The organism is Nocardia bhagyanarayanae (genome assembly GCF_006716565.1).
GTDB classification, from domain to species: domain Bacteria; phylum Actinomycetota; class Actinomycetes; order Mycobacteriales; family Mycobacteriaceae; genus Nocardia; species Nocardia bhagyanarayanae.
This window is the reverse complement of record NZ_VFPG01000001.1, coordinates 747,895-805,565: the sequence shown is the minus strand read 5'-3', so window position 1 is coordinate 805,565 and position 57,671 is coordinate 747,895. Positions and strand designations below refer to the sequence as shown.

Annotated in this window: 48 protein-coding genes, 1 tRNA gene and 1 pseudogene (2 of these 50 only partly in view); 32 read left to right on the top strand and 18 right to left on the bottom strand. The window is 69.1% G+C overall.

Annotated elements, in window-relative coordinates; genetic code table 11:
• The 3 genes from FB390_RS03015 to FB390_RS03005 all read right to left on the bottom strand — a co-directional run.
• A protein-coding gene (locus tag FB390_RS03015; RefSeq protein ID WP_141807564.1) for a response regulator transcription factor crosses the window boundary here: on the bottom strand, nucleotides 1-683 show its 5' portion. 55 nt of this gene lie to the left of the window's left edge; the window shows 683 of its 738 coding nt (coding positions 1-683); it begins with the start codon at nucleotides 681-683; its stop codon lies off the left edge, out of view.
• Between the two features lie 64 nt (nucleotides 684-747).
• The gene (locus FB390_RS03010; RefSeq protein ID WP_425465837.1) at nucleotides 748-2,337 is read right to left on the bottom strand and encodes an alpha,alpha-trehalose-phosphate synthase (UDP-forming); all 1,590 of its coding nucleotides are present in this window, start codon (nucleotides 2,335-2,337) and stop codon (nucleotides 748-750) included.
• Between the two features lie 162 nt (nucleotides 2,338-2,499).
• The gene (locus tag FB390_RS03005; protein WP_067791289.1) at nucleotides 2,500-2,691 is read right to left on the bottom strand and encodes a hypothetical protein; all 192 of its coding nucleotides are present in this window, start codon (nucleotides 2,689-2,691) and stop codon (nucleotides 2,500-2,502) included.
• Between the two features lie 183 nt (nucleotides 2,692-2,874).
• On the opposite strand from FB390_RS03005, the gene FB390_RS03000 reads away from it, so the two are divergent.
• The 3 genes from FB390_RS03000 (at nucleotide 2,875) to FB390_RS02990 (ending at nucleotide 4,286) form a co-directional block, all read left to right on the top strand.
• Nucleotides 2,875-3,708 carry an alpha/beta fold hydrolase gene (locus tag FB390_RS03000; RefSeq protein WP_141807563.1) on the top strand — a complete coding sequence of 278 codons (834 nt, stop codon included), beginning with the start codon at nucleotides 2,875-2,877 and terminating at the stop codon, nucleotides 3,706-3,708.
• A 152-nt stretch (nucleotides 3,709-3,860) separates the two neighbouring features.
• On the top strand, nucleotides 3,861-4,103 hold the full coding sequence (locus FB390_RS02995; RefSeq protein ID WP_011207082.1) for an MbtH family protein: 243 nt from the start codon (nucleotides 3,861-3,863) through the stop codon (nucleotides 4,101-4,103).
• 111 nt (nucleotides 4,104-4,214) lie between these two features.
• Nucleotides 4,215-4,286 (top strand) — tRNA-Thr (locus FB390_RS02990).
• Between the two features lie 206 nt (nucleotides 4,287-4,492).
• On the opposite strand, the gene FB390_RS02985 is transcribed toward FB390_RS02990, so the two are convergent.
• From FB390_RS02985 to FB390_RS02975, 3 genes are all read right to left on the bottom strand, one after another.
• The gene (locus FB390_RS02985) at nucleotides 4,493-6,244 is read right to left on the bottom strand and encodes a glycoside hydrolase domain-containing protein (protein ID WP_246123830.1); all 1,752 of its coding nucleotides are present in this window, start codon (nucleotides 6,242-6,244) and stop codon (nucleotides 4,493-4,495) included.
• Nucleotides 6,245-6,796: 552 nt separating this feature from the next.
• Complete coding sequence (locus FB390_RS02980; protein ID WP_097247837.1) at nucleotides 6,797-7,222, bottom strand: HIT family protein; 426 nt, start codon at nucleotides 7,220-7,222, stop codon at nucleotides 6,797-6,799.
• Nucleotides 7,223-7,253: 31 nt separating this feature from the next.
• A complete protein-coding gene (locus FB390_RS02975; protein ID WP_141807561.1) occupies nucleotides 7,254-7,631 on the bottom strand; it encodes a PH domain-containing protein in 378 nt (125 codons plus the stop codon).
• A gap of 225 nt (nucleotides 7,632-7,856) precedes the next feature.
• Here FB390_RS02975 and purD point away from each other — a divergent pair, with 225 nt between their 5' ends.
• Nucleotides 7,857-9,137: a phosphoribosylamine--glycine ligase gene (gene purD / locus FB390_RS02970; protein WP_141807560.1), complete on the top strand. Its 1,281-nt coding sequence runs from the start codon at nucleotides 7,857-7,859 to the stop codon at nucleotides 9,135-9,137.
• Between the two features lie 215 nt (nucleotides 9,138-9,352).
• Here purD and FB390_RS02965 read toward each other — a convergent pair whose 3' ends face one another.
• Nucleotides 9,353-10,312: a M23 family metallopeptidase gene (locus FB390_RS02965; protein WP_141807559.1), complete on the bottom strand. Its 960-nt coding sequence runs from the start codon at nucleotides 10,310-10,312 to the stop codon at nucleotides 9,353-9,355.
• Between the two features lie 128 nt (nucleotides 10,313-10,440).
• On the opposite strand from FB390_RS02965, the gene FB390_RS02960 reads away from it, so the two are divergent.
• From FB390_RS02960 to FB390_RS02935, 6 genes are all read left to right on the top strand, one after another.
• A complete protein-coding gene (locus FB390_RS02960) occupies nucleotides 10,441-11,610 on the top strand; it encodes a pyridoxal phosphate-dependent aminotransferase (RefSeq protein ID WP_185756928.1) in 1,170 nt (389 codons plus the stop codon).
• Nucleotides 11,611-11,739: 129 nt separating this feature from the next.
• Complete coding sequence (locus tag FB390_RS02955; protein WP_141807557.1) at nucleotides 11,740-12,378, top strand: TetR/AcrR family transcriptional regulator; 639 nt, start codon at nucleotides 11,740-11,742, stop codon at nucleotides 12,376-12,378.
• Nucleotides 12,379-12,384: 6 nt separating this feature from the next.
• Nucleotides 12,385-13,806: an adenylosuccinate lyase gene (gene purB / locus FB390_RS02950; protein WP_141807556.1), complete on the top strand. Its 1,422-nt coding sequence runs from the start codon at nucleotides 12,385-12,387 to the stop codon at nucleotides 13,804-13,806.
• A 253-nt stretch (nucleotides 13,807-14,059) separates the two neighbouring features.
• Nucleotides 14,060-14,596 carry a hypothetical protein gene (locus tag FB390_RS02945; protein WP_141807555.1) on the top strand — a complete coding sequence of 179 codons (537 nt, stop codon included), beginning with the start codon at nucleotides 14,060-14,062 and terminating at the stop codon, nucleotides 14,594-14,596.
• 212 nt (nucleotides 14,597-14,808) lie between these two features.
• Nucleotides 14,809-15,243: an HIT family protein gene (locus tag FB390_RS02940; protein ID WP_141807554.1), complete on the top strand. Its 435-nt coding sequence runs from the start codon at nucleotides 14,809-14,811 to the stop codon at nucleotides 15,241-15,243.
• A gap of 135 nt (nucleotides 15,244-15,378) precedes the next feature.
• A complete protein-coding gene (locus FB390_RS02935; RefSeq protein ID WP_141807553.1) occupies nucleotides 15,379-16,338 on the top strand; it encodes an alpha/beta hydrolase in 960 nt (319 codons plus the stop codon).
• 15 nt (nucleotides 16,339-16,353) lie between these two features.
• On the opposite strand, the gene FB390_RS02930 is transcribed toward FB390_RS02935, so the two are convergent.
• Nucleotides 16,354-17,442: an alkene reductase gene (locus tag FB390_RS02930; RefSeq protein WP_141807552.1), complete on the bottom strand. Its 1,089-nt coding sequence runs from the start codon at nucleotides 17,440-17,442 to the stop codon at nucleotides 16,354-16,356.
• A 54-nt stretch (nucleotides 17,443-17,496) separates the two neighbouring features.
• Between FB390_RS02930 and FB390_RS02925 the strand changes: the two genes are divergently transcribed.
• The 3 genes from FB390_RS02925 (at nucleotide 17,497) to FB390_RS02915 (ending at nucleotide 20,910) form a co-directional block, all read left to right on the top strand.
• Nucleotides 17,497-17,904 (top strand): MerR family transcriptional regulator, encoded by a 408-nt coding sequence (locus tag FB390_RS02925; protein ID WP_141807551.1) that lies wholly within the window; start codon nucleotides 17,497-17,499, stop codon nucleotides 17,902-17,904.
• A gap of 10 nt (nucleotides 17,905-17,914) precedes the next feature.
• Complete coding sequence (locus tag FB390_RS02920; protein WP_141807550.1) at nucleotides 17,915-20,065, top strand: S9 family peptidase; 2,151 nt, start codon at nucleotides 17,915-17,917, stop codon at nucleotides 20,063-20,065.
• 143 nt (nucleotides 20,066-20,208) lie between these two features.
• Nucleotides 20,209-20,910 (top strand): DUF2334 domain-containing protein, encoded by a 702-nt coding sequence (locus tag FB390_RS02915; RefSeq protein WP_141807549.1) that lies wholly within the window; start codon nucleotides 20,209-20,211, stop codon nucleotides 20,908-20,910.
• Between the two features lie 87 nt (nucleotides 20,911-20,997).
• Here FB390_RS02915 and gad read toward each other — a convergent pair whose 3' ends face one another.
• Entirely contained in the window at nucleotides 20,998-22,398 is a 1,401-nt protein-coding gene (gene gad, locus FB390_RS02910; protein WP_141807548.1) for a glutamate decarboxylase, read from the bottom strand.
• 295 nt (nucleotides 22,399-22,693) lie between these two features.
• On the opposite strand from gad, the gene FB390_RS02905 reads away from it, so the two are divergent.
• The gene (locus tag FB390_RS02905) at nucleotides 22,694-24,055 is read left to right on the top strand and encodes a dipeptidase (RefSeq protein WP_141807547.1); all 1,362 of its coding nucleotides are present in this window, start codon (nucleotides 22,694-22,696) and stop codon (nucleotides 24,053-24,055) included.
• Between the two features lie 52 nt (nucleotides 24,056-24,107).
• Here the strand turns inward: FB390_RS02905 and FB390_RS02900 are convergent, their stop codons facing one another.
• A complete protein-coding gene (locus FB390_RS02900) occupies nucleotides 24,108-24,752 on the bottom strand; it encodes an MBL fold metallo-hydrolase (RefSeq protein WP_141807546.1) in 645 nt (214 codons plus the stop codon).
• A gap of 111 nt (nucleotides 24,753-24,863) precedes the next feature.
• Between FB390_RS02900 and purS the strand changes: the two genes are divergently transcribed.
• Both purS and purQ read left to right on the top strand, forming a co-directional pair.
• Nucleotides 24,864-25,100 carry a phosphoribosylformylglycinamidine synthase subunit PurS gene (gene purS / locus FB390_RS02895; protein WP_067791321.1) on the top strand — a complete coding sequence of 79 codons (237 nt, stop codon included), beginning with the start codon at nucleotides 24,864-24,866 and terminating at the stop codon, nucleotides 25,098-25,100.
• Nucleotides 25,097-25,774, top strand: a complete 678-nt coding sequence (gene purQ, locus FB390_RS02890; protein ID WP_067791323.1) for a phosphoribosylformylglycinamidine synthase subunit PurQ — start codon at nucleotides 25,097-25,099, stop codon at nucleotides 25,772-25,774. Before purS ends, purQ begins: the two co-directional genes overlap by 4 nt.
• A gap of 81 nt (nucleotides 25,775-25,855) precedes the next feature.
• Here the strand turns inward: purQ and FB390_RS02885 are convergent, their stop codons facing one another.
• On the bottom strand, nucleotides 25,856-26,932 hold the full coding sequence (locus tag FB390_RS02885) for a substrate-binding domain-containing protein (protein ID WP_141807545.1): 1,077 nt from the start codon (nucleotides 26,930-26,932) through the stop codon (nucleotides 25,856-25,858).
• 53 nt (nucleotides 26,933-26,985) lie between these two features.
• Between FB390_RS02885 and FB390_RS02880 the strand changes: the two genes are divergently transcribed.
• Complete coding sequence (locus FB390_RS02880; protein WP_141807544.1) at nucleotides 26,986-27,411, top strand: MarR family winged helix-turn-helix transcriptional regulator; 426 nt, start codon at nucleotides 26,986-26,988, stop codon at nucleotides 27,409-27,411.
• Nucleotides 27,412-27,474: 63 nt separating this feature from the next.
• Here FB390_RS02880 and FB390_RS02875 read toward each other — a convergent pair whose 3' ends face one another.
• The gene (locus FB390_RS02875; RefSeq protein ID WP_141807543.1) at nucleotides 27,475-28,548 is read right to left on the bottom strand and encodes an ABC transporter substrate-binding protein; all 1,074 of its coding nucleotides are present in this window, start codon (nucleotides 28,546-28,548) and stop codon (nucleotides 27,475-27,477) included.
• A gap of 133 nt (nucleotides 28,549-28,681) precedes the next feature.
• Between FB390_RS02875 and FB390_RS02870 the strand changes: the two genes are divergently transcribed.
• The gene (locus FB390_RS02870; RefSeq protein WP_141807542.1) at nucleotides 28,682-29,965 is read left to right on the top strand and encodes a M18 family aminopeptidase; all 1,284 of its coding nucleotides are present in this window, start codon (nucleotides 28,682-28,684) and stop codon (nucleotides 29,963-29,965) included.
• A 293-nt stretch (nucleotides 29,966-30,258) separates the two neighbouring features.
• Nucleotides 30,259-31,722, top strand: coding sequence for an AAA family ATPase (locus FB390_RS02865; RefSeq protein WP_246123828.1), 1,464 nt, complete (start codon nucleotides 30,259-30,261; stop codon nucleotides 31,720-31,722).
• A gap of 13 nt (nucleotides 31,723-31,735) precedes the next feature.
• On the opposite strand, the gene FB390_RS02860 is transcribed toward FB390_RS02865, so the two are convergent.
• Nucleotides 31,736-33,061 carry a glycosyltransferase 87 family protein gene (locus FB390_RS02860; RefSeq protein ID WP_246123827.1) on the bottom strand — a complete coding sequence of 442 codons (1,326 nt, stop codon included), beginning with the start codon at nucleotides 33,059-33,061 and terminating at the stop codon, nucleotides 31,736-31,738.
• Between the two features lie 286 nt (nucleotides 33,062-33,347).
• Here FB390_RS02860 and purL point away from each other — a divergent pair, with 286 nt between their 5' ends.
• The 6 genes from purL to FB390_RS02830 all read left to right on the top strand — a co-directional run bounded on the left by purL (nucleotide 33,348) and on the right by FB390_RS02830 (nucleotide 40,809).
• On the top strand, nucleotides 33,348-35,642 hold the full coding sequence (purL, locus tag FB390_RS02855; protein WP_141807541.1) for a phosphoribosylformylglycinamidine synthase subunit PurL: 2,295 nt from the start codon (nucleotides 33,348-33,350) through the stop codon (nucleotides 35,640-35,642).
• Nucleotides 35,643-35,660: 18 nt separating this feature from the next.
• Nucleotides 35,661-37,394, top strand: coding sequence for an alpha/beta hydrolase (locus FB390_RS02850; RefSeq protein WP_141807540.1), 1,734 nt, complete (start codon nucleotides 35,661-35,663; stop codon nucleotides 37,392-37,394).
• Between the two features lie 90 nt (nucleotides 37,395-37,484).
• Nucleotides 37,485-39,218, top strand: coding sequence for an alpha/beta hydrolase (locus tag FB390_RS02845; protein WP_141807539.1), 1,734 nt, complete (start codon nucleotides 37,485-37,487; stop codon nucleotides 39,216-39,218).
• Nucleotides 39,215-39,850, top strand: coding sequence for a CPBP family intramembrane glutamic endopeptidase (locus FB390_RS02840; RefSeq protein ID WP_246123826.1), 636 nt, complete (start codon nucleotides 39,215-39,217; stop codon nucleotides 39,848-39,850). The genes FB390_RS02845 and FB390_RS02840 overlap by 4 nt, the downstream gene beginning before the upstream one ends.
• Nucleotides 39,851-39,920: 70 nt before the next feature.
• Entirely contained in the window at nucleotides 39,921-40,343 is a 423-nt protein-coding gene (locus FB390_RS02835) for a PPOX class F420-dependent oxidoreductase (RefSeq protein ID WP_141807538.1), read from the top strand.
• Nucleotides 40,344-40,413: 70 nt separating this feature from the next.
• The gene (locus tag FB390_RS02830; RefSeq protein WP_141807537.1) at nucleotides 40,414-40,809 is read left to right on the top strand and encodes a sterol carrier family protein; all 396 of its coding nucleotides are present in this window, start codon (nucleotides 40,414-40,416) and stop codon (nucleotides 40,807-40,809) included.
• 298 nt (nucleotides 40,810-41,107) lie between these two features.
• Here FB390_RS02830 and FB390_RS02825 read toward each other — a convergent pair whose 3' ends face one another.
• Complete coding sequence (locus tag FB390_RS02825; protein ID WP_141811509.1) at nucleotides 41,108-42,379, bottom strand: YhgE/Pip domain-containing protein; 1,272 nt, start codon at nucleotides 42,377-42,379, stop codon at nucleotides 41,108-41,110.
• Between the two features lie 214 nt (nucleotides 42,380-42,593).
• On the opposite strand from FB390_RS02825, the gene purF reads away from it, so the two are divergent.
• From purF to purM, 6 genes and pseudogenes are all read left to right on the top strand, one after another.
• A complete protein-coding gene (gene purF / locus FB390_RS02820) occupies nucleotides 42,594-44,174 on the top strand; it encodes an amidophosphoribosyltransferase (RefSeq protein WP_141807536.1) in 1,581 nt (526 codons plus the stop codon).
• A 1,281-nt stretch (nucleotides 44,175-45,455) separates the two neighbouring features.
• On the top strand, nucleotides 45,456-47,072 hold the full coding sequence (locus FB390_RS02805) for an ABC transporter substrate-binding protein (protein WP_141811508.1): 1,617 nt from the start codon (nucleotides 45,456-45,458) through the stop codon (nucleotides 47,070-47,072).
• A 95-nt stretch (nucleotides 47,073-47,167) separates the two neighbouring features.
• Nucleotides 47,168-48,178: an ABC transporter permease gene (locus FB390_RS02800; protein ID WP_221639381.1), complete on the top strand. Its 1,011-nt coding sequence runs from the start codon at nucleotides 47,168-47,170 to the stop codon at nucleotides 48,176-48,178.
• Nucleotides 48,179-48,261: 83 nt separating this feature from the next.
• A pseudogene (locus tag FB390_RS34060) lies at nucleotides 48,262-49,122 on the top strand (ABC transporter permease); the annotation flags it as partial.
• Between the two features lie 427 nt (nucleotides 49,123-49,549).
• Nucleotides 49,550-52,162: a dipeptide ABC transporter ATP-binding protein gene (locus FB390_RS34055; protein WP_141807532.1), complete on the top strand. Its 2,613-nt coding sequence runs from the start codon at nucleotides 49,550-49,552 to the stop codon at nucleotides 52,160-52,162.
• Between the two features lie 328 nt (nucleotides 52,163-52,490).
• Nucleotides 52,491-53,567 (top strand): phosphoribosylformylglycinamidine cyclo-ligase, encoded by a 1,077-nt coding sequence (gene purM / locus FB390_RS02785; protein WP_141807531.1) that lies wholly within the window; start codon nucleotides 52,491-52,493, stop codon nucleotides 53,565-53,567.
• A 268-nt stretch (nucleotides 53,568-53,835) separates the two neighbouring features.
• On the opposite strand, the gene FB390_RS02780 is transcribed toward purM, so the two are convergent.
• From FB390_RS02780 to ygfZ, 4 genes are all read right to left on the bottom strand, one after another.
• A complete protein-coding gene (locus FB390_RS02780) occupies nucleotides 53,836-54,048 on the bottom strand; it encodes a DUF3073 domain-containing protein (protein ID WP_067790397.1) in 213 nt (70 codons plus the stop codon).
• A gap of 175 nt (nucleotides 54,049-54,223) precedes the next feature.
• A complete protein-coding gene (locus FB390_RS02775) occupies nucleotides 54,224-55,174 on the bottom strand; it encodes an asparaginase (RefSeq protein ID WP_141807530.1) in 951 nt (316 codons plus the stop codon).
• On the bottom strand, nucleotides 55,171-55,869 hold the full coding sequence (locus tag FB390_RS02770; RefSeq protein WP_141807529.1) for an MOSC domain-containing protein: 699 nt from the start codon (nucleotides 55,867-55,869) through the stop codon (nucleotides 55,171-55,173). The genes FB390_RS02775 and FB390_RS02770 overlap by 4 nt, the downstream gene beginning before the upstream one ends.
• A gap of 66 nt (nucleotides 55,870-55,935) precedes the next feature.
• The gene (ygfZ, locus tag FB390_RS02765; protein ID WP_141807528.1) at nucleotides 55,936-57,051 is read right to left on the bottom strand and encodes a CAF17-like 4Fe-4S cluster assembly/insertion protein YgfZ; all 1,116 of its coding nucleotides are present in this window, start codon (nucleotides 57,049-57,051) and stop codon (nucleotides 55,936-55,938) included.
• Between the two features lie 136 nt (nucleotides 57,052-57,187).
• Here ygfZ and FB390_RS02760 point away from each other — a divergent pair, with 136 nt between their 5' ends.
• Nucleotides 57,188-57,671 carry the 5' portion of an aminodeoxychorismate lyase gene (locus FB390_RS02760; RefSeq protein ID WP_141807527.1) on the top strand. Its footprint extends 437 nt past the window's final position, so 484 of the gene's 921 nt are visible here — the first part of the coding sequence; the start codon lies at nucleotides 57,188-57,190; its stop codon lies beyond the right edge, outside the window.

Here is a 57,671-nt window from a genome sequence, read left to right as displayed (position 1 = left end):
CGCAACGTGTGGATCAGGCGCTGCTCGCCGGTGTCCACTTTCTTGCGCAGATACGAGACGTAGGTCTCCACCACGCCGACCTCGCCGCCGAAGTCGTAGCGCCACACGTGATCCAGGATGCGCGGCTTGCTCAGCACGGTTCCGGCGTTGACCATGAAGTACCGCAGCAAGGTGAACTCGGTGGGGGACAAGGCGACCGGCTCGCCCGCCTTCCACACCTCGTGGGTGTCGTCGTCGAGCTCGATGTCCTCGAAGCGAAGGCGCGAACTCTCCTTCGCCGGCGCGCTGTGCCCGGCGCGGCGCAACACCACCCGCAGCCGGGCCACCACCTCCTCCAAGCTGAACGGCTTGGTGATGTAGTCGTCGGCCCCGAGGGTCAGGCCCGCCACCTTGTCCTGCACGTCGTCGCGGGCGGTCAAGAACAGGACGGGCACGTCGATGCCGTCGGCGCGCAACCTCGGCAGGAGGCCGAAGCCATCGATGCCGGGCATCATCACGTCGACGATCATCGCCTGCGGACGGAAACTGCGCGCCCGGTCCAGCGCCTGCGCGCCATCGATCGCCGTCTCCACCTCGAAGCCCTGGTAGCGCAGGCTCACCGAGAGCAGCTCGAGAATCATCGGCTCGTCGTCCACCACCAGCACCCTGGCCTCGGGGGACCGCTCCGCGGGCGCACCACTCATGGGTTCATGGTGCGCCACGCGCCTGCGAGAACGCTGGACGATTCCTGGGAACCAGCTGTGGGCGTCAGCGGCTGGGGTTGTCGGACTCCGGGTAGACGTCCTCGTCGGTCAGCAGGGCGCTGCCCGCCACCTGGTCTTGGGCGAGGGCGTCCAGGAAGGCGCGGGCCCAGCGGTCCACGTCGTGCGCGAGGACCTGGCGGCGCAGGGAGCGCATGCGGCGGCGTTTGGTGTCGCGGTTGTCTTCCAGCGCGGAGACGATGGCGTCCTTGACGCTGTCCAGGTCGTGCGGGTTGCACAGGTAGGACTGGCGAAGTTCGGCGGCCGCGCCGGTGAACTCGCTGAGCACCAGGGCGCCGTTGAGTCCGCTGTGACAGGCCACGTACTCCTTCGCGACCAGGTTCATGCCGTCGCGCAGCGGCGTCACCAGCATGACGTCGGCGGCCACGAAGAAGGCGATCAGCTCGTCGCGCGGGATGGGTCGGTGCAGGTAGTGCACCACCGGGTAGCCGACCCTGGCGAACTCGCCGTTGATCCGGCCCACCTGGCGCTCGATGTCGCCGCGCATCTGGATGTAGCTTTCGACGCGCTCGCGGCTCGGGGTCGCCAGCTGCACCATCACGGTCTCGGAGGGATCGACGCGGCCGTCGATCAGCAGTTCCTCCAGCGCGTTGAGCCGGATGTCGATGCCCTTGGTGTAGTCGAGGCGGTCGACGCCGAGCAGGATGTTCTTCGGATTGCCGAGCTCGGCGCGGATCTTGGCCGCCCGTTCCCGGATCGACCGGCGCCGCGAGTGCTCGTCCAGCTCGGCCGAGGCGATCGAGATCGGGAACGCGCCGACCCGCACGGTGCGGAAACCGACCTGCACCACGCCGAGCTTCGAGCGCACGCCGACGGTGCCGCGCGAGGTGGGCTGCCCGGCCAGTCGCCGCGCCAGATACAAGAAGTTCTGCGCGCCGCCCGGCAGGTGGAAGCCGATCAGATCGGCGCCGAGCAGACCTTCGATGATCTCGGTCCGCCACGGCATCTGCATGAACAGCTCGACCGGCGGGAACGGGATGTGCAGGAAGAAGCCGATGGTCAGATCCGGCCGCAGCATGCGCAGCATCTTGGGCACCAGCTGGAGCTGGTAGTCCTGCACCCACACGGTGGCGCCCTCGGCGGCCACCTTGGCGGTCTCCTCTGCGAACCGGCGGTTCACGTTGACGTAGGCGGCCCACCACCTGCGGTCGTAGGTCGGCCGCACGATCACGTCGTGATACAGCGGCCACAGCGTGCCGTTGGAGAAGCCCTCGTAGTAGTCGGTCACCTCCTGCGCCGACAGCGGCACCGGATGCAGCTCCAGGCCGTCCTCGATGATCGGCTCGACCTCGACGTCGGGCACGCCCGCCCAGCCGACCCATGCGCCCTTGTTGTTGCGCAACACCGGCTCCAGCGCGGTCACCAGACCGCCGGGGCTGCGCTTCCAGCGGGTGCTGCCGTCGGGCAGTTTCTCCAGATCGACGGGCAGACGGTTGGCCACAACGACAAAACCCGAACCGGCGCCCTCCGGAGCGATCGATACGGCGAGCGGTGCGCCGGACTCCTGTAGGTCGGGTTCGGGTAGTTCGGGGGCGTGCTGGGAGTCGTCGGACGGCTGTTCGGTCATCTGGTCCACTCACGCATCCTTATTTGGTTGGCGGCGTTCGCGGTGTCTTCGCGGTCACGCGGGTTCCCGGTCGGGCCCGTCGCTCTCGCCGCGGTCACGCGTCGCTGATTCGGCGTTGGAGTTGGTCTGTCGAGTCGACGGCGCCGTTGTCGTCGAGCGAGGGGTCGGGTACTACTCGCCGCGGCCGCTGGGGCCGATGCCGAGCATCGACAGCAGCATCCGGCATTCGTCGGCGTCCTCGGCGTAGGCCGCGACGACCCGCTGCGCCTGACGTGCGGTCTCGTCGGCGAGTGGTTCCAATTCGTCGTCCGCGATATCGTTCGCGCTGCCCTTCGCGGCCATCTTCTTGTCCTCCCGGCTCATTACGCTCGTGCGTACGAATAGTCAATGGTATGCGACGTCCGTTGCCCCGGGCTCGAGAGCCACTTCACGGTATGGAATCGGCGCCGCCGCACCAGTATCCCGCTTCCCCCGTGTGCCTGCTGCACCGTCACCCCCCTGCCTATACCGTGGGGGCGCAGTATCAACCACACGAAAGGGTCCACAATGCCGCTGGCGACGGTGAACGGAATCTCCCTCAATTACCAGGTCAAGGGCGACCGGGCGAAGGGCGCCGACGTCAAGGGCGGCGGTCCGCTCGTCGTGATGATCATGGGCACCGGCAGCCCCGGCCGGGTATGGGAACTGCACCAGGTGCCCGCGCTGGTCGCCGCCGGGTACCGGGTCTGCACCTTCGACAATCGCGGCATCGCGCCGTCCTTCGAGGCGGCTTCCGGCATGACCATCGACGACCTGGTCGCCGACACCGCGGGCCTCATCGAACTGCTCGACGAGGGTCCCGCGCTGGTCGTCGGCACCTCGATGGGCGCGCGCGTCGCCCAGGAACTGGCGCTGGCCCGCCCCGACCTGGTGCGCAAGGCCGTCTTCATGGCCGGGCACGGGCGGCTCGACCAGTTCCAGAAGACGCTCTCGCTCGGCGAGCACGATCTCGACGCCAGCGGCGTCAAACTGCCGCCGAAGTACGAGGCCGCGGTGACCGCCGTGATGAACCTTTCGCCCGCCACGATGGCCAACACCAACTCCGCGCGCGACTGGCTCGACCTGTTCGAATTCACCGGTGGACCGGTCACCCCCGGCATCCGCGCGCAGCGCAAGATGGACCACGATTTCGACCGCGTGCAGGCCTACCGCGCGATCTCGGTGCCGTGCCTCGGCATCGGATTCGCCGACGACCGGATGATCCCGCCGTACCTGACGCGGGAGGTGGCCGACGCCATCCCCGGCGCCCGCTACCAGGAGATCCCCGACGCCGGGCACTTCGGCTACCTGGAGCGGCCGGAGGCGGTCAACAAGATCCTCCTGGATTTCTTCGCGGCCTGAGGTAACCACCTACACGTAACGTCTCCCTTGCTAGGGTCGACACAACGCTCGGGGAGTTCTTCCGGTGTACGACTCGTGATCAGCACGGTCGCCGCGCCGGACGGACCCTGGAGCAGATCCCGTACACAGCGCCAGTATCCAGTGAGGTGAAATTGAGCACCAACCCCTTCGATGACGAAGACGGCCGCTTCTTCGTCCTGGTCAACGACGAGGAACAGCATTCCCTGTGGCCCGCGTTCGCCGAGGTTCCGGCCGGATGGCGAGTCGTGTTCGGTGAGGACAGCCGCGCTGCCTGCGTCGAGTACGTCGAGAAGAACTGGACCGATATGCGTCCGAAGAGTCTGCGCGATGCGATGGCCGCCGACGACGCGGCCCGACAGGGCGCCCAGTCCTGACCCGCGGTATCCGATACTGCGCCGGGACATCTCGTTGAGCCGCCACCGCGTGACACCGTAAAGCCGGTGTCACGCGGCGGGCGAGCCCGGCTATGATTGGCACCGCTTCTCGCCTCCTTAGCTCAGTGGTAGAGCACTCGCCTTGTAAGCGAAAGGTCGTCAGTTCAATCCTGACAGGGGGCTCGTAGACCCGAAGGGCGCTCGGTTTTCGAACCGGGCGCCCTTTTTGCATCCGCTGCGCGGCTGAACTCGAATAGAGGGCGCTCGGTTTCGAACCGGGCGCCCTTCGTGCATCCGCCGCGCGGCTGAGCGCAGTGGTAGAGGCTCTGTCGCTCAGACCGGACGCGCCGACCGGGGTTCCCGGTATGCGGCGCGTGGTCTGTGCTCTCTCAATCGCGGTCGGGCAGGGGCATGTCGGGGCCGTCGTTGCCGAGCAGGGCGACGGTGTCGCGGCGGCCGGGCCAGTAGATGGTTCCGTGCTCGAAGCGCTGGTACGCGCCGCCGTCGAAGGCTTGCTCGTCGGCGAGGGGCCAGCCGAGCGGGCCGTTCTCGAAACCGGAACGATTCCAGCGGTCGCGGATCGCGCCGTGCACCCAGACCGGCGCGCGGTCGGCTCCGTAGCGGAGGTACAGCGCGCCGCCCTGGAAGCCCTGGACTTCGCCGAGTTGGGCGCCCGCCGCGTCGGTGAGGATGGTCCGGTCGGTGATCGGCCAGCCGAGCGGGCCCGCTTCCCAGCCGAGTTCGGCGAACTTGGCGAACAAGCGCGTTGGAATGGCGTGCGCGCCGGTGTTCGGGTGCCAATAGACCTGGCCGTTCTCGAATTCGGCGCGGCGGCCGACGCCGTCCGGGGTCGGGATCTCGCCCTGGGTGAGCCGCCTGCCGAGCCACGGCGCGGCGGCGGCCGCGTCGTCGATGGCGTTGGGCTGGCCGGGCGGGGGCCCGCCGCCCGCGTACTCGTTGACGAAGGTTTCCAGCCGGTCCCAGATGAAGTTGTAGCCGACGTCGGTGTGCGTGCCGATTCCCAGCTCCTCGGTGACGTACTTGTGGTCCGAGATGCCCTCGCCACGCCAGTACGGCGGCGGGATGACGACCGGCTCGAAGTCGTATTTGCGCGCGTCCTGGACCGCGAGCCACGCGGCGATCCGGACATCGTGCTCGCGTTCCAGCCACTGCGCCCTGCTCCACCCCGCGCGAGATCCGGCGAAGCACAGGTTGATAGTGAACGGGTTGGCGTCGAGCACGCTCCAGCTGGCGTAGTCGGTGTCGACGACGTCGCACACGATGCCGTCGCGCACGGTGTAGTGGTAGGAGACGCCGTTCGCGGTGTTGTTCAGGTAGTTCGCCAGCGACTCCGCGGTGCCGTTGCCCTCCTGCGTGTGCAGCAGGAAGTTCGTGACGCGTGCGCCGTGCCGGCTGCTGCGCGAGTTGCCCATCCGATCGAGTTCGACGTACTCGGGTTTGGCCACCGGCCCCGGCGCGCGGTCGACCGACCATTGCCCGTAGTCCGCGGCGTATATGTCGTTCACGTCGACGGATGTGCCGTCGATCTTGGGACCGGGTGTCGACGGGGTGTCGACGATGCGCTGATACAGCGAAATCCCCTCGGCGATATCGCCTTCCGACCACGCCTTGGTCTGCCAGGCCCAATACCGCCCCGGCGTGGTCGACCGCCCGACGACGCCGTCGCGAATCGCCCACAGGCACACCTCGTCGTGGCCGTAGACGCCGGTCCACTCCTGGCCGATGGCGTTGTTCACGCCGCGAAAGAAGTGCACCGCCTTGGTGTTCCAGGTGTGCTCGTCGATGTCCTCGTCGACGGCGAAGTAGATCGGGCAGTAGCCGGGCCCGCCCGCGGCGAAGTGCCGTTCCCTTGCCTCGTGGCCCATCCGGGCGCCGCCCTCGAAACCGAGGGTGTAGTCGGAAGGGGCATCGGGATTGCCGGGCTTGCCGTACTGCCAGATCGAGACGATGTCTAGGCCCGCGGCGCGGATGCGGTCGGCGTACTCGCGGGTGAGCGGCTTGGCCCCGAAGTTGGAGCCGGGGCGCGAGGTCGAGACGTAGGCGAGCACCGCGACGTGCCCGGCGTTCCGGATGGCTTGCGGGTCGATCTGTCGTGCTGCGTAATCCACTGCTGTGACCATCGTTGCCCTCCACGGCGGTTGGGAAATCCGGTACTTGCGAGGTGCGCGGCGGACCGGCTTTCGGCAAGTCGACATACTGCGACATGCGTCGATCGTCCGGGCGCGGACGGTGGATCGCCGTTTCGGTGCGGAGCCGAGCGTGCCTGAGTCACGGAGGACTACCGCTGAGCGGCCGGGGCGGAGATCTTCGAAAGTGCGGGGCGTGAAGGCACCTTCGGCGCTGGATCAACAGCGCTCCGCGCGGTGCGGTTCGCCGACGGTCGGTAGTCGGTCGGCGACGATCGGTCTTCTGCGACCGGGAAGGAGCTTCCGGAGAAGCCGCGAAGGTGTTGCCGGAGAGGGGAACTGCTCGTGGTTATCGCCCATGACACCACTCGTTTCGTGCGGACCTGCAAAGTCTGAACGCCGTCTTCGAGCAACGGAACGGTTACCCCTAGAAGTGTAGAGCAGTGCGGCTGCGGGACAGGGCAGTTCGTTGAACAGTCATGAAAGCGGTAAAGGGCGCTCGGTTTCGAAAACCGAGCGCCCTGCGTCGCGTGGGTTGTCGTGCGCTCAGTCGGGCACGTTGGCCCCGTGCCCCAGATCCCGCAGCGCCTGCTTGATCTTGGCCTGCGCCTCGTCCAGCGACTCCGGCGACGGGTTGGGATCCGCGCCGGAGATGTCGAAGTCGCCGAGGCTGTAGGCCGGGAAGACGTGCACGTGCAGGTGCGGCACCTCGAGGCCCGCGATGAGCAGACCGGCGCGCGGCGCGTCGAACGCGGCGCGCACCGCCTTGCCGATCTGCTGCGCGACGCCGTTGAGCCGCGCGAAGGTCTCGGCGTCGATGTCCTGCCAGTGGTCGATTTCCTTGCGCGGCACCACCAGCGTGTGGCCCTGGGTGACCGGCGCGATGGTCAGGAAGGCGACGAATTCGTCGTCCTGCCATACGAATCGACCAGGGATCTGACCTGCGATGATCGCACTGAAGACGGAAGCCATATCGGCAGCGTAGTCCGCAGGCGGCCGCGCGCTACACCGCCACGAAGTGCGACAGGATGCCCTGCACCTCGTAGATGTCGACCTGCCGGTTGAACCGCTTCTGCAGCGGCTCGTGCGTGCCCGCGATCCAGATGACGAGCTCGGCGTCCAGATCGAAGGTGCCCGCCGTCTCCACCGCGAAGTGCGTGATCGAGCGGTAGGGGATGCTGTGGTAACTCACCTTCCTGCCGGACAGGCCCTGCTTGTCCACCAAGATCAGGCGGCGGTTGGTGAACAGGAGGGCGTCGCGCACCAGCAGGTAGGCGGAGTAGATCTGCTCGCCGTTGCCGAGCAGCTTCGCGTACTCCTGCTGTGCCTGGCCGGGATCTATGCGCCCGGCGTTGCCCATCAGTCCGTCGATCAGACCCATGATCTGTACGTCCTTCGCGGTGGGGGAGGCGGTTCGGCGGATGGTTCCGAACCCTCCCCACCCATGATCCACGGGGCGTGGCCGCGAGGGGCGAAAGGCGACAATCGAATTCGCGATGGGACGGCGAGCGGTCGCCGAACGCCGGGCGAACGGCCGTCGAACGCGAGCCGACCAGAAGGCCGATGCCCGACGGGGCGGGTAGTCGCTTCACCTAAGCTGTTGGCCGTGCGCGTACTCGTCATCGGTTCCGGAGCCCGTGAACATGCCCTCGTCCTCAGCCTGCGCCGCGACCCCGCGGTGAGCGCGCTCTACGCCGCGCCGGGCAACGCGGGCATCGCGCAGCACGCGCAGGTGCGTCCGGTGGACCCGTCCTCGGCCGAGGCGGTCGTCGCGCTGGCCACCGAGCTGGCCGCCGACCTCGTGGTGATCGGGCCCGAGGTGCCGCTGGTGCTCGGCGTCGCCGACGCGGTGCGCGCGGCGGGCATCGCCTGCTTCGGCCCGTCGGCCGCGGCCGCCAGGATCGAGGGCTCGAAGGCCTTCGCCAAGGACGTGATGGCGGCGGCCGGCGTGCGGACCGCGCACAGCGAGATCGTCGACAACCCCGCCGAGCTGGACGCGGCGCTGGATCGTTTCGGCCCCACCTGGGTGGTCAAGGACGACGGTCTCGCCGCGGGCAAGGGCGTCGTGGTGACCGCCGACCGGCTCGCGGCCCGCGATCACGGCGCCGAACTGCTCGAACAGGGCCACCCGGTGCTGCTGGAGTCGTTCCTCGACGGCCCGGAGGTCTCGCTGTTCTGCCTGGTCGACGGCGAGACCGTGGTGCCGCTGCTGCCCGCGCAGGATCACAAGCGCGTCGGCGACGGCGACACCGGCCCGAACACCGGCGGCATGGGCGCGTACACGCCGCTGCCCTGGCTGCCCGAGGAGACCCGCACCGCCATCGTCGAGGACGTGGTGAAGCCGGTCGCCGCCGAGATGGTGCGCCGCGGCTGCCCGTTCTCCGGTCTGCTCTACGCCGGTCTCGCGATCGGCGCGGCCGGGCCCGCGGTGGTCGAATTCAATTGCCGCTTCGGTGATCCCGAGACCCAGGCGGTGCTCGCCCTGCTGGAGAGCCCGCTCGGCGAGCTGCTGAACGCGACCGCGACCGGCACCCTCGCCGACGTCCCCGCGCCGCGCTGGCGGGACGGTTCGGCGATCACCGTGGTGGTCGCCGCCGAGAACTACCCGGGCCGTCCGCGCCTGGGCGACGTGATCACCGGTGCGGGCGAAGGCGCGCCCGACGACGCCGCCGCCGTGCTGCACGCCGGGACCACGCTGCGTGAGGACGGCGCGCTGGTCTCCTCGGGTGGACGCGTGCTGAACGTCGTCGGCGTCGGCGCCGATCTGGCCGAGGCCCGCGCCAAGGCCTACGACCGCATCGCCTCGATCAAGCTGCCGGGCAGCCACTACCGCACCGACATCGGCCTCGCCGCCGTCGAAAACCGCATCGCTGTCCCGACTCGGTAACCGAACTTCGCCGGAACGCGGCCTAGTACCCCATCCGAACTGGTTGGACACGAATCCGACCCATGGTCAACCTCACCCGGCCCACCGCGATCAAGGTCACCCTCGGTCGGCCCACCGGGCACACGGGTCGGGTGAGCGAAGGTCACGTCCAGTCGGTCTGGCGGGGTGAAGGGTGCCTTCGGTCGGTTACCGCGCCGACCATTCTGGATGCAGCATCAGAAGGTCAGCCCGTGGAGGGCGAGCCAGGCGCGCGGGTCGACGTGGCGACCGCCCACGATCACCTCGAAGTGCAGGTGCGGGCCGGTCGAGTCGCCGCGGTTGCCCATGCGGGCGATCTGCATGCCCGCCGGGACGCGTTCGCCGACGGAGACGAAGAAGTCGTACATGTGCCCGTAGACGGTGATCGAGCCGTCGTCGTGACGAATGCGCACCCACAGGCCGAAACCCTGGGCGGGGCCCGCGTCGATCACGGTGCCGTTGGCGACGGCGTAGATCGGGGTGCCGATGGGGGCGGCGATGTCGATGCCGTTGTGGAAAGTTCCCCAGCGCGAACCGAATCCGGAGGTGAAGGTGCCGCGGGTCGGCAGGACGAAACCGCCGACTCCGGGCAGGACCGAGCCGGGCGGCAGCGGTGCGGTGCCGCCCATCCAGGGTTGCCATTCGCCCGCGGCGGCCGCGGCGGCTTCGGCCTTGGCCCGCTCCAGCGTCGCTCGCGCCGCGGCGGCGACCACGGCCTGTTCGCGGCGCCGCTCGCCGCTCGCGATGGCGTTGAGGTAGCGGCGCACCGAGGGCGGGGTCGACTGCATTTCCTGCGGATGGGCGAAGAACACCCGCATGGCCTCGTCCGGGCCCGGGTCGCGGTGGCTGACGCCCCAGTCGAACGGTGCGTCGGCCCCGGCGAGGAGCAGCGTCGCGGCCAGCCCGGCGATCAGCACCCGGTGCTTGCGCAGCAGCGCCCGGTAGTCCTGCCGCTTCTGTTCCGTCCACAGTTCTCGCAGGTCCGGCCGGGGGCGGCGGCGTAGTTCGGCGAACTCGGCGCGGGCGCGGCGCAGCAGGCGGCGTGGGTCGCGGTCGGACCGTTCCCGCACCTTGGCACGCCAATCCGGCGGAATGACGCCGATGCCACCCACTCCGCGTACCCGATCGAGCCCCGCGCGGCGAGCCTTCTCAAGCATTACGCCGACCTTAGCCGTGCGCGCCGGGCGGAAGGGCGGATGTGGGCAGGTGTCGGCCGAGAAAGCTCTTCGACGAAAGCCGAGCGTTGGCGACCTGCCGCCGGGCCCGAGGGTCTACCGTCTGTCGGGTGTCAGGAGAATCTCGCCGGTCGACCATTCCACCTTTCTACGTGATGGATGTCTGGAAAGCCGCCGCGGAGCGCGCCCGAACCCACGGCGACGTGCTCGTGCTCGCGGCCGGTCAGCCCTCGACGCCCGCTCCCGCTCCGGTGCTGCGCGCTACCAAAGCCGCGATCGACGCCGAATTGCTCGGTTACACGGAGACTTTCGGCATTCTGCAGCTGCGCGAGGCGATCGCCGAGCACCACACGGACACCTACGGCTACCGCGTGGATCCCGACGAGGTGGTGGTGACGACGGGGTCGTCCGGCGCGTTCACCCTGATCTTCCTCGCCGCCTTCGACGCGGGCGACACCGTCGTGGTGGCCCGGCCCGGTTACCCGGCCTACCGCAACACGCTCACCGCGCTGGGTTGCCAGGTGGTGGAATTGGATTGCGGTCCCGAGACCCGCTTCCAGCCGACCGTCGCCATGCTCGAAGCGCTGCCCGAGCCGCCCGCCGGTCTGGTGGTCGCCAGCCCGGCCAACCCCACCGGCACCATGATCACCCCGGCCGAGCTGGCCGCACTCGCCCGCTGGTGCGACACGCACGGGACATTGCTGATCTCCGATGAGATCTATCACGGCATCACCTACGAGACGCCGGGCTCGGCGGCGCAGACGTCCTCCGCGTGGGAGACCTCCCGCGAATCGGTGGTTATCGGCTCGGTGTCCAAGTACTTCTCGATGACCGGCTGGCGGCTCGGCTGGATGCTCGCGCCGAGCAGGCTGCGGCCCGCGCTGCAGCGACTGGCCTCCAACATGACGGTGTGTCCTCCCGCCGTCTCCCAGTACGCGGCGCTGCACGCCTTCGGCGCCGAGGCCAAGACCGAGCTCGACGGCCACGTCCAGCGTTACGCGGTGAACCGGCGACTGCTGCTGGACGGCCTGCCGAGGCTGGGCATCACCGATCTCGCCCCCGCCGACGGCGCGTTCTACGCCTACGCCGACATCGGCCATCTGACCGACGATTCGCGCAAGTGGTGTGCCGAAGTGCTCGAGCACACCGGGGTGGCACTGGCGCCCGGCATCGATTTCGACACCGTGGCCGGACACCGCACGGTTCGCTTCTCGTTTGCCGGCGCCACCGCGGATATCGAGGCGGCGCTGCTGCGACTCGGCTACTATCTGGGCGCCTGAACCTCAAGTCCGCCAACAAGTTTCCACAGTTCGGCACCGGGAACGCCCAGATGAGGTAAAACAACGATTGCTGGCTTTCGACTCTCGATTTCGCACGGATGAACTGATGACGACTGGCACGATGGCACGGTGATAACCGCGACGACCCCGAAAGGCGAACGGCGTCGCCAGGCTCTGGTAGCGGCCGCCGCCGAGTTGTTACTCGAAGGCGGATTCGATGCGGTGCGGCATCGCTCGGTTGCCACGCGCGCGGATCTACCGCTCGCCTCGACCACGTACTACTTCGAGTCCCTGGAAGACCTGATCGCCCGCGCGGTCGAGTTCAGTGGGAACGCGGAGCTGGACGCGATGCGCCGCAGGGTCGGCGAGGTGAGTCACCGCCGCCGCGGCGCCGAGGCGACCGTCGACCTGGTGCTCGACCTGTTGGTCGGCGCCGACGGGCCCGACGAGGGCGCGCGTGGTCAGCTGATCGCCCGCTACGAGCGTTCGGTGGCCTCGGCGCGACACCCCGAGCTACGCGAGGTCCAGCTACGGCTGCGCGCCCAGCTCGACGAGCTGCTCGCCGACGTGCTGCGGCGCTCGGACCGGATGGTGCGGCCCGAACAGCTACGCAGGTTGGTCGCGGTGGTGGACGGCGCGGTGGTCGCGGCGCTGAGCGAAAGCAACCCGGAACCCCGGCGGATGGCGCGCGGCGCGCTGCTCGAGGTGATCGATATCGTCGCCCCGGCGACGCCGCAGCAAGCGGACAGGTTCCGAGCACTAGACTGACCAGACGTGAGTCTCGTCCCGAATGTCCTCGCCACCCGTTACGCCAGTCCCGAACTGGTGCACCTGTGGTCGCCGGAGCACAAGATCGTGCTGGAACGGCGGCTGTGGCTGGAGGTGCTGCGGGCACAGTCGGAGCTCGGCATCGACATCCCGGCCGGCGTCATCGCCGACTACGAGCGGGTGATCGACCACGTCGACCTCGCCTCCATCGCCGAGCGCGAGCGGGTCACCCGCCACGACGTGAAGGCGCGCATCGAGGAATTCAACGCGCTGGCCGGGCACGAGCACGTGCACAAGGGCATGACCAGCCGCGACCTCACCGAGAACGTCGAGCAGCTGCAGATCCGGCTCTCGCTCGAGCACGTGCACGCGCACGGCGTCGCCATCGCGGCGCGGCTCGCCGAGCGGGCTGCCGAGTACCAGACGCTGGTGATGGCGGGCCGCTCGCACAACGTGGCGGCGCAGGCCACCACGCTCGGCAAGCGTTTCGCCTCGGCCGCCGACGAGCTGCTGATCGCGCTGACCCGGCTGCGCGAGCTGATCGACCGCTACCCGCTGCGCGGCATCAAAGGACCGATGGGCACCGCGCAGGACATGCTCGACCTGCTCGGCGGTGACCCGGCCAAGCTGGCCACCCTGGAGCAGCAGGTCGCCAGGCATCTCGGGTTCGCGACGGTGTTCACCAGCGTCGGCCAGGTGTATCCGCGCTCGCTGGATCACGACGTGCTCTCCGCGCTGGTGCAGGTGGGCGCGGGCCCGTCCTCGTTCGCGCACACCATTCGCCTGATGGCGGGACACGAGCTGGTCACCGAAGGCTTCCAGCCCGGGCAGGTGGGCAGCTCGGCCATGCCGCACAAGATGAACACCCGCTCCTGCGAGCGCGTCAACGGACTGCAGGTGGTGCTGCGCGGGTACGCCTCGATGGCCGCCGAGCTGTCGGGCGCGCAGTGGAACGAAGGCGACGTGTTCTGTTCCGTGGTGCGCCGGGTCGCGCTGCCGGACGCGTTCTTCGCCATCGACGGCATGATGGAAACGTTCCTCACCGTGCTCGCCGAATTCGGCGCCTACCCGGCCGTCGTCTCCCGCGAGCTGGACCGCTACCTGCCGTTCCTCGCCACCACCCGCATCCTGATGGCGGCGGTGCGCGCGGGCGTCGGCCGGGAGACCGCGCACGAGGTCATCAAGGAGCACGCCGTCGCCGTCGCCCTCGCCATGCGCGAACAGGGCCGCGAGCCCGACCTGCTCGACCGTCTCGCCGCCGACCACCGCCTCCCACTGGACCGCCCGGCGCTCGACACCGCCCTCGCCGACAAGTCCGCCTTCATCGGCGCCGCGGGCGCCCAGACCGCCGACGTCATCGCCCAGGTCCAAAAACTCGTCGACACCTACCCCGAAGCCGCCCGCTACACCCCGTCGCCGATCCTTTAGCGGCGCAGACGCGTAACCCGGCTGCCCACCGTCCGGAGAGGAGCCGGATTTACGCGGAACGCAGATGCTGGTCGTCCGGCCAGGACCTGCGCCCACTTCCCCCTGCTAGTGCCGAGGGCTGGAGCGAGTGTAGGCGTGGCCAGAACGCGGCGGCGACTGATTTGACCGGAACCCGTTCTCGCTCGGCAACTTCGAACCGAGCCGCTCGGCATATTCGCCTGCCTGTTCGATAGCCGAACGGTATCGTCCATCGGTGCCTATTCACGCCTTCGTCGACGAATCGGTTCGCCGAGATCGATATCTGCTGTGTGCTGCGCTGATTCGATGTGATCAGCTGGCCGGAGCACGCGGTCTCGGCCGAGGATTCCTGCTGCCAGGCCAGCGGCGGTGGCACTTCAACCATGAGCCGGACCAGCGGCGACGCCAGATCTTGACGGCCATGGCGCGATTCCCAGGTGTCGAAGTATCGATCTACGAAGGCAGAGGCGCCGAGGTGCCCACCCGCCGTGAATGTCTGGCGGCCTTGGTGTCCGATCTGATCGTCGCCAATGCCGGTCGACTGGTCATCGAGTCACGTGAGAGCCAAGATCACCGTGACCGGCACTGCATCGCCGAAGTTTTGCGCAAAGCGTCGGCCGAGATGCCGTATATCCACGTAGCTCCGCACAGTGAACCTGCGTTGTGGTGGCCCGACGCCGTGGCTTGGGCATTCGGAGCGGGCGGGCGGTGGAAGGAGATCGTGATGCCGCTTGTACGTGTCGTCATCGACGTCGACAAGCGGCCCCAGTAGCGCGAAACCCGACTGCCCACCGTCCGGTGAAGAGTCGGGTCCACTTCCCCCAGCTAGTGCCAGGGGCTGAGAACAGCTTACTGCCTCATTCGACGCATGCAACGCAATTTCATTGATGGGAATCCGCCCGCCTGTCCTCGAGTCGACGCGACGCGTGCTCGAGCCGGAGGCTGCATCGGTTCGACGCGACAGTGGGCCGGTTAAGGTGCGGTGTGGATCCGTACTCGATTTTCGCCGACATCATTGCCGGGCGGGCGCCGGCTTCCAAGGTGTACGAGGACGACGACGTGGTCGCGTTCATGGATATCAGGCCGATGACGCCCGGGCATCTGCTGGTGGTGCCGCGGGTGGCGGCGCGGTGTTTGGCGGAGCTCGATCCGGTGATCGGGGGGAAGCTGTTTCAGGTGGGGCAGCGGCTGGCGGGGGCGCTGCGGGCGAGCGAGGTGGGGTGCGACGGGGTCAATTTCTTTCTCGCCGATGGTGTGACGGCGGGGCAGGAAGTGTTTCACGTGCACCTGCATGTCATTCCGCGCACGCCGGGTGACGGCTTCGGTCTGCGTGGGCGGCCGACCAGCCCGCCGCGTGCCGACTTGGACTATCTCGCCGGATCCATTCGCGGGGCACTGGAGCGCGCCGAAGGTCTGTGACTGGTGGGGCCGGCGTGAAATCCATTACGTACTGGGCAGTTTGCTGTAAAAGAGCCGAGATCTTGAATCCCTTCCGCAACCCCATGGAGTGAGTTACGTTGGAGCCCACTCTCATGCGGTGATGGAGGGCGTGACGTGCGGCGTACCAGAGTTGCTGTTGCAGTGCTTGCCGTCGCGATCGCCGTGCTCGGTCCGCTGGCCGCCACCCGAGCCCCCGCCGCCGCCGCGCAGATCGTGCGGATCGATTCCCTGAGCCCGACCCGTTCCTCGGTGTTCATCGATTCCCCGGCGATGGGCCGAACGGTCCAGGTTCAGGTGCTGCACCCGGCGAGCGGCGGCGCCCGGCCCGCCTACTACCTGCTGGACGGACTCGACCCCGGCGTCGGCCAGAGCACGTGGACCAACGCGACCGACGCCGAGGAGTTCTTCCGGAGCAAGAACGTCAATGTGGTGCTCCCCGTTGGCGGCCAGGCCAGCTACTACACGGACTGGCAGCAAGACGACCCGCGCTTCGGCCGCTACAAGTGGGAGACCTTCCTGACCCGAGAGCTGCCGCCGCTGATCGACGAAAACTTCGACGGCAACGGCGTCAACGCGATCGGCGGACTTTCCATGGGCGGCACGGCCGCGTTCGTCCTGGCCGCGCGCAACCCCCACCTGTACAAGGCGATCGCGGGCTACAGTGCCTGCCCGGACACCGGCTTGGCCACGGGCGGCGTGATGTTCTCGATCGCCAACCGTGGCGGCAACCCGATCAATATGTGGGGTGCGCCGGGCACCGACGCCTGGGCCGAGCACGACCCCTCGTTGCTGGCGGAACGCTTGCGCGGCAAGACGATCTACCTGTCCACCGGCACCGGCGTGCCCGGCCCGCACGAGGCGGAGATCAAACCGCAGCTAGCGGAGAACATCTTCCTCGGCGGCCCGGTCGAGGTGGGCATCAACACCTGCGTGATCGCCTTCGAGCGGCGCCTGCGCAGCCTGGCCATTCCGGCCCGCATCGATTACAGCCCGGTCGGCACCCACTCCTGGTCCTACTGGCAGGACACACTGCACGCCTCGTGGCCCACCATCGGCTCGGCCATCGGCGCCTGACCCGGCGCGGCACACCTACCCCCGGGACAACGCGCTCTCCGACCAAGCCGGATAGTCGGTGTAGCCCTTCGCATCTCGGCCGTACAGCACGTCCTCGCGAATCGAGTTCAGCGGCAGATCGCGCGCGATCCGTTCCACCAGATCGGGATTGGCGATGAACGCTCGCCCGAACGAGACGAGATCGGCGGTGCCCGATCGCAATACGGCTTCGGCCCCCGCGGCGGTGGTCGGCTCGCGGTTCTCGCCGATGTTCGCGATCAGCGTGCCGCGCCAGCGCGGACGCAGATCGGTCAGCGCAGGATAGTCGTCGTTGTCGGTGAGGTGCAGGTAGGCCAGCTCGCGTCGATCCAGTTCCGACACCAGCTTTCGGTACAGCGGCGCGGGATCGGCCTCGTACATGTTGAACTGCGGATTGCCCGGCGAGAGGCGGATGGCGGTGCGCCGCGATCCGATCGCCTCGGCCACCGCGTCCACGATGGCCAGCGGCGCCCGCATCCGGTTGTCGATCGAACCGCCGTATTCGTCCGTGCGCAGGTTGGTGTTGTCGGCGAGGAACTGGTGCACGAGATAGCTGTTGGCCCCGTGGATTTCGACGCCATCGAAGCCCGCGGCCATCGCATTGCTGGCGGCCGTGGCGTACTGGCCGATCACCGCCGTGATGTCGGCGCGACTCAGCTCGCGCGGCGTGATCGGGTCGGCCTTGCCGCCCTCGATCAGATGCACGCGATCGGGATCGACCACCGCGGAAGGGCCGGCGGGCCAGGTTCCGTCGATGCGGCCGAGCGGATGGTTCTTGCGGCCGCCGTGCATCAGCTGCGCGAAGATCCGCCCGCCCTTCGCGTGCACCGCTTCCGTGACCCGCCGCCAAGCGGTGACGTGGGCTTCGGTTTGCAAGCCGGGCACCCAAGCCTCGCTCTGGCCGGTCGAGTGCGGCCAGATGCCCTCGGTGATGATCAGTCCGGCGGTGGCGCGCTGCGCGTAGTAGTCGACGACGTCGGCGGTGGGGGAGCCGTCCGGCACCGAACGCAGGCGGGTCATCGGGGACATGACGATCCGGTTCGGGAGGGCCAGTTCGTGGTCGCGGTAGGGCGTCAAGAGTTCCATGAGGCGTACGCTAGAAGCTGACATCAATGTCAGGTCAAGGGCTCGAGGAGTGACGTGCGCATCGGTGAACTGTCCGAGCGAACCGGCGTGAGCGTCCGGTCGCTGCGGTACTACGAGGACAAGGGCATGCTGGCCGCCGCCCGCAGCTCCGGCGGGCAGCGCGAATATCCGGAGGCGGCCGTCGAGCGGGTGCGGCGGATCCAGGAGATGTTCGCGGCCGGACTGACCAGCGACACCATCGCCGAACTGCTGCCGTGCATCCACGACACCGACGGCTCACCCAACGCCGAGGCCACCCCGTTCCTTGTGGAGAAGCTGACCGAGGAACGGGCCAGGATCGACCGCGCGCTGCGTGATCTGCACCGCACCTGCGAGGTGCTCGACGGCGTCATCCGCGCGGCGGGCGGCGAGGCGCCGCCCGCGGAGTTCCGACGCGCGGGGGATTCGACGGCCCGCAAGTAGGGTGGACCGCATGTCTGTCGAAAGTGCGGTGGCGGCCCCGATCGCCAAGACGGTGCCCACCGAGCGGGTCCACCACGGCGACGTCTTCGTCGACGAGTACGAGTGGCTGCGGGACAAAGAAGATCCCGAGGTCATCTCCCACCTCCAGGCGGAGAACGCCTACACCGAAGCGCAGACCGCGCACCTGCAGGGCCTGCGCGAGAAGATCTTCGAGGAGATCAAGTCGCGCACCCAGGAGACCGACCTCTCGGTGCCGACCCGCATGGGCGAGTTCTGGTACTACTCGCGCAGCTACGAGGGCAAGCAGTACGGCGTGCACTGCCGCTGCCCGATCGACGCGCAGGCCGAGGGCATCGACGCGTGGACTCCGCCGCGACTCGAGGTCGACAGCGAGATCCCCGGCGAACAGGTGCTGCTGGACAGCAACGAGCTGGCCGCGGGCCACGCCTACTTCGCCCTCGGCGCGTTCTCGGTGAGCCACGACGGCAACCTGCTGGCCTACTCGGTCGACACCGTCGGCGACGAGCGCTACACCCTGCGCTTCAAGGACCTGCGCACCGGCGAACCGCTCGCCGACGAGATCGCGGGCACCGCGCCGGGCGCGACCTGGTCGCTGGACGGCAGCCACGTCTTCTATCAGACGGTCGACGAGTCCTGGCGCCCCGACACCGTGTGGCGGCATCGGCTAGGCGCCGAAACCGCGGCCGACGTGAAGGTCTTCCACGAGCCCGACGAGCGCTACTGGGTGAGCATCGGCTCCACCCGCTCGGAGAAATACCTGATGATCTGGGTCGGCTCCAAGATCACCACCGAGGGCTGGGTGCTGGAATCCGACGATCCCGAGGGCGATTTCCGGATCATCATGCCGCGGCGCGAAGGCGTCGAATACTCGGCCGAGCACGCCGTGATCGGCGGCGAGGATCGCTTCCTCATCCTGCACAACGACGTCGTGGACGGGGTGAAGGCGGAGAACTTCGTGCTCGCCGAGGCGCCGGTCGCCGACCCGTCGAACCTGACGCTGCTCATCGGCCACCGCGACGACGTGCGGCTCGAGGACGTCGACGCGTTCGCCGACCACCTGGTGCTCAGCTACCGCCGCGAGGCGCTGACCAGGGTCGCGGTCTGGCCGCTCACCGAGTCCGGCTATGGCGAGCGGCGCGAACTCGAGTTCGATCTCGAGCTCTTCGCGGTCGGCTCCGGCGCAAACCCGGAGTGGACGCAGCCGACTCTGCGCATCGGCCTGACCTCGTTCATCACCCCGATGCAGGTGTTCGACTACGTGCCCGCCACCGGCGCGCTGCTGCTGCGCAAGGAGCAGCCGGTGCTCGGCGGCTACGACGCGAACGACTACGAGCAACAACGGGATTGGGCGATCGCCGAGGACGGCACGCGGATCCCGATCTCGCTGGTGTGGAAGAAGGGCGCGGTGGCCGAGGGCGAGCCGAAGCCGCTGCTGCTCTACGGCTACGGCTCCTACGAGGCCAGCATGGATCCGTCCTTCTCGGTCGCGCGGCTGTCGCTGCTCGATCGCGGCATGGTGTTCGCGGTCGCGCACGTGCGCGGCGGCGGCGAGATGGGCAGGCTCTGGTATGAGAACGGCAAGACGCTCACCAAGAAGAACACCTTCACCGACTTCGTGGCCTGCGCGCGGCACCTGATCGACACCGGAAGGACCGCGCCCGATCGGCTGGTCGCCGACGGCGGCAGCGCGGGCGGCCTGCTGATGGGCGCCGTGGCGAACCTGGCGCCGGAGCTGTTCCGGGGCATTCTCGCCAACGTGCCGTTCGTCGACCCGCTGACCTCGATCCTGGACCCGTCGCTGCCGCTCACCGTCATCGAGTGGGACGAGTGGGGTAATCCCTTGGCGGACAAGGACGTCTACGAGTACATGAAGTCCTACTCGCCGTACGAGAACATCGAGGCCAAGGACTATCCGGCGATCCTCGCCGTCACCAGCCTGAACGACACCAGGGTGCTCTACGTGGAGCCCGCCAAGTGGGTCGCCAAGCTGCGCGCGACCAAGACCGGTGACGCGCCGCTGCTGCTCAAGACGGAGATGAGCGCGGGCCACGGTGGCGTCAGCGGCCGGTACGAGAAGTGGAAGGAAGTGGCCTTCGAGCACGCCTGGGTGCTCGACACGGTCGGCCTGGCCGACGAGTAGGCGCACCTCCGGCGGTACGCGGGCAGCGACAACAGGACGGGACCGCCGGCGGGCGTGGCTGGTCGCCGACGGTGCTTCGGTTGTTCGTCCTCTGGTCATGCGCGCTGCACATCGACGACACCTGCGTCGGGCACCGTTGGTTCATGAACGCTGAGCTGATCGTGTCCGTGTCGGGTATTCGGGACACCACTCGAGACGCCGCGATCGAATTCGCCGCCGAGATGGATCGTCGCGACGTGCGGTTGTCGCTGCTGGTGGCGCCGCGGTTGAAGGGCAAGTACCGGCTGGTCGACGACCTCGCGACGCAGGCGTGGCTGCGCGGCAGGCGGGCCCGCGGCGACGCCATCGTGCTGCACGGCTACGACCAGGCGGCGACCAAGCGGCGCAGGGCCGAGTTCGCGACGCTGCCCAAGCACGAGGCCAAGCTGCGGCTCACCGCGGCCGACCGGGTGCTGGAGCAGGTCGAACTGCGCACCCGGCTGTTCGCCGCGCCGCGCTGGGACGCTTCGGCGGGCGCCATCGCCGCACTGCCCGAGACGGGTTTCCGGCTGGCGCTCGGGCTCACCTCGATCCTCGATCTGGAACGCAACGCGGCGCAGAAGTCGCGCGTCTACGGCATCGGCGAGGGTTTCCGCGCCGAGCCGTGGTGGTGCCGCGCCTTGGTGATGGGCGCGGCGCGGACCGCGCGGCGCGGCGGCGTGCTGCGCTTGGCCGTCTCCGCGGCGCAGTTGCAGCGTTCGGGTCCGCGCCAGGCGATGCTGGACGCGGTGGACCTGGCGCTGTTCCACGGCGCGGTCAGTGATGTGTACCGGTGGGAGCCGTTCGACCTGGTGCGCGCGGCCTGACGGTCGCGGGCCGAGGTACGCCCGCCGCCGGGAATGGCGATCGATGGTGGCGGGCGTACCTCAGTCCGGTGTTCGTCGGACGGAGCTCTATTTCCCGTGCGGGTTCTTCGCGGCGGGCACCTTCGGCGTCGCGTTGTGGGTGAAGCCGCCCGCATCCGCCCTGGTCAGCGACACCGTCAGCGGGTGGTCGGCCAGTTGCCGCACGCTGCGTTCGATGTCGGCGAGCAGCAGGTCGACCATGTCGTGGGTGAAACCGTGCCGGATCACCGCGCGCATGACCGTCTCCGATCCGCGGTCGGGCGGCAGCGGGTACGCGGCGATGAGCCAGCCGCGGGTGCGCAGCCGATCGGAGAGGTCGTAGAGGTTGAAGCCGGGCGAGTCGGTGAGCCGCCAGCACACGGCGGCGATGCCGCGATCCGGGTCGCCGTCGTGGATCAACTCGAACCCGTCGAACTTCGTCAACCCGGCCGCCAAGTGCCCGGCGACCCGGTAGATCGCCTCCTGCAACCGCGTGTAGCCGAGCCTGCCGAGCCGGATGAAGTCGTAGTACTGCGTGATCACCTGCCCGCCCGGCCGGGAGAAGTTCAGGTTGAACGTGGCCATGCTGCCGCCGAGGTAGTCGACGTCGAAGATCAGCTCCGCGGGCAGATCGTCGGCCGTGCGCCAAACCGCCCAGCCCGCGCCGAGCGGGGCCAGACCGGTCTTGTGGCCGGAGGAGTTGATCGATTTCACCCGTTCCAGGCGGAAGTCCCACACCACGTCGGGGGCGGTGAACGGGGCGAGGAAACCGCCGCTCGCCGCGTCCACGTGCAGCGGGATGTCCAGGCCCTTCGAGGACTGGAGATCGTCGAGCGCACCCGCGATGCCCGCGACGTCCTCGAACAGTCCCGTGTAGGTCTGGCCGAAATTGGCGACCACCATGATGGTGTTCTCGTCGCAGTGCGCGGCGACGTCGTCGGGGTGCATGGTGAGCCGGTCGCCGCGCAACGGCACCTGGCGAATCTCGACGTCGAAATAGCGGGCGAACTTCTCCCAGCAGACCTGCACGGGCCCGCAGACGAAGTTCGGCGCGCCCGAACCGCCGCGCTTGCGCCAGCGGAACTTGGCGGCGAGTCCGCCGAGCATCGCGGCCTCGCTGGACCCGGTGGTCGAGGTGCCATGCGTGGTCGCGGGATCCGGGGCGTGCCAGAGGTCGGCGAGCATCCGCGCGCAGCGGCGCTCCAGCTCCGCGGTCTGCGGGTATTCGTCCTTGTCGACGATGTTCTTGTCCAGCGACTCGTTCATCAGCCTGCGCGCCTGGTCGTCGACCCAGGTGGTGCAGAAGGTGGCGAGGTTCATCCGCGAGACGCCGTCGAGCAGCAGCTCGTCGTGCACGATCTGGTAGGCGACCTGCGGGAGCAGCTCCTTGTCCGGGAAGCGCTCCTTGGGCGCGGGGCGGTCGAGTGCGGGCCGTGCGAACAGATCGTCGAATTCCGGTTCAGCGGGCATCAGGGCCTCCAGCAAGGCTGCTCATCGATTGCCACGGATCGGGTGCGGACCTCATTCTGCAATGCGTCGCTGGTATAGGCGGCCAATTCGCGCCCAGAAGGCGGATGCCGAGCGGCTACCGGCACCGTCAACCGGCATCGTCGCACTCGGCGCGCCCACCCCCGGCAACTGCCCGGTGAACGGCGATCGCGATACGGTGATCGCCGTCGAATCGGCCTGCGCCGTGCGGACCGATTCGGCAGCCACCTCGACGAGGTGCGAATCGACACGACACGATGAAGTGAGGTCGCTGCCAATGACTTCCGACGATCCGCATACCGCCGATCTGCGCTCGCGCGTCGCCGCGCTGATGCCGCAAGCCGAACGCGATCTGGCGCAACTGGTTTCGTTCAAGTCCGTGGCCGACCCGCGGCAGTTCCCGGCCGAGGAGTGCGAGCGCGCCGCGCAGTGGGTGGCCGACGCGTTCGCCGCGGTGGGACTGACCAAGGTCGGGTTGCACGAGACGCCGGACGGCAGCAAGGCCGTCATAGCCTCGCGTCCGGCGCCGCCGGGAGCGCCGACTGTGCTGCTCTACTGCCATTACGACGTGCAGCCGCCGCTGGACGAGGCCGCGTGGCGCACGCCTGCCTGGGAGCTCACCGAGAAGGACGGTCGCTGGTACGGGCGCGGCGCGGCGGACTGCAAGGGCAACATCGTCATGCATCTGACGGCGCTGCGCGCCATCGGATCCGAGCTACCCGTTGGCGTCACGCTGGTCGCCGAGGGCTCGGAGGAGCAGGGGACCGGCGGTCTGGAGAAGTTCGTCGTCGCCAACCCGGACCTGTTGCGCGCCGACGCCATCGTGATCGGCGACTGCGGCAACTTCGCGGCGGGCGTGCCGACCTTCACGGAGACCCTGCGCGGCAACGTGAACGTGCTCGTCACCGTGGAAACCCTTGCGGGGCCGTTGCATTCGGGCATGTTCGGCGGCGCGGCGCCGGACGCGCTCGCCACGCTGATCCAGGTGCTCGCCACGCTGCGCGACGCCGACGGCAACACCACCGTCGCCGGGCTGGACAACCGGCAGAACTGGGACGGCGTGCAATACGATCCCGACCGCTTCCGCAACGACGCGGGCGTGCTCGGCGGCGTCGAGCTCTCCGGCGACGGCACGGTCGCCGAAATGCTCTGGGCCCGACCGGCTCTCACCGTGCTCGGCATCGACGCGCCGCGGGTGGTCGGCTCGACGGCGGCGATCCAGCCCGCCGCTCGCGCCCGCCTGAACCTGCGCATTCCGCCGGGCATCACGCCGGAGCACGCGCACCGCGCCCTCGTCGCCCACCTGGAGGCGAAGACCCCGCTGCACGCGAAGCTCACCATCGAGCTGGAAGGCGAGGGAGCGCCGTTCCGCTCCGCCAGCGGCGGCCCGGCGCGCGCCGCCATGGACGCCGCGCTGGCCGCCTCCTACGGCCGGCCGACCACCACCCAGGGTCAGGGCGGTTCCATCCCGCTGTGCAACGTCTTCGCCGACACCTACCCCGACGCCGAGATCATGCTGATCGGCGTCGAGGAGCCGAAGTGCCTCATCCACGCCCCCAACGAAAGTGTCGATCCCGCCGAAATCCAGCACATGGCCCTGGCGGAGGCCATCTTCCTCACCACCTACGGACGCGACTGAAGGTCACCTTCACCGTGCGTGACGGGCTCGAGGTGACCTTGGGTCGGCAGGGTCAGAATTCGCGCTGGTTCTCCGGTTCGAGCACGGTGAATTCGGTTCCCTCCGGCCCCATTTCGGCGAGCCTGCCGAAGTAGATGCCGCGGGCCTCCTCCTGGATGATGCCGAAGTGGATGGGCAGCGCGGTGCGCGGGGCGACGGCGCGCAGGTAGTCGACCGCCTCGCTGATCCGCATCCACGGCGCGGCGGCGGGGATGGCGAGCACACCGACCTGGACCGGCGGAACCCAGAGCGAGTCGCCGGGGTGCACGAGCTGGGCGGGGTCGTCGGCGGTGCCGAGTTGGAAGACGGTGTTGTCGATCACCGGGATGTCCGGATGGATCACCGCGTGCCTGCCGCCACCGCCGGTGATCTGCAGGTCGCCCAGCCGCAGCACGTTGCCCGCGTGCACGGCCTCCCACCGCCCGCCGCGCTGGGCCGCGGTCTGCGGATCGGACAGCACGCGGGCCTGCGGGTTGGCCTCGAGCAGCGCGTCGATGCGGTTCGGGTCGATGTGGTCGGGGTGCTGGTGGGTGACGGCGATGGCGTCCAGGCCGGTGATGCCCTCGAAGCCGTGCGAGAACGTGCCCGGATCGAAGAGCACCTTCGTGCCGTGCAGCTCGACGAGGATGCAGGAGTGGCCGAAATGGGCTATACGCATTCCGCCATGCTATTGGCAGCGTGTCGATTTTCACCCGACCCCGCAGGTAGCTCGCCCGACCGGAACAACTAGGCTGCTCAGGTAACCCCCACACCACCTGAGGAGCAACGCGTGGCACGAGTCGTGGTCGAGGTGATGCCGAAGGCCGAAATCCTGGATCCGCAGGGGCAGGCCATTGTCGGCGCGCTCCCGCGCCTGGGATTCGCCGGGATCGGTGATGTGCGGCAGGGCAAGCGATTCGAGCTCGAGGTGGACGAGAGCGTCAGCGACGCCGAGCTCGAGCAGATCGCCGAAGGCCTGCTCGCCAACACCGTGATCGAGGAGTGGAAGGTGGTTCGCCTCCCATGACGGCGCGCATCGGGGTCATCACCTTTCCCGGCACGCTCGACGACGTCGACGCCGTGCGCGCGGTGCGTCTCGCGGGCGCCGAGGCGGTCAACCTGTGGCACGCCGACGCCGATCTGAAGCAGGTCGACGCGGTCGTCGTGCCCGGCGGCTTCTCCTACGGCGACTACCTGCGCGCGGGCGCCATCGCCCGGTTCGCGCCGGTGATGGGCAAGGTCGTGCAGGCCGCGGGCCAGGGCATGCCGGTGCTCGGCATCTGCAACGGCTTCCAGGTGCTGTGCGAGGCCGGTCTGCTGCCCGGCGCGCTCACCCGCAACGAGGGCCTGCACTTCATCTGCCGCGACGAGTGGCTGACCGTCGAGTCGGTCTCCACCGCGTGGACGTCACGCTACGAGCCGGGCGCGCAGATCCTGGTCCCGCTGAAGTCCGGTGAGGGCCGCTACCAGGCCTCGGCCGCCGTGCTCGACGAGCTCGAAGGCGAGGGCCGGGTGGTCTTCCGCTACTCGGGCGACAACCCGAACGGCTCGCAGCGCGGCATCGCGGGCATCGCCTCGGCCAACGGCCGGGTGGTCGGTCTCATGCCGCACCCCGAGCACGCCACCGAGCCGCTGACCGGCCCGAGCGACGACGGTCTCGGACTGTTCCTCTCGGTGCTGGACACCCTCGTCTCGGCCTGACACGAAACCGCGGCCCGGGTCGTACCGCGCTCCCGCCTCGGGAGCCGGTCGATCCGGGCCGTTTCGCGTTTCCGGCGCGGCTCACCAGATGCGGTCGATGATGTCGAATTCGACGCCGTCGGCCCGCGCCAGATAGCCGGGCTGGATCGCTTGGTTGCCGACGAATCCCCGTGGCCCACCGGGGGTTTGGAAGTGCACACCGTCGGCGAGCGCGCCTTGCAGGCTAGGCACGTCCAGCGAGCCGACGGTCTCGGCCAACCCGCGCAGCGCGTGGATGGCCTCGTAGGTGGCGTTGCTGAAGGTGGTGAGCGCGGGCGCGAAGCTGCCGTGCATCCTGCGATAGCGGGCCTTGCGGTCCCGGCCGTCGGTGAGTTTCTCGTTCAGGAAGAAGCTGGACGGCACGTAGAGGTTGTGGTTGGCGCCGGCGCCGCCCGCGAGCAGCACGTTCTCGTCGGCGGCCGGGCTGACCCGCACCTGGTCGGCGGCCCGGCCCATGGCGCAGAACTGGCGGTTGAAGCGCGCGACGTCCGCGCCGACCATCAGGATGATGACGCCGTCGGCCCGGTCGAGATCGGGGTGCAGCAGGAACTCGCCGAAGCTGGGCGTGCCGAGCGGGACGAACCGTTCCAGCACGATGGCGTCCGGGTCGATCAGACTGCGCCGCACCGCTTTCGCCGTCTCGCGTGGCCAGATGTAGTCGTTGCCGATGATGGCCCAGCGGCGCACGCCGAGCTCGCTGCCGAGCCAGCGCACCGCGGCGACGGTGTGACCCGCCGGGTGCTCGCCGACCAGCAGCACGCCGGGCAATTCATCGGGCAGGCCCTCGTGACTGACCGCGAACAGATACGGCACACGACCGTCGTTCGCCTTGGCCACCGCTCGCCGCACCGCGGAGGTGTGCCAGCCGGTGATCGCGTGCACCATGCCGGTGGCCAGCAGCGCGGCCACTTCGGTCGCGACCTGCGCGGGCGGCCTGCCGCCATCGATATTCGTGGTACGAATTTCGCGTCCCAGAATTCCTGCGCCCCGGTTGATTTCGGACGCCGCGAGCGAAATGGCGGCGTCGCAGGAAGGCGCGAAGATCCCGCCAGGTCCCTGCATGGGGACTATGTTCAGGATCTCTATCGTGCCGTCTGGGCTCTCGCCGACCGCTGACATTCGGTACTCTTCTTCTGGTTCGAACGAATTCAAAAAGCAGGCGGGGAAAATCAATGACGACCATTCTAAGCGGATATGCCACGCTGCATGGGGCGCTGCGTGCCGCGGAACGACGTTGGCTACGTAACCTCGATGCCGCTTTGTGTGCGAGGCAGCTTTCGCCGGATCAGTGGTCGATGCTGTGCAATCTGTCCAGCGAAAACGGCATCACGATGAGCGAGTTGGCCAACCGCTCGCAATTGGCGCCGTCCTCGGCGACCAGGCACGCCGACTTCCTCGCCGAGCGCGGACTGATCTTCCGGGTGGCCGCGGAGGAGGATCGGCGGCGCATTCTGATCGGGCTGAGCAGGCTGGGGGCCGAGCTGGTCGCGTCGGTGCGCGCCGAGGAGGAGCTCGCGGAGCGTCAGTTGCAGAACAAGATCGGCGCGCGGCGCTATGCCGAGCTGAAGAAGCTGCTGGAGCTGGTCGCCGAGGCGTAGTCCGCGCCGTCGTCCGCCCGGGCAGGGCCGTCGCGGCGGCGGAGAAACGTCAAGGGGGATCGCTCACACGAGGGTGAGCGTTTCGAAGTCGACGCCCGTCGCGCGCGCGACATAGGTGGGTTGCACGACCTGATCGCCGCGGAAGGTGAACTCGCCGGACGGGCCTTCGAGGACCGCGCGGTCGGCCAGCGCGCCGTGGATGCGCGCCGTCTCGAACGAGCCCGCGGTGTCGACCGCCGTGCGCAGCGCGTGCAGCGAGCGGTAGGCGCCGTTGGCGAATCGGCTGAAGGCGGGGGCGAATCCGTGGTGCAGCCGCAGGTAGCGGTCGAGCAGATCGCGGTGGCCCGCGCTGCGCCGATCGGGAATCACGCTGGAGGGCACGTAGATATTGCGGTTGGCGTCGAGTCCGCTTGCCAGCAGGACGTTTTCGTCGATCGTCGGGCCGGTGCGGAACTGGCGGTCGGCGCGTCCCGCCGCGGTGAACGCCCGGTTGAAGCGGGCCGCGTCGGCGCCGATCAGCAGCAGGATCACGCCGTCGGCCGTGTCCAGGCGGGGATCGTCGAGCACGGCGTCGAAGTTCTCGGCGCCGATCGGCACATAGTGTTCGGCGACCACCGAGTGCCGCGGTGCGAGGACCTCACGGAGCACGGGCGCCATCCGGCGCGACCAGAGGTAGTCGCTGGCCACCACGACCCAGCGCCTGGCGCCGAACTCCCGGTAGAGCCAGTCCACCGCTACCAGCGTCTGGCTGCCGGGATGCTCGCCGATCATGAAGACGCCCGGCTCTGCACCCGCGAGCCCGTCGTGGCCGACACCGAACAGGCACGGTGCGCGACCGGCCGCCGCGCGCATGATCGCGCCGCGATTCTCGGGCATCGGGATGCCGGTGACGGCGTGCACCATGCCGGTCGCCAGCAGGGCCGAGACCTCGTCGTAGACGCGCTGCGGCGGACCGCCGCCGTCGATCGTGGTCACGCACACCTCGCGGCCGAGAATGCCGGTGCCGCTGTTGATCTCGGCCATGGCCAGGTTCGCGGCCGCCACGCAGGACGGCCCGATGATGGCGCCCGCGCCGCGCAGGGGTGCGATGTTGACGATCTCGACGGCGTCGTGCTGCCGCCCGCCCGGCAGTGTCATGCGAACCCCTGCCCTTCACGCGAGATTGCTGGATGTTCTCGTTCGCAGCCTGGGGGTCAGTTTAGCGGCGTCGGCGGAAGTTGCCGCGTATCCGCGTCGGCGGCGGAGGCCGGTCGGGCCCTAGGATCGGCCCATGCCCGTTTCCGCCACCGCCGCCACGGCCGATGGTCTGTGCGCGTTCATCGATGACTCTCCCTCGCCGTTCCACGTGGTCCGCACGGTCGCGCGGGAGCTGGACACGCACGGCTTCACCCAGCTCGAGGAGGCGTCGGTCTGGCCGGCGGAGGCGACCGGACGCCGCTACGTGGTACGCGGTGGATCCCTGGTCGCCTGGTCGGGGACGGGCCCGAACGCGCCGTTCCGCGTCGTCGGCGCGCACACCGACAGCCCGAACCTGCGGGTGAAGCAGCACCCGGATCTGGCCTCCGCGGGCTGGCAGCTGGTCGGGCTCGAGCCCTACGGCGGCGCGTGGCTGAACTCGTGGCTGGACCGCGAGCTCGGCATCTCGGGCAGGCTGACGGTGCGCGCCGGAAACAAGGTGCGCGAGCAGCTGATTCGCATCGACGACCCGATCCTGCGCGTGCCGCAGCTGGCCATTCACCTCTCCGAGGATCGACGCGGCGTCACGCTCGACCCGCAGCGGCACGTGAACGCGGTGTGGGGTGTCGGCGACCTGCCGCGCTCGTTCCTGGCCTTCGTCGCCGAGAGCGCGGAGGTGGATCCGGCCGCGGTGCTCGGCTGGGAGCTGATGACGCACGATCTCGAGCCGAGCAGGCTGGTCGGACGGGACTGCGATCTGGTCAGCGCGCCCCGGCTGGACAACCAGGGCACCTGCTACGCCGGACTGCAGGCGTTCCTCGCCGCGGTGGAGGATCCGGGCGCGGCGCTGCCGGTGCTCGCCATGTTCGATCACGAGGAGGTCGGCAGCCAGTCCGATCGCGGCGCCCAGTCCGATCTGCTGCCCGCCGTGCTGGAGCGGATCGTGCTCGCCCGCGGCGGTGGTCGCGCCGAATACCTTGCGGCGCTGGCCGGTTCGATCTGCGCGTCCGGCGACATGGCGCACGCCACCCACCCGAACTACCCCGAGCGGCACGAACCCGCGCACCGCATCGAGATCAACGGCGGACCGGTGCTCAAGGTCAACCAGAACCTGCGCTACGCCACCGACGCCACCGGCGCGGGCGCCTTCGCCCTCGCCTGCGACCAGGCGGCGGTCCCGTTGCAGCGCTACGTGCACCGCGCCGACCTGCCCTGCGGTTCCACCATCGGCCCGATGACCGCTGCCCGCACCGGCATGCCCACCGTCGACGTCGGCGCCCCCCAGCTCGCGATGCACTCGGCCCGAGAGTTGATGGGCGCCAACGATGTTCCCGCCTACGCGGCGGCGCTCGCGGCGTTCCTCACGCCGGTGGAGTAGGGGACGCCTCGGAACTGGCTGGTCGCGCTCGGGTTCAGCAGCCAGTCGCTCCGGCGTGACAGTGCCCGATCGCAACGCGCTGCGATACTTCATGTCCCCGAGGTCCCTCGCGGTCGACCCGCTGTCGATGTACACGCCTCGTCAACGCCCGAAATCCGGTGCGGGTTCGCCATGCTCACTGCTCTCCTCGGCCACTCCGCCACCTCCTGGATCGAGCGTCAGGCGAGTATTTCGGGTCTCGGATTGAGGAAGTATAGTTAGTGGAAATATACTTCCTCAAATTCGGAGGCTGTGTGCTCGAGAAGCCCGTCGACATGTTCGATCGTGAGCGGGAGTGGCGCGCACTGGCGGGGTTTGTCACCAGTGGGCAGCCGCACGCCACGCTGGGGGTGGTGTCTGGTCGGCGCAGGCAGGGTAAGACGTTCCTGCTGGAGGCGGTCTGCGAGGCGACCGGGGGATTCTATTTCGCGGCGGATCAGGCCACCGAGGCCGAGTCGCTGCGGTACTTCGCCGCGGCGGTCGCGGAGTTCAGCGGGTCGGGGCTTCCCGTTCGATTCGAGGATTGGCACCAGGCTGTCGACGCGCTCTTGACGGTGACCGAGAACCGCGAGGTCCCTGTTGTCATCGACGAGTTCCCCTACCTGGTGAAGGCGAGTCCGGGACTGCCGTCGATCATTCAGTCGGCGTTGGCGCCACGCAGGCCCCAGCGGCTGCGGTCCCGGGCCAGGTTGTTGCTGTGCGGGTCGGCGATGTCGTTCATGGGTTCGCTGCTGTCCGGCGGCGCGCCGCTGCGCGGCCGAGCGGGACTGGAGCTGATCGTTCCGACGCTGGACTATCGTCTCGCTGCGGATTTCTGGGGGATCGACGATCCGAGATTGGCGATCCAGGTGCACTCGATCGTGGGCGGAACGCCCGCTTATCGAAGGGAATTCGTCGAAGGAGACGTGCCCGCGAGCCTGGCGGATTTCGACGACTGGGTGCTACGAACGGTGCTCAACCCGTCGAGTCCGTTGTTCCGCGAGGCGCGATATCTCCTCAGCGAGGAACCGGGATTGCGCGACCCTGGCCTCTACCACTCGGTCTTGGCGGCCGTGGCCCAGGGGAACGCGACCAGCGGTGGGATCGCCTCGTATGTAGGGCGGAAGGCCAGCGACATCACGCATCCGCTCACAGTGCTCGAAGACTGTGGCCTGTTGCGCCGCGAGCGCGATGCCTTTCGTGGCAACCGCATGATCTACCGCATCAATGAGCCGCTTGTCGCGTTCTATCAAGCCGTGCAGCGTCCCGACTGGACCGAATGGGAACGCGGACGCCGAACGGCGCGGTTATGGCAACTTCGGCGCCATCGCTACGAAAGCAACGTGCTGGGCCCGCATTTCGAGGAGGTCTGCCGCGCCTGGGTCGCCGACTACGCACCTGAGGACTTCTTCGGTGGTCACGTCACCAGGGTGGCCAGCGGGATGGTCAACGACCCCGCGCAGAAGACGACCCACGAGGTCGACATCGCGGTGTTCGGGGAGCTTCCCGATGGGCGCGAAGCGCTGTTGTCCATCGGCGAAGCCAAATGGAACGACACGATGGGCTTGGGCCATCTCGACCGGTTGCGCCGCATTCGGGACCTCCTGTCGGCCAAGTTCGACACCAGCCGGACACGATTGGCTTGTTACAGCGCGGGGGGATTCGTGCCCGCGCTGATCGAAGCCGCCGCCGCGGAGGATGTGGTTCTGGTGGACTCGAACAGTCTCTACGCGATATGACGGCGAGGTCGAATCAGGCGATCGCCGGGGCGGTTTCGGTGGGGCGGGTCACAGTGGGGCGGTAGGTGGTGACGGCGAAGACGAAGATGGCGAAGGTCACGAGGACGTAGCTGCTGCCGAGGAGTTGTTGCCACCAAGCCCAGTCGAGTTCGCGGTCTTTGGAGTGGGGCAGGAGCCAGTGGGGGCCGATGAGGAACAGGACGGTCAGGGCGGCGACGGTTGTGGTGAACCAGCGTCCGCGCGGGGTTCGTGCTCGGCCCTCGCGGACCCGCACGATGGCGTCGGCGGCGACGACGAGGGCGGGCGCGACCCAGACCCAGTGGTGCGACCAGGAGACCGGCGAGACGAGCAGCACGGCGGCGGCGTTGACCAGCAGCGCGGCCACGGTGTTGCCCGCGGCGATGAGCCGGTGCATCCAGATCGCGGCCAGCGCGACCGCCACCAGCGAGAGCGTGATCCAGATCAGGGTGGCCGCGGAATCGGAGACGCCGAGCCGGAAGGCCATGCCCTTGAGCGATTGGTTACCGGCGAAGTACGGCGGGCCGATGCGGCCGGTGTCGGAGAGCGTGTGGAACCAGTAGTCCACGGAATCGCTTGGGAACAGCAGGAATGCGAGCCCGACCGCGCCGATCGCCGAGACAACCAGGGTGCCCGCGGCCTTCCAGTCCCTGCGCAGCAGGAAGTACAGCAGGTAACCGGCCGGAATCAGCTTGATCGACACCGCGATTCCGATGAGCATGCCGCGCGGCCAGAAGGGCTTGCGCACCAGGCAGTCCAGCGCGACGGCGGCCATCAGCACCAGGTTGATCTGGCCGAACCCGTAGGTCTGCCGCACCGGTTCCAGGAACCCCGCCGCAGCGACCGCGGCGATCACCAAGGGCAGCATGGCCGTCCGGTCGAGCTCCGGCCGGATCCTTGCCAGCACCAGCCACAGCGTGATGCCCAGGCTGCCGAGCGAGGTGGCCAGCACGAGCACCTCGGCGAGCGGCAGCGGCATCAGCGCGAGCGGCGCGAAGAACAGCGCGGCCAGCGGGGGATAGGTGAACGGAAGGCCGATTCCGAACACCGGCGGCATCGGGCCGTACAGCTCGCCGCCGTCCAGCCAGACCCGGGCGCCGTTGCGATAGACCCGCAGATCTATGTACCCGCCCCACCAGTGCACCAGCAGCGAGACCACCGCGGAGACCAGGAACAACGCGAGCGCGGCGCCGAGCCAGCGCAACTGCCTCGATGACATCGGCGAACGCGGCGACGAGTCGGCGGCGGATTCGGCGACATCCGGGTGCGCGTCCTCCGTGGCAACCTCGGCCGAATTCGCAACCCCCGATCGTTCGCTCACCCGGACAGAGTAATCAACGCCGCCGACCCCGGTATCGGCTCCGCCTCGCCGGGCGACCGATCTCCGGCCGCGGAGGCGTCCGGCCGGACTCCGGGACCGGCACGGCCGGAAGAAGGCGGAGGTACGCGCGGCGCCGGACGCGGCCGAGCCCCTCACCTGCGGGCCCGCACCACCCGCCCTCTAAACTGACCCCAGGCATCTCGCCGAAATTCAGTGCCGACGTTCGCCGCCGCACCGCGCGCGTTCGCCCACCCCGATGGCCCGGCCGAAAGGACCCTGGTACTCCGTGACTCCGCAGGTCGACACCGTCAGCGCAGCCGCAGCTACCCCCGATGTGGCGCAACCCTACAAAGAGCTGGGTCTCAAGGACGACGAGTACGCCCGCATCAAGGAGATCCTCGGCCGTCGGCCCACCGACGCCGAGCTGGCGATGTACTCGGTGATGTGGAGCGAGCACTGCTCCTACAAGTCCTCCAAGGTGCACCTGCGCTACTTCGGACAGACCACCACCGACGAGATGCGCGAGTCCATGCTCGCGGGCATCGGTGAGAACGCCGGCGTGGTCGACGTCGGCGACGGCTGGGCGGTCACCTTCAAGGTGGAGAGCCACAACCACCCGTCCTACGTCGAGCCCTACCAGGGCGCGGCCACCGGCGTCGGCGGCATCGTGCGCGACATCATGGCGATGGGCGCGCGCCCGATCGCGGTGATGGACCAGCTGCGCTTCGGCGCGGCGGACGCGGCCGACACCCGCCGCGTCGTCGACGGCGTGGTGCGCGGCGTCGGCGGCTACGGCAACTCGCTCGGCCTGCCGAACGTCGGCGGCGAGACCGTGTTCGACGCCTCCTACCAGGGCAACCCGCTGGTCAACGCGCTGTGCGCGGGCGTGATGCGGGTCGAGGACCTGCATCTGGCCTTCGCCTCCGGCACCGGCAACAAGATCATCCTGTTCGGCGCACGCACCGGCCTCGACGGCATCGGCGGCGTCTCGGTGCTCGCCTCGGACACCTTCTCCGGCGACGAGTCCGGCGCCGGACGCAAGAAGCTGCCCAGCGTCCAGGTGGGCGACCCGTTCACCGAGAAGGTGCTCATCGAGTGCTGTCTCGAGCTGTACGCGGCGAAGCTGGTCGTCGGCATCCAGGACCTCGGCGGCGCCGGACTGTCCTGCGCCACCTCCGAACTCGCGGCGGCGGGCGACGGCGGCATGCACATCGACCTGACCAAGGTCCCGCTGCGCGCGGCCAACATGACGCCCGCGGAGATCCTCTCCAGCGAGTCGCAGGAGCGCATGTGCGCCGTGGTGACCCCCGAGAACGTCGAGGCGTTCATGGCGGTGTGCCACAAGTGGGACGTGCTCGCCACCGTCATCGGCGAGGTCACCGACGGCGACCGCCTGGTGGTCACCTGGCACGGCGAGACCGTGGTGGACGTGCCGCCGCGCACCGTCGCGCACGAGGGCCCGGTGTACGAGCGCCCCGTGCAGCGCCCGGACTACCAGGACGCGTTGATCGCCGACACCCCGGACAAGCTCTCGCGGCCGAAGACCCCGGAGGAGCTGCGCGAGACGCTGCTCCAGATGATCTCCAGCCCGCAGCTGTGCAGCCGCAAGTGGATCACCGAGCAGTACGACCGCTACGTGCGCGGCAACACCGTGCTCGCCGAGCACGCCGATGCCGGCGTCATCCGGATCGACGAGCAGACCGGGCGCGGCATCGCGCTGGCCACCGACGCCTCCGGCCGCTACACCAAGCTGGACCCGTACACCGGCGCGCAGCTCGCGCTGGCGGAGGCCTACCGCAACGTCGCCACCACCGGCGCCACCCCCAAGGCCGTCACCAACTGCCTGAACTTCGGCTCGCCGGAGGACCCAGGCGTGATGTGGCAGTTCCAGCAGGCCGTGCGCGGTCTCGCGGACGGCTGTGTCGCCCTTGGCATTCCGGTTACCGGCGGCAACGTCAGCTTCTACAACCAGACCGGTCAGGACGCCATCCTGCCGACGCCGGTCGTCGGCGTGCTCGGCGTCATCGACGACGTGCACCGCCGCATCCCCACCGGCCTCGGCCTCGAACCGGGCGAAACGCTGATCCTGCTCGGCGAGACCCGTGACGAGTTCGGCGGCTCCATCTGGTCGCAGGTCGCCCACGATCACCTCGGCGGCGAGCCGCCCAAGGTCGACTTCGCGCGCGAGCAGCTGCTCGCCGAGATCCTGACCGCGGGCTCGCGCGACGGCATGATCAGCGCCGCGCACGACCTGTCCGAGGGCGGCCTCGCGCAGGCCGTGGTGGAGGCCGCGCTGGCGGGCGAGACCGGTTGCCGCATCCTGCTTCCCGAAGGCGCCGACCCGTTCGTCACGCTGTTCTCCGAATCGGCGGGCCGGGTGCTCGTCGCGGTGCCGCGCTCGGAGGAGACCCGGTTCACCAAGATGTGCGACGCGCGCGAGCTGCCGTGGGTGCGCATCGGCGTCGTCGACCAGGGCTCGGATTCCGTCGAGGTGCAGGGCCAATTCTCGGTTACCATGGCCGAATTGCGCGACGCCTACGAGGGCACGCTGCCGAAACTGTTCGGAGCCAGCGCGATCTGACCCCACCGGGAGGCTGGGTTGGCCAACGCTGAGCAACGCGACGGGGTCGGCCGTGTGGTCGGCCTCGTCGAGCGGTTCTTCCATCCGAACTATGTCGGTCTCGTCGTCGCCACCCTGTTCTTCTGCTGGTCGCTGACGCCCTCGCTGCTGCCGCGCGACTGGCTGTTCCAGGGCTTGGTCAGCGGCGTCAACGCCGCGATCGGCTACGGCGTCGGCTGTCTGCTGGAGCTGGCGTATCGCAAGTGGATCGCGCCGCGCGTGCAACTGCCCCCGGCGCTGGCGCAGCGGCTGCCGGGCCGGCTCACCGCGGTTGTCAAGACACTGGTCGTGCTCGCGTGCGTGGTGGTCGCGATCGTCATGATGGTGCAGTCGGCGAGCTGGCAGCGCGAGATCACCGCGTTGATGGGCATGGATCAGACCACCACCTCCGGCTATCTGCGCACGGGCGCATTGAGCGCTGCCGTGGTCGCGCTGGTGATCGGGCTGTTCCGCGTGGCGCGCTGGCTCGTCCGCTGGGTGGCGGGCGAATTGGTGAAGTGGGTGCGCATCCCGCGCCGGATCGCGCTGCCGATCGGATTCGTCACCGTGGCCGTGGTCGCCGTGCTGCTCGGCAACGGCGTGCTGGTGCGCGTCTTCTTCGATGCCGCGAATTCGGCGTTCAGCGTGCGCAACAGCAACACCTCGCCGAACGCCACGCAGCCGCAACAGCCCGAGAAGTCCGGCAGCCCAGCGTCGTTGGCGGCATGGGACACCCTGGGCTCGGAGGGCCGCTGGTTCGTGTCCTACGGACCCGACGCCGCGACGATCGAGCGCGTCACGGGAAGGCCCGCGCGCGAACCGATTCGCGTCTACACCGGGCTCGAGTCGGCCGAGGATCCCGAGGCGCAAGCGGAATTGGCGATCGACGAGCTCGAGCGCACCAAGGCGTTCGATCGCAAAGTGCTCGTCGTGGTGACCACCACCGGCACCGGCTGGGTCGACTCGACCAGCGTGGAATCGATCGAGCTGATGTTCGGTGGCGACACCGCCGTGGTGGCGACGCAGTATTCCTATCTGCCGAGCGTGCTTTCGTTCCTCTCGGACCGGGCGAAGGCCACCGAGGCCGGAAAGCTGTTGTTCGACAAGGTCTACGAGCACTGGTCGGCGCGTCCCGCGGAGTTGCGACCGAAACTGCTGGTCTACGGCGAGAGCCTGGGCTCGCAGGGTTCGGAGGGCGCCTTCAGCGGCCTCGCCGACCTGCGGACGCGCACCGACGGCGTGCTCTGGGTCGGACCGCCCAATTCCAATCGGATCTGGCGCGAGTTCGTCACCAGGCGCGACCCGGGTTCGCCGGAGATCCTGCCCACCTACGCCGACGGTCTCGTCGTCCGTTTCGCCGACGAACGTGCCAACCTGTGGCAGGCGGGCGCGACCTGGCTCGCCCCGCGCGTGCTCTACCTCCAGCACGCCACGGACCCGGTGGTGTGGTGGTCGCCGGATCTGCTCTTCGACGAACCGGATTGGTTGCGTGAGCCGCCCGGATCGGACGTGTCGCCGCGCATGGGCTGGTATCCGATCGTCACGTTCTGGCAGGTCGCGGCAGATCTGCCGAACGCGCAGCGGGTCAGCGACGGTCATGGCCACCGCTACGGCACGCTGGTGCTCGACGCCTGGGTCGCCATCGCCGAACCGCCGGACTGGACGGCGGACCTCTCCGATCGGATCCGCCGATATCTGGACGAATCCGCCGACCGGGAACGCCAGTTGAAGTAGCCGGACGAACGCTGTGATGTGCGTCCACGCGGCGGTGTGGCGGTACGGGCAACCCGCCCGGCCGTCGGTGGGGAGCGCCATACTGTTCGAGTGCTCGAGAAGGCCGACACCCTGACGAAGCTGCGTGCCCGCGGTGTCGTCGTGGTGCGCCGCGCCGAGGACATCATCGACCTCAACTACGTCGGGCTGATCGTCGCGACCGTCTTCTTCGCGCTGTCGGTGACGCCGTCGCTGGTGCCGAGGGACTGGCTGTTCCAGGGCCTGATCTCGGGCATCAACGCCGCGCTCGGCTACGGCCTCGGCTGCGTGCTCGAATGGCTGTTCCGGATCTGGGTGCGGCCGCGGCTGAAGATCCCCGGGCCGCCCACCTGGGTGCGCTACGCGCTCAAGACCGCGATCCTGCTCACCTCCGCGCTGGCCGCCGCCCTGATGCTGGTGCAGTCGGCGCGCTGGCAACGCGAGATCACCGCGCTGATGGGCATGGAAGGCACGACGACCCCCGCCTACCTGCGCACCGGGCTGTTGAGCGTGGCGGTGGGAGCCGCGGTGGTCGCGGGTTATCGGACCGTGCGCGAGATCATCCTGTTCCTGGCCCGTCAGCTGAACCGGTGGGTCCGGGTGCCGCGCGAGCTGGCGCCCGCCGCGGGAGCGCTGGTGCTCGTCGTGCTGGTGGTGACGCTGTTCAACGGCGTCGCGACGAGCGCCTTCTTCGCCGTCGCCAACTCGGCGTTCAGCGTCCGCAACGATCACACCTCGCCCAACGCGGTGCAGCCGCAGCAGCCCGAGCGCTCGGGCAGCCCGGCGTCGCTGGCGAAGTGGGAGACGCTCGGATTCGAGGGTCGCTGGTTCGTCTCGCACGGACCGTCGGCGAGCCGCATCGCGGCGGTCACCGGACAACCGGCGCGCGAACCGATCCGGGCCTACGTCGGGTTGGAGTCGGCCGACGGCGGCGCGGAGCAGGCCGCGCTCGCGGTGGAGGAGCTGGAGCGCACCGGAGCCTTCGACCGGAAGGTGCTGGTCGTGGTCACCACCACGGGCACCGGCTGGGTCAATTCCCTCGCGGTGGGCTCGATCGAGTACATGTACGGCGGCGACAGCGCCATCGTCGCGACGCAGTACTCGTATCTGCCGAGCGTGCTCTCGTTCCTCGCGGACCGCGGCAAAGCGGCCGCGGCGGGCGAGCGGCTCTTCGACGCCGTGTACGAGCACTGGTCGGCGCGACCGCCGCAGTCGCGGCCGAAGCTGCTGGTGTACGGCGAGAGCCTGGGCTCGCAGGGTTCGGAGGCCGCGTTCGACGGCCTCGCCGACCTGCGCGCCAAGGTGGACGGCGCGTTGTGGGTGGGTCCGCCGAACTCCAACCGGCTGTGGCAGCAGTTCGTCCAGCGGCGCGACCCCGGTTCCCGTGAGGTGGAGCCGGTGTACGCCGACGGGCTGGTGGTCCGATTCGCCGACGATCCCACCGATTTCGCGCGTCCAGGGAGCGAATGGCGTTCGCCGCGCATCGCCTATCTGATGCACGCCTCCGACCCGATCGTCTGGTGGTCGACGGATCTGATCTTCTCCCAACCGGATTGGCTGTCGGAGCCGCGCGGCTCGGACGTGTCCTCGCAGATGCGCTGGGCGCCGTTCGTCACGTTCTGGCAGGTCGCCGCGGATCTCACCAACGCGCAAGGTGTTTCGGACGGGCACGGGCACCGCTACGGCAGCCTGGTGCTGGACGGTTGGGCCGCCATCGCGGCGCCGCCCGGTTGGAATGCCGAACTGGCGGAGCGGATTCGGTTCCAGCTGGAGGCGGCGGAGGAGTTCGAGCGGGAGACCAAGTGAGGGTCGGGCCGGTTCTCCAGGCACTCGCGGCGACCGGCCTCGCTTTGGTGTGGAGCAACCGGATGCTGCCGGGGCTCGGACTGGATCAGCGCGGACGCACCGCGGCGAACGCGTGTTTTGCGACCGGATACGGGCTCGCGCTCGGCGGACGATCCAACTGGTTGTCCGGCAAAGGGTTCCGGGTGGGCGCGGCGGCCGGTGCGGTGGTCCTGGCCGGATACGGTGCGGCCGTGGCGCATCCAACGCTGCGCGACATGCTGCGTGACCTCGCTCCGGTCGGACAGGAGGTGTCGGATCTCGAGTGGGTCGCCGTGCACATCCCGGTCGGCACGGTCTACAGCGAGGAGCTGATCTTCCGTTCAACGCTGGAACCCTTGCTGGACGACACCTTCGGCCCGCGTCTCGGCCCGCTGCTCGGCGCTTTCGCCTTCGGCCTGTGGCACATCCACCCCGCCCGGGCCGGCGGGCAGCCCATCGCCCCGACGGTCGCGGCCACCACCGCGGGCGGCGCGATCTTCGGCCTGTTGCGCAGAACGACCGGCAGCACGACGGCCCCGGCACTGCTGCACTGGGCGATGAACGCGGGCGGGGTGCTCGCGACCCGTGTCGCGCTGCCCCGGCCTGTTCCATAGTTCCCGAATCGGCCGCGCGTCGACGCGGTGAATCGGGAATGAACGCGGCGGCCGGGTGTTGGATCGACACGTGAGACTCGACGACGCCGCGCGCGCACTGATCGGATCCGGAGCCGACGCCACCCTGGTCACCCTCAATCCCGACGGCAGCCCGCAGGTCAGCCTGGTCTGGGTCGCGCTGCGATCGACGCCCGAAGGCGACGAGCTGGTCACCGCCCACCTAGGCGAGTACAAGAAAGTCCGCAACGTCCGGCGCGACGGCCGCGTCGCGCTCACCATCGTCTCTAGGGAACGCGGCGAGCTCATGACGCCGTACCTCTCGATCACGGGCACCGCGCGCATCGTCGAGGGGGGTGCGCCGGAGCTGCTCAGGGAACTGGCGCGGACGATGGCCGCGCCGGGCGTCGACTTTCCGCCCGCCGACGCGCAGGAGGGTCTGGTGACCCGCATCCGGATCGAGAAAGTCGGCGGCATCGGCCCCTGGGCGCCCTGATCGGAGCGGCCCGGTGATCAGCCGGTCGAGCGCTCTAGGGTTGTCGCCCACGGTCGGTAATCTCGGCTCCGTGGGACGACGAGCGACAGCGGATCCGGCCGAAACCCGGGCGGCGGTGGCCGCGGTGAGCGCGTGGCTGCGCGACGAGACGGCCGCGGCGCCCGCGCGCCAGGAGCTGGCCGCTGCGGTGAAGACGACCGTGCGCACGCTCGCCGCCAACGCGCCGGGTCATTCCGTCGAGGTACGGGTGCCGCCGTTCGTCGCCGTGCAGTGCATCGAAGGCCCCCGCCACACGCGCGGTACTCCGCCCAATGTCGTGGAGACCGATCCGCGCACCTGGCTGCTGCTCGCCACCGGTCTGCTCGATTTCGACGCCGCGGCGCACTCGGGAGCGCTCACCGCCTCCGGCAGCCGGGCCGCGGAGGTCGCGCATTGGCTGCCGATCCTGCGCGTCGCTGTGGACTGATTCGAGTACCGGCGTTTCCGCTCGGACCTTCCCGGTGGCACCCAGCCGTACGACCCGGCTCCTCCGATACCGGGCCGCAGCGGCGACGACGCGGCCGCGGGACTGGACATACCGGGCATTCGGCCCGAGGGTGGATGGCTCAGCAACTGGTCGAAGCGTTGTGCGTCGCGGGTCCGGACTACCGCGATGTGGCCCAAGGGTGGATGGCTCAGCAGCCGGTCCGAACGCCGCGCGCCGCGGGTGCGGATTTACCGCCATGCGGCCCGAAATCGGATATGGCGACAGCTGGCCGGAAGGACTACTCGGTCGCGGATACAGGCCTACCGCGGTGCAGGCCCTTGTAGTCGTAGTAGCGGGTGATGACCGCCCCGAGGACGAGCCCGATGACGAGCCCGATCAGCGTCATCCAGAAGCCTCGCGTCAGCCCCGCCGGACCGCTGGCGTCGAAGTACAGGATCGACCGGACGGCCAGGAACACTTGGTGCATCGGCTCGAAAAGGGCCAGCCAGCCGAAGTATTTGGGCGTCGCCTCGATCGGCACCGTGCCGCCCGAAGAGGGCAGGCCGAGCACGATGAACAGGATCAGGTTCACCAGAAGTCCCGCCGAGCCGAGGGCCGCGAGGATCGACAAGCCGGTGATGCCGACCGCGATGATCGCGAACGCGCTGTAGACGAACAACGCCAGCGGATTCTCGATCGGCATGCCGAGTCCTTTGGCCACCAGCATGTAGATCAGTGAGACGACGCTGCCCATGAGAATCATCACGCCCCACTTGAGCAGCAGGGTCTTGAAACGGGAGATCGGGGTGGGCGGGAAATGCACGTACCACGGGCCGTACTCGGTGGGCACGAAACCGAGGTTGGCGTCCACCATGGTGTGGATCGTCATCGAGCCGATCACGCCCGCGAGCAGCAGCAACAGGGCATAGAAGAACGCGGTGAGACCCTGACCGGTGTTGCTCGGCAGCGGGCGGAACTCCTCGACGATCAGTTGCAGCGGGCTGGCCAGCGCGATGCGGGTGGCTCCGCTGAGCTCGGGCGCCTGCCCGCCTTCGGGCGGTGCGAGCTGGGCCTGCACCTGCCTGGTCAGTTCTTCGCCGACCTGCTTGTTCACCTCGGGGAACGCCCGGTCGCCGACGCGCACGACGATCGCGGAGGCGTAGGTGCCCGCGCGCGGGTTGGTCTGGAGCGTGATGATGGGCTGCTCGATATCGCCCGGCACCACGCTGCCGACGCCGAGGATGCCAAGCCGCTTGCTGAAGTCGCTGGGAATGATGATCGCGCCGTAGACCTTGCCGGACTGCATCTGCCGCTCGGCCTCGCTGATTCCGACGACCCGCAGATCGATCTGGTCGGCGGGCACCGACTTGCGCAGACCGTCGGCCACCTGGTCACCGAAGTTCACCCGCCGCTCCTGGCCAGGCGAGCCGAACGTCTCGCCGACATCCTGGTTGACCAGTGCGATCGGGAAGTCGTGCAGATTCTCCTCGGGATCGACCACGTAGGCCAGGTACATGATCCCGAGCAAGGTCGTCAGCAAAGTGAGCACGATCATGGGTGCGCCCACCATGCGCAGTAGCGAACGGCGGTCGAGCCGCCGAGCGTTCGGATCCGTCCCGCTGGTGCTGTCCGTAGTCGCCACGTGTGGACGGTACCGCCGCCGCCGTGGGATTTCGGTTGATCGACACGGTGATTGCTGCCGGGATGCGGTGGCCGTGATCGCGATCGAATTTTCACCCGTAGAATGACTGGTGCCCCCAGCCCGCCCGAACAGGGAGCAAACGGTGACCAACGCCGAAGTATCGGTCGACAACCTCGCAGCCACCCCCGATGAGGACGAGAACGAGCCACGCGAGGAGTGTGGTGTCTTCGGTGTCTGGGCGCCGAGCGAGGACGTGGCCAAGCTCACGTATTACGGCCTCTATGCGCTGCAGCACCGTGGTCAGGAGGCGGCGGGCATCGCGGTCTCGGACGGTCAGCAGATCTTGGTCTTCAAGGATCTCGGGCTGGTCTCGCAGGTGTTCGACGAGCAGACGCTGGCCGCCATGCCGGGCCATATCGCCGTCGGCCACTGTCGCTACTCCACCACCGGCGGTGTGACGTGGGAGAACGCGCAGCCGATCTTCCGCACCACCGCGGTCGGCTCCGGACTCGCGCTGGGACACAACGGCAACCTGGTCAACACCGCCGAATTGGCAAGCCGGGCAAGGGAACTCGGACTGATCGGGAATCCGGTCTCCGGCGGCCGCCCGCAGCCGGTCGGCGCGACCTCGGACTCCGACGTGATGACCGCGCTGCTGGCGCACGCCGCCGCGGACTCCAGCATCGAGCAGGCGGCCATGAAGCTGCTTCCGACGCTGAAGGGCGCGTTCTGCCTGACCTTCATGGACGAGCACACCCTGTACGCGGCGCGCGATCCGCACGGCGTCCGTCCACTGTGCCTGGGCAGGCTCGAGCGTGGCTGGGTCGTTGCCAGTGAGACGGCGGCCCTGGACATCGTCGGCGCGGCCTTCGTGCGCGAGATCGAACCGGGCGAACTGCTGGCGATCGATGCCGAAGGCGTGCGCTCCATGCGCTTCGCCAACCCGGAGCCCAAGGGCTGCGTCTTCGAGTACGTGTACCTGGCCAGGCCCGACTCCACCATCGCCGGCCGCTCGGTGCACGCCACCCGCGTCGAGATCGGCCGCAGGCTGGCCAAGGAACATCCGGTCGACGCCGACCTGGTTATTCCGGTGCCGGAATCCGGCACTCCGGCCGCCGTCGGTTACGCGCAGGGCTCCGGCGTGCCCTACGGGCAGGGCCTGATGAAGAACGCCTACGTCGGCCGCACCTTCATCCAGCCGAGCCAGACGATTCGTCAGCTGGGCATCCGGCTCAAGCTGAACCCGCTGCGCGAGGTGATCCGCGGCAAGCGGCTCATCGTGGTGGACGATTCGATCGTGCGCGGCAACACCCAGCGCGCCCTGGTGCGGATGCTGCGCGAGGCGGGCGCGGTGGAGATCCACGTGCGGATCGCCTCGCCGCCGGTGAAGTGGCCCTGCTTCTACGGCATCGACTTCGCCTCCCGCGCGGAGCTGATCGCCAACGGCGCGGGCGCCGACGACAGCTACGACGACATGGTCGAGAACGTGCGCCGCTCGATCGGCGCCGACAGCCTCGGCTACATCTCCACCGAGGGCATGATCGCCGCCACCGAGCAGCCGCGCACCCGCCTGTGCAGCGCGTGCTTCGACGGCAACTACCCGATCCCGCTGCCGCAGGAGGCCTCGATCGGCAAGAACCTGCTCGAGGGCATGCTGACGGGTCAGCCGGAATCGGTGCTGCTGGGTGAGAACGCCAACGCGAGCGCGCTGAGCAGGCCGTAAGGCGCTCGGCGCGGGAGATGATCGGCGAGCTCGACGATCGAGTCACGCAAACGCCCGATCGTCGGCTCGGGCGAACGCGGCGTCCAGCTCCTGCGGCACAGACCGTTCTCGGTTCACCTTCGGGGATGTCCATTCGCGCCAGGTGGTCGTGGAAGTAGCGGATGAACTGCCAGGCGCTGTTCTTCCGTGCCTCGGCAGGGCGGGCACCACGGTCGCGAGGTGGGTACGACCAGGATCGGTCGAACAGCGCATCCTCGTTGCCGTTGCCGTTGCCGTTGCCGTTGCCGTTGCCGTTGCCGTTGCCGTTGCCGATGCCTTTGCCGAAGCCCGTCTGGTTTGGTGCCGAATTCCGTTGCGGCGGCAATGATCCGGAGCTGCTGGCGTCGATCGTTGGGGGGACGGCGCGAGGTTCTCGGCGAGCGCGCTGTCGGTTCGCGGCCCGCGCGGCCTCGGCGCGACGTAGCCCCGGCGCATCGTCTGCTATCCCATGCGGGGAGCGCAGCGATGGGGTGTCCGCTTGTTCGACTGCTCGGCGGGTGCGCCGGTCGCCGGTCTGGCCGGGCCGGTTGGTGGTCAGGACCGCTCCGCGGGCCGGTGGCCGATCTGGCCGGTTGGCGGTCAAGACCGCTCCGCGGGCGGTGGTGGTTCGGCCGCTGGGTAGTTCGGCCGCTGGGTGGTCCGGCCGCGCTTGATGGTCCGGCCTGGCGGATTGGCCGCTCGGTGGGTTGGCCGCTCGGCAGGTTGGCCGGTTGGTGGTGCGGCCGCTCGGTGGGTTGGCCGCTCGGCAGGTTGGCCGGTTGGTGGTTCGGCCGCTCGGTGGGTTGGCCGCTTGGCGGGTTGGCTGGTCGCTGGTCTGGCCGCTCGGTGGTGCGGCCGCTCGGTGGGTTGGCCGCTCGGCGGGTTGGCCGGTTCGCTGGTCTGGCCCGGTTGGTGGTCCGGCCGCTCGATGGACCGGCCGAGCGATGGGCTGGCGCTTCGTGGTTTGGCGAACAGCCGAAATGGGTACCGCCACAACGCTGTCCGTGGGCGTGACTTGGCCTGCTCGAGACGCCGCGAACTCGATCTTTCCGCGTACCTGGACATTTGACCGGGCGATGCCGGTGCGACCGTGCATGGTTCGCAACAGGCGATAACAGCCCGGTGATTTTTCTTTGAAAACGCAATGTGCCGGAAATGGTTCGTGGGTACGGTCGCCAGCTATATCGAAAGTTCACCGCGTCCGGACCGGGCCTGTGATCCAGGTATCGCGGTGCGGCGCGCTCGAAGAAGTGGGGCCGGATGATGAGGGTTTCGAGGACGCCGGGCGGGCGTAGACGGGCGAAAGGCATTGCGGCCGTGGGGCTCGTGGCGCTAATCGCATCGGTGCTCGCGGGTTGCGGATCCGGACGGACGGGTGAGGGCGGTGACGGCGACGGGTTGATCGTCGGCACCACCGACAAGATCTTCTCGCTGGATCCGGCCGCCGCCTACGACAACGGATCGCTGGTCGCCGAGACGCAGATCTACCAGTACCTGCTGAATTTCGCGCCCGGCGACCCGACCCCGAAACCGGATGCCGCCGAGAAGTGCGAGTTCACCACGCCGACGGTCTACACCTGTACCTTGCAGGCGGGATTGAAGTTCGCCAACGGAAACCCGTTGACCGCCAACAGCGTCAAGTTCTCCTTCGATCGCATGCTCGGCATCAACGACCCGAACGGTCCGGCCTCGCTGCTCGGCAATCTCGAGAAGACCGATGTGGTCGACGAGCGCACGGTCGCCTTCACGCTGAAGGTCGCCAACGACCAGACCTTCCCGGCCATCCTGCCCACGCAGGCGGGGCCGATCGTGGACGAGCGGGTTTTCCCCGCCGACAAGGTGATGGCCGACGAGGACGTGGTGCGCGCCAAGGGTTACTCCGGCCCGTACACGATCACCAGCTACGACAAGAACAAACTCGTCGAGTACCAGGCGTATCCGGAGTACCGCGGCATTCTCGGCACCCCGAAGACCCCGCGGATCTCCGCCAAGTACTACGCCACCACAGACAACCTGAAGCTGGATCTGCAGAGCGGCGCGATCGACGCGGGCTACCGCTCGCTGACGCCGACCGACATCGAGGGCCTGCGCGCCAGCGACAAGGTGAAGGTGCTCGACGGTCCCGGCGGCGAGCTGCGCTACATCGTCTTCAACATGAACACCATGCCCGGCGGCACGCCGGAGCAGAAGCTGGCGGTGCGCAAGGCGTTCGCGTCGTCTCTGGACCGGACCGCGCTCGCTCGCGACGTCTACAAGGACACCTATGTGCCCGCGTATTCGTCCGTCCCGCAGGGCATTCCGGGCGCGGCGGAACCGTTCAAGGACATCTACGGCGCGGGTCCGAACAAGGACGCGGCCGCGAAGTTCCTCGCCGACGCGGGCGTCGCGACCCCGGTGGAGCTCAACCTCCAGTACAACCCCGACCACTACGGCTCCAGCAGCGCCGAGGAATACAAGGCGATCAAGACGCAGCTGGAGGGCACGGGTCTGTTCCGGGTGAACCTGCAATCCACGGAATGGGTGAGCTACCAACGGGAACGGGCGCGCGACGCCTACCCGCTGTACCAGTTCGGTTGGTTCCCCGACTTCCCGGACCCGGACAACTACCTCTCGCCGTTCTTCGGGCCGAACAACTTCCTGCAGTCGCACTTCGAGGATCCCGGTATCACCGCGCAGCTGGTCGGTGAGGCGACCCAGCCGGACAAGGACCGCAGGCTCCAGCAGATCCAGCAGGTGCAGCGCGACCTGGCGCAGAACTTCCTGCCGATCGTTCCGCTGTTGTCGGGCAAGCAGATCGGCGTCGCGGGCAAGGACGTCCAGGGTATGGAGCAGACGCTGGACCTGTCGTTCAAGTTCCGCTACACGGTTCTGAGCAAGTGAAGTCGGAGGGGACCGGGCCCGCGGCGATCGCGCCGCGGGCCCGGCGGTTCGCGCTGCCCACGCGGGCGGCGAGCGGGGATTCGCGCGGGCTCGCTCTGGCCAGATACCTGGGGGTCCGGCTGCTGCTCATCCCGGTGACGGCCTGGATCCTGGTGACCGCCGTGTTCTTCATGATGCGGGTGATCGGCGATCCGATCGAAGCCGCGCTGGGCGGGCGGCTGCCACCGGACCAGATCGAGCAGCGGCGCGAGGCGGCCGGACTGAACCGGCCGATCCTGGCGCAGTACTGGGAATATCTGTCCGGCCTCGCGCGCGGCGACTTCGGGCAGACCCAGGACCACCGGATGGTCGCCGACATCATCGCCACCCGCGGCGCGGCCACGCTGGAACTGGTGTGCTGGGCGCTGCTCGTCGCCTTCGCGATCGGCGTCCCGCTCGGCAGATACGCTGCCACCCACCGCGATTCGGCGAGCGACGCCGCGCTGCGGCTATTCGCCATCCTGGCCTACGCGGCACCGGTGTTCTTCGTCGGGCTGCTGCTCAAGCTGTTGTTCGCGGTGCGGCTCGGCTGGTTGCCGGTCTCCGGACGGGCCAGCGCCGACGTCGAATTGCGGCTACAGCACGTCTCGCCGAAGACCAACATCATGGTGGTCGACGCGATCCTGTACGGCGACAACGCCTATCTGCTCGACGTGCTGAAACACGCGGTGCTGCCCGCGATCGCGCTCGGCCTGCTGACCGCCGGGGTGTTCCTGCGGCTGGTGCGGATCAACCTCATCCAGACCCTGCGCAGCGACTACGTCGACGCGGCGCGGGCACGCGGGCTGTCCGCGCGGGTGGTGACCGGCCGGCATGCGGTGCGCAACGCGATGATTCCGATCGTCACGGTGATGGGCATGTACATCGCCATGATGCTCGGCGGCGCGGTGCTCACCGAGATGACCTTCGAGTGGAAGGGTCTCGGCTTCGAGCTCGCGGAATATCTCAAGGCCCGCGACTTCATGGCGGTGCAGGGCATCGTCGCGTTCATCGCGCTGGTCGTCGCCGTGATGAGTTTCGTGGTGGATGCCCTTGTGGCACTGATCGATCCGAGGGTGAGGTTCTGATGACCGCACCGGAATTGGTGACCGAACCCACCGCGGTCCTGGCGCCGAGTCGCCGGGGCCGGTTCGGCCTGCGGCTGTTCTCGATGACCGCGGGCATGCAGCGCGTCACGCTGATTCTCGGCTTGGTGTTGATCGCGGGATTCCTCTTCGTCGCGCTGTTCGCGCCCTTGCTCGCGCCCTACGGGCTGGCCCAGACCACCGAGAACGGCGTGGGTTTCGGCCAGTACCAACCGCCGTCGGCGCAGCACTGGTTCGGCACCACCGTCGCGCAGGAGGACGTGTTCTCCCGGGTGCTCTACGGTGCGCGGACGGCGCTGTGGGTGATCGTGGTGTCGCTGGTGCTCTCGCTCTTCGTCGGTGTGCCGCTCGGGCTGGTCTCCGGGTACGTGGGTCGCTGGCTGGACCGGGTGCTGGTGACCGTCATGGACGCGCTGTACGCGTTTCCGACACTGCTGCTGGCGATCGTGGTATCCATCGTGGTCTCCGGCGGCGAGTCCAGCGGGTTCGGCGGTGTGCTCTCCGCGGCCGTGGCGATCACGACCATCTTCGTGCCGCAGTACTTCAGGGTGGTGCGCAATGCCACCGTCGCGGTGAAGCAGGAGCCGTACGTGGACGCCGCGCGGGTCACCGGCGCGTCGACGGTGCGAATCCTGTTCCGGCACATTCTCGCCAACGTCACCCAGTCGCTGCCGGTGATCGTCACGCTGAACGGCGCCGAGGCGATCCTGACCCTCGCCGGCCTCGGCTTCCTCGGTTTCGGCATCGAGTCCACCCAGGCGGCGGAGTGGGGGTTCGACCTGAACAAATCGCTGGCTGCGGTGTCCAACGGCATCTGGTGGACGGCGGTCTTCCCCGGCACCGCCATCGTGCTCGTGGTGCTCGGGATGACGCTGGTCGGCGAGAGCTTGAACGAGGTGCTCAATCCGCTGCTGCGCACCCGGCGCACGGCGGCGCCGGTCGCGGTGGGCAGCGATGTGGTGGTCGGCGCGACCGGAGAGCCGGAGATGCCGGTCGCGGAGGACGGATCTGACGTCGATCCGGCCGTCGACGGAGCCCTATCCGCACCGGACGGCCGTTCGGTGGAGTCGGATGGCGGTGCCGGATCCGCACCAGACAGCGCTCCGGTGCGGTCGGATGGTGGTACGGAGTCTGTGCCGGAGGGTGTTTCGGTGGTGCCGGACGGCGATGCCGGATCCGTCCCCGGCCACGATTTGGTGGGGTCGGATGGCGATGCCGGACACGCGCCCGACGGCGATCCGGTGGAGGCGGATGAGGGTGCGGGAGCTGCGCCGGACGGCGATCCGGTGGTACCGAAGGGCAGTGCCGAACAGGTTGCGGGAGACAACGTTTCGAGTAGACGGGAGGGCGGTCATGCCTGATGTAGCCGAGGAGCGGCGGCCCGCGCTGTCCATCGACGCACTGTCGGTCACCTTCGCCACCGACGCGGGTCCGGTGCACGCGGTGACCGACGTGTCGTACGAGGTGTTCCCCGGCGAGGTGCTCGCCATCGTGGGGGAGTCGGGCTCGGGCAAGTCGGTCAGTTCGCGGACGGCGATGGGGCTGCTCCCGTCCACCGCGCGGGTCCGCGGTCTGGTGACGCTCGGCGCGCGGCAGGTCACCGGGATGTCCGAACGCCAGCTCACCGCGCTGCGCGGCGGTGCGATCTCCATGGTGTTCCAGGAACCGGGTTTGGCGCTGGATCCGCTGTTCACCGTCGGTTTCCAGATCGCCGAGGCGCTGCGGGCGCACAACGATCTGTCGCGCAAGGCGGCCAAGGAGCGCGCCGTGGAACTGCTGCGGCTCGTGGGTCTGCCCGATCCCGAACACCGCGTCGACTACTACCCGCACCAGCTCTCCGGCGGGCAGAAGCAGCGCGTGGTGATCGCGATCGCCATCGCCTGCGAGCCCAAGGTGATCATCGCCGACGAGCCGACCACGGCGCTGGACGTCACCGTGCAGGCCGAGATCTTGAACCTGCTTCGCGACCTGCGCGACCGCATCGGCAGCGCGATCGTCCTCATCACCCACAACATGGGCGTCGTGGCGGACCTCGCGGACCGCGTCGTGGTGATGCGCGAGGGCCGGGTCGTCGAACAGGCGCCCGTCGAGGACCTGTTCGCACGGCCGAAGGCCGACTACACCCGCGCACTCCTCGCCGCGGTGCCCCACCTGGGCGCGCGGCGTGCCAGTCCGACGCGGACCCACGGGGACCCGGATTCGGCGGCAGCGGCCACCGGCGCCGACACCGAGACCGCCGCCGCGCCGTCCGCAGCCGACGGCCCGCGGGTCGGTTCGCATCCGAAAGCGGGCGGACCAGATGCGAGCGCCTCGCTCACCGGGTCTGCCGCCGGCGCCGAAGCCGGTGCCGCGGCAGGTGGCAAACCTGCCGCTGCGACCGCCGCTGGTAGCGAGGCCGGGGCTGCGCCTGCCGCTGGTGGCGAGGCTGGTGCTGGGACCGACGACGGCGGCGGGACGGCTGCGGGTGGCGACCCTGCCGTTGGTGCGACCGCCGCTGGTGGCGAGGCTGGCGCCGACGCCGGGGCTGCGCCTGCCGCTGGTGGCGAGGCTGGTGCTGGTGCTGGGGCCGACCGCGGCGGCGGGACGGCTGCGGGTGGCGACCCTGCCGTTGGTGCGACCGCCGCTGGTGGCGAGGCTGGCGCCGACGCCGGGGCTGCGTCTGCTGCTGGTGGCGAGGCTGGTGCTGGGACCGACGACGGCGGCGGGACGGCTGCGGGTGGCGACCCTGCCGTCGGTGCGCCTGCCGCTGGTGGTGAGGCTGGTGCTGGTGCTGGGACCGACGACGGCGGCGGGACGGCTGTGGGTGGCGACCCTGCCGTCGGTGCGACCGCCGCTGGTGGCGAGGCCGGCGCCGGGGCTGTGCCTGCCCCTGTCGCCGGGGCTGCGCCTGCCGTTGGGGCTGCGCCTGCCGCTGGTGGCGACCCTGCCGTCGGTGCGACCACCGCTGGTGGCGAGCCTGCCGCAGGAGCTGGAAATGGTGCCTTCGCGGGCGCTGGGCTCGCCGCTGATGCTGGGGCGGCTGCTGGTGGCGACGCCGCGGCTGGTGTCGCCCCTGGGGCAGGCGGCGCGACGGCTTCGAGAGGCGAGGCTCGAGGAGGTGCCGGGGTCGCGGCGGAAGTACTCGGTGAGCGGGCGCCGGTGCTCGAGGTGTGCGATCTTGTCGTCGAGTTCCCCGGACCCATCGGCCGCCCGCGGTTCCGAGCGGTGGACGGGGTGAGTCTGAGTATCGCCGCGGGGGAGACGGTGGGGCTGGTGGGGGAGTCGGGTTCCGGGAAGTCGACCATCGGGCGATGTGTCGCTGCGTTGCAGCGGCCGACTTCCGGGGCGGTGCGGGTGCGAGGCCAGGACATCGCGGGTCTCTCGCAGCGGCGGTTGCGGCCGATTCGGCGGCGGTTCGGTTTCGTGTTCCAGGATCCGGCCAGCTCGCTGAATCCCCGGATGACCGTGGGCGATTGCGTCGCGGAACCGCTGATCGTGCACAAGGTCGGCAAGTCCGAGGCGATTCGCGCCAAGGTGCGCTCGCTGCTCGACGACGTCCGCCTGCCCGCGGGTGTGGAGCGCCGCTACCCGCACGAGCTGTCCGGCGGCCAACGCCAGCGGGCCAGCCTGGCGCGGGCGCTCGCACTGGACCCGGACCTGCTCGTCGCCGACGAACCGACCAGCGCGCTGGACGTCTCGGTGCAGGCCGCCGTCCTCGAGTTGTTCGCCCAACTCCAGCGTGAATGCGGCTGGGCATGCCTGTTCATCAGCCACGACCTCGCCGTCGTCGACCAACTGGCCGACCGCATCGTGGTACTCCGCGACGGCGCGGTGGTCGAACAGGGCGACCGCGACGCGATCCTGCGAAACCCCCGCGAGGAGTACACCCGCCGCTTGGTCGCCGCCGTCCCGGTACCGGACCCGATCGAACAACGCCGACGCCGCGCCGAGGCCGCGACCCTGTTCGCCACGGAGCCCAAGGCGTGAGCCAACGGTCACCAAAGCCGCACCGTACGCTCTCGATTCGATCCGAACACCCGCTCTTTTTCCCCGCGAACCAGGCAGAATGATCAGCAGTGAACAGGATCGAGACGTGACAACTGATTTCGCGAGGATCCGGGTAACTCGTCGGGTACGCCCAGAACTCGCCCCCACCAAACCGCCGGCCCGGCGTCACCGTCTCGCGGCGCCTACGACCGGCGAGAAACGCGGAGAGGCGGATGAGCACCGACGACCGGCAAGAAACGCGGAGAGGCGGATGAAGTAGCGTGAGCAGGCATCTATCCGCCGATTCGGTTTGGAGCTTTCCCCGAAAATGACTGAACAGACCCCCACTGGTGGTGCCTCGTACGCCGCGGCAGGCGTGGACATCGAGGCAGGTGACCGCGCAGTCAAGTTGTTCGGGCCATTGGCGAAGAAGGCCACCCGTCCCGAGGTCCAGGGTGGGCTGGGCGGCTTCGCCGGATTGTTCGCGCTCAAGGGCGGCTACCGTGAGCCGCTGCTTGCCGCCTCCACCGACGGCGTCGGCACCAAGATCGCGGTCGCGCAGGCGATGGACAAGCACGACACCGTCGGTCTCGACCTGGTCGCCATGGTCGTCGACGACCTGGTCGTCTGCGGCGCCGAGCCGCTGTTCCTGCAGGACTACATCGCCATCGGCAAGGTCGTCCCGGAAAAGGTCGCCGAGCTGGTCTCCGGTATCGCCGAGGGCTGCGTGCGCGCGGGCTGCGCGCTGCTCGGCGGCGAGACCGCGGAGCACCCGGGTCTGATGGATCCCGACGACTACGACCTGTCCGCGACCGGCGTTGGCGTGGTCGAGGCCGACGCGGTGCTCGGCCCGGATCGGGTGCGTCCCGGCGACGTGGTGATCGCGATGGGTTCGTCGGGTCTGCACTCCAACGGTTACAGCCTGGCGCGCAAGGTCCTGCTCGACATCGATCGGATGTCGCTGACCGGGCACGTGGAGGAGTTCGGCCGCACCCTCGGTGAGGAGCTGCTCGAGCCGACCCGGATCTACGCCAAGGACTGCCTCGCGCTGGTCGCCGAGACCGATGTGCGCACCTTCTCGCACGTGACCGGTGGTGGACTCGCGGCGAACCTGGCCCGCGTCATCCCGGCGGGCATGGTGGCCGAGCTGGACCGCGGCACCTGGAACCCGGCGCCGGTGTTCAAGATGATCGCCCAGCGCGGCCGGGTGGAGCGCGCCGAGATGGAGAAGACGTTCAACATGGGCGTCGGCATGGTCGCCGTCGTCGCTCCGGAAGACGTCGACCGCGCCCTCGCGGTGCTCACCGCCCGGCACATCGAGTGCTGGACCCTCGGCACCGTGAAGAAGGCCAAGGAATCCGACGCCGCCCGCGCCGTGCTGCTCGGCGAGCACCCGCGGTTCTGATCACTTCGTCGGCGGCCGATCACTTCGGAGATCGGCCGCCGAAGTTTCGCGCCTGCGCGCACAGGGACAACCCTGAAACCCGGCGCGACTCACCTGGTTACAGCGGTCGGCGAACAACCCGCTCACACGACATCAGCGTCCCGCATCCATGGATGCGGGACGCTGATCTCGCTGTATGGCAAGCCTCTAAGGCGATGACCGTGTCTCGGTAGCAACGTTCGAAGGGGGAGGCCCGGACGGCCTCCCCCTTCGTCACGCCTGATCCGAGTCAGCGGCGCCAGTCGTCGTAGTCGTCGTCCTCGTCCCATCGGGACGAGGGCACGTCCGCGTCGTGCTCATCGGACAGCACACCACCACTGCGTTGGCTGGTAGGGCTTCCCGAGAGCTCACGCTGAAGGCTCGCGAAGTCGGTCGGCGCTGAGCTGTACTTCAGCTCGCGTGCGACCTTGGTCTGCTTTGCCTTAGCCCGGCCACGGCCCATGGCTGACCCCCTCGCGTCACTGCGGGGCGGCCTGGGGTTTGTTGGCGGCCCCGTTCGAATTAATACTCTTCCTGACAGACACTTTAGCGTGTGTCCGGCGGTCGCGCTTCCAGGAGTGGGGGAAGAACTCCCGAACGGACCCCGTTTGCCCGGTTGTCGCCGTGTGTCCTGGCTCTTAGAGTACGCCGGGAATTGTCCGGATCACCCCGACTCGAGCTCCGCCGCCGAGCACCGGTTGGGCCGCCAATTCGGTGTGCGCCTCGGTCCAGTCGACGCCCATCCGTTGCAGAATCGCCAGCGTCAGGGGCATCCGCGCGCGGTCGTGCCCGTCGTCGATCTTGTACGCGAAAGCCCTTCCGTCGGGCAGCGCGCCCGCGTGCACTCCGTCGGCCCCGATCTTGCAGACCAGTCCCGGGGTGGCCGCCATGGCCAGCAAATCGGGCGCGTTCGTGCCCGAAATCACTCGCGGGTGGGCGCGGATGGCGTCGGCGACCCGGCGCGGCGGGGTGCCGGGCTCGGCGGTGGCCATGGTCGCGAAGGCGCGGGCCAGGTTCATCAGCGAGACCGGGATGATGGGCAGGCCGCAGCCGTCGATGCCGAGATCGGTCTCCGGTTCGCCGGTGAGCTCGGTGACGTTCGCGATCACCGCCCGCTGCAAGGGGTGCGTCTCGTCGAGGTAGCCCTCGGTCGGCCAGCCGTTGATCGAGCAGGTCGCCAGCATCGCGGCGTGCTTGCCGGAGCAGTTCATGTAGATCCGGCGCGGTTCGTCGCCGGTCAGCGCGGCGGCCCGGGCGCGCTCCTCGAACGGCAGGTCGGGCGGGCACTCCAGCGCCTTCTCGGGGAAGCCGAACCGGTCGAGCAGTCGCTGGACCAGCGCGACGTGGTCGGGCTCACCGAAGTGCGACGCGGTGGCGATGGCCAGCTCGGCCTCGTCGACCGGCTCGAAACCATTGCGCAGCAAGGTGATCGCCTGCATCGGCTTGTTGGTCGAGCGCGGGAAGATCGGCACGTGCACCTCGCCGAGCTGGTGCGTCGGCTCGCCGTGGGCGTCGAGGATCACCAGGGATCCGCGGTGCACGCATTCGCGGAATCCGGAGCGGACGACCTCGACGAGTTCGACACTCATCGGACGCTCTCCGCCGACAGTTCGCCGCGCCGTTCGGCGGCGCGGGCGGCGTTCGCGGACCGGCGGGCGTGCCGGTCGATCTGCATCCGGATGTCGTCGGAGACGGTGGACTCGTGTTCGAGCAGGGTGGCGAGCCGCTCCATGTCGTTGCCGGTGAACACGTCGCGCACGGTGATGCCGTGCTCCGGGACGTGCACCACCTCGACCGGATCACCGGCGCCGATCGTGCCCTCGGTGAGAACGCGCAGGTAGGCGCCGGTGTCGCTGCGCAGGGTGAAGCGCTTGACCCACTGCGCCTCGCCGGACCAGTGCTGGAAGGTGGCACACGGGACGCGCGGCGCGCTCACCTCGAGCAGCGTGTCGCCGATCGCCCAGCGGGCGCCGATCACCGCGTCGCTCACGGCCAGGCCGCTGATGCGCAGGTTCTCGCCGAACCAGCCCGCGGGCAGCTCCCTGCCGAGTTCGTCGCCCCAGCGCCGCGCGTCGTGCTCGGCGTAGGCGTAGACCGCCTGGTGCACGCCGCCGTGATGCTTGGTGTCGCAGACGTGATCGCCGTCCAGGCCGAGGGCGCGCACGCCGACGCGACCCGCGACGGGCCGCTTGTCGATGGCGGTGCGGCCGACTCTGGTCGGCACCTCCAGATCGGCGTGCACCACGCACACCGCGAGCACGCGGGCGGTGTCATCGCTGCGCATCGGCGCCGCTCCCTTCGTCGAGTGGGTGGGGATCGCGAGGCTCGGCGTCGAGCGAGTTCGGGCGGATCACCGTCCGCGCAGCCGGTCGACGGCGAGACGGCCGGCCTGCGGCGCGTCGTCGGCGGGGACCGAATCGGGATCGATGGAGGCGGCGGACGGACCCGCGACCAGCTCGGTGCCGGCCGGGATCGCGCGCTTGATCAAGGCCAGCGCGATCGGTCCGAGCTCGTAGTGGTCGACGACGGTGCCGAGCCTGCCGACGGCGCGGCCGCCCGCGGTGACGTCGGTGCCGGGCGTCGGCCGCTCGTCGGCGGAGCCGTCCAGGTGCAGCAGAACCAGGTGGCGCGGCGGTTTGCCCAGGTTGTGCACCCGGGCCACGGTTTCCTGGCCGCGGTAGCAGCCCTTGTCCAGGTGCACGGCGCCGTGTTCGTCGGGGCCGCCGATCCAGCGCGCCTCGTGCGGGATGGTGCGTTCGTCGGTGTCGAGGCCGATGCGCGGACGCAGTGCGGTCACCCGCAGCGCCTCGAAGGCCCACATGCCCGCGGGTTCGGCGCCCGCCTCGGTGAGCTTGCCCCACCATTCGGTCAGCCGCTCGCGGGGGATCACCAGATCGAAGGAGTCGGCGGTGGGCCACGGCATGCGGCGCAGGAAACCGCCGCCGGGCAGCGGGACGGCCGCGTAGGTGTCGGGCAGTTCGGCCACGCCGAGGGCGGTTGTCAGTTCGCCAACGCGCGGACCGAGCAGGCTCAGCACCGCGTGATCGGTGGCCTCGCGCGGCTGAGCGTCGGCCCAGAACACCATCTTTCGCAGGAAATCGAGCAGGGCGGGGCCGTGATCGGCTTCGGTGTCGATCCAGACCGTGCCGTCGAGATCGGTGAGCACGAAGTGGTGCTGCACGCGACCGTTCAGGTCGAGATCCAGGTTCTCCGCGGAACGCCCGTCGGCCAGGTTCGCCACGTGCTGGCTGGAGATGGTGTGCAGCCAGGTCAGGCGCTCGGCGCCGGTGATGGACAGGACGAAGCGGTGCGAGCGATCGATTACCGCGACGCGTTCGGCCGCGGCCCGTTGTTCGCCGAAGGGATTGCCGTAGTGCCACGCGACGGTGGCGTCCGGGGTACCGGGCGGACCCGCGACGGCGCCCGGAACGGATAGGACAGGGCTGGGTGCATCGACCACGGACACGTCTTCCACTGTAGTGGCACCGCCGGACGGCGGTCCGCGCACGGCCGAAGCCGGTCGGTCCGCGACGCGCGCGCCCGCGGGTTTCGCGGCGTGGCAAACATAGGCAAGGGCAGGCCATACCGCCTACGCTCGACGCATGGTAGATCGGGTTCTTGTCACACTCGACGGCGTTGTCCAGGACGCGGACGCGCCCTTGCTGTTCGCCGACGACATCGGGGTGCTGCGCGGCGACGGCGTCTTCGAAACGGTGCTGGTGCGCGGTGGAAGCGCGTGTGCGCTCGAATTCCACCTCGGCAGGCTACGCCGTTCGGCGCAGGCGCTGGAGCTACCGGAACCCGAACTGAGCCGCTGGCGCGAGGCCGTCGAGACCGCCGCCAAGGAGTGGGGCACCGAGGACGAGGGGATCATGCGGCTGGTGCTGACCCGCGGTCGCGACAGCGAGCTGTCCGGCGCCCGCTCCAGCGTCAAGTCGGGCGATCTCGCCGCGGCGGTTCCGGTGCCGACCGCCTATGTGCTCGTGATGCCGGTGCCCGAGCGGGTGGCGAAGGCGCGCACCGAGGGCGTCTCGGTGGTGACGCTTCCGCGCGGCATCTCCATCGACTTGGCCCAGGCCGCGCCGT

Excerpts from the sequence above, each read along its gene's own strand:
- FB390_RS03005 (WP_067791289.1), bottom strand. The coding sequence starts at position 2,691 with ATGAGCCGGGAGGACAAGAAGATGGCCGCGAAGGGCAGCGCGAACGAT.
- FB390_RS03000 (WP_141807563.1), top strand. The coding sequence starts at position 2,875 with ATGCCGCTGGCGACGGTGAACGGAATCTCCCTCAATTACCAGGTCAAG.
- FB390_RS02985 (WP_246123830.1), bottom strand. The coding sequence starts at position 6,244 with ATGGTCACAGCAGTGGATTACGCAGCACGACAGATCGACCCGCAAGCC.
- FB390_RS02980 (WP_097247837.1), bottom strand. The coding sequence starts at position 7,222 with ATGGCTTCCGTCTTCAGTGCGATCATCGCAGGTCAGATCCCTGGTCGA.
- FB390_RS02975 (WP_141807561.1), bottom strand. The coding sequence starts at position 7,631 with ATGGGTCTGATCGACGGACTGATGGGCAACGCCGGGCGCATAGATCCC.
- FB390_RS02965 (WP_141807559.1), bottom strand. The coding sequence starts at position 10,312 with ATGCTTGAGAAGGCTCGCCGCGCGGGGCTCGATCGGGTACGCGGAGTG.
- FB390_RS02930 (WP_141807552.1), bottom strand. The coding sequence starts at position 17,442 with ATGGAACTCTTGACGCCCTACCGCGACCACGAACTGGCCCTCCCGAAC.
- FB390_RS02920 (WP_141807550.1), top strand. The coding sequence starts at position 17,915 with ATGTCTGTCGAAAGTGCGGTGGCGGCCCCGATCGCCAAGACGGTGCCC.
- FB390_RS02915 (WP_141807549.1), top strand. The coding sequence starts at position 20,209 with ATGAACGCTGAGCTGATCGTGTCCGTGTCGGGTATTCGGGACACCACT.
- gad (WP_141807548.1), bottom strand. The coding sequence starts at position 22,398 with ATGCCCGCTGAACCGGAATTCGACGATCTGTTCGCACGGCCCGCACTC.
- FB390_RS02905 (WP_141807547.1), top strand. The coding sequence starts at position 22,694 with ATGACTTCCGACGATCCGCATACCGCCGATCTGCGCTCGCGCGTCGCC.
- FB390_RS02900 (WP_141807546.1), bottom strand. The coding sequence starts at position 24,752 with ATGCGTATAGCCCATTTCGGCCACTCCTGCATCCTCGTCGAGCTGCAC.
- purQ (WP_067791323.1), top strand. The coding sequence starts at position 25,097 with ATGACGGCGCGCATCGGGGTCATCACCTTTCCCGGCACGCTCGACGAC.
- FB390_RS02885 (WP_141807545.1), bottom strand. The coding sequence starts at position 26,932 with ATGTCAGCGGTCGGCGAGAGCCCAGACGGCACGATAGAGATCCTGAAC.
- FB390_RS02880 (WP_141807544.1), top strand. The coding sequence starts at position 26,986 with ATGACGACCATTCTAAGCGGATATGCCACGCTGCATGGGGCGCTGCGT.
- FB390_RS02875 (WP_141807543.1), bottom strand. The coding sequence starts at position 28,548 with ATGACACTGCCGGGCGGGCGGCAGCACGACGCCGTCGAGATCGTCAAC.
- FB390_RS02870 (WP_141807542.1), top strand. The coding sequence starts at position 28,682 with ATGCCCGTTTCCGCCACCGCCGCCACGGCCGATGGTCTGTGCGCGTTC.
- FB390_RS02825 (WP_141811509.1), bottom strand. The coding sequence starts at position 42,379 with ATGGTGGGCGCACCCATGATCGTGCTCACTTTGCTGACGACCTTGCTC.
- FB390_RS02805 (WP_141811508.1), top strand. The coding sequence starts at position 45,456 with ATGAGGGTTTCGAGGACGCCGGGCGGGCGTAGACGGGCGAAAGGCATT.
- FB390_RS34055 (WP_141807532.1), top strand. The coding sequence starts at position 49,550 with ATGCCTGATGTAGCCGAGGAGCGGCGGCCCGCGCTGTCCATCGACGCA.
- purM (WP_141807531.1), top strand. The coding sequence starts at position 52,491 with ATGACTGAACAGACCCCCACTGGTGGTGCCTCGTACGCCGCGGCAGGC.
- FB390_RS02780 (WP_067790397.1), bottom strand. The coding sequence starts at position 54,048 with ATGGGCCGTGGCCGGGCTAAGGCAAAGCAGACCAAGGTCGCACGCGAG.
- FB390_RS02775 (WP_141807530.1), bottom strand. The coding sequence starts at position 55,174 with ATGAGTGTCGAACTCGTCGAGGTCGTCCGCTCCGGATTCCGCGAATGC.
- FB390_RS02770 (WP_141807529.1), bottom strand. The coding sequence starts at position 55,869 with ATGCGCAGCGATGACACCGCCCGCGTGCTCGCGGTGTGCGTGGTGCAC.